Origin of the sequence: Dapis brunnea BLCC-M229, from assembly GCF_050015995.1 — a bacterium.
Classification (GTDB): domain Bacteria; phylum Cyanobacteriota; class Cyanobacteriia; order Cyanobacteriales; family Microcoleaceae; genus Trichodesmium.
The window spans coordinates 1-41,848 of record NZ_JBNHEP010000067.1; the positions used below are offsets into that span (position 1 = coordinate 1).

Annotated in this window: 27 protein-coding genes and 3 pseudogenes; 20 read left to right on the top strand and 10 right to left on the bottom strand. The window is 36.8% G+C overall.

The features are described 5' to 3' along the window. Positions 1-892: 892 nt before the first annotated feature. The 7 genes and pseudogenes from ACP6PM_RS07825 (at position 893) to ACP6PM_RS07855 (ending at position 10,226) form a co-directional block, all read left to right on the top strand. Entirely contained in the window at positions 893-1,846 is a 954-nt protein-coding gene (locus ACP6PM_RS07825) for a substrate-binding domain-containing protein (protein WP_426583406.1), read from the top strand. After that, positions 1,843-4,134, top strand: a complete 2,292-nt coding sequence (locus ACP6PM_RS07830; protein WP_426583408.1) for an ATP-binding protein — start codon at positions 1,843-1,845, stop codon at positions 4,132-4,134. The genes ACP6PM_RS07825 and ACP6PM_RS07830 overlap by 4 nt, the downstream gene beginning before the upstream one ends. 272 nt (positions 4,135-4,406) lie before the next feature. Further along, positions 4,407-4,781, top strand: a pseudogene (locus tag ACP6PM_RS07835) (response regulator); the annotation flags it as partial. Beyond that, entirely contained in the window at positions 4,758-5,717 is a 960-nt protein-coding gene (locus ACP6PM_RS07840; RefSeq protein ID WP_426583491.1) for a sensor histidine kinase, read from the top strand. The pseudogene ACP6PM_RS07835 and the gene ACP6PM_RS07840, both read left to right, overlap by 24 nt. A 2,008-nt stretch (positions 5,718-7,725) precedes the next feature. Beyond that, positions 7,726-8,466, top strand: a complete 741-nt coding sequence (locus tag ACP6PM_RS07845; protein ID WP_426583410.1) for a phycocyanobilin:ferredoxin oxidoreductase — start codon at positions 7,726-7,728, stop codon at positions 8,464-8,466. A gap of 492 nt (positions 8,467-8,958) precedes the next feature. Further along, positions 8,959-9,179 (top strand): annotated as a pseudogene (locus ACP6PM_RS07850) (IS1 family transposase); the annotation flags it as partial. 801 nt (positions 9,180-9,980) lie between these two features. After that, on the top strand, positions 9,981-10,226 hold the full coding sequence (locus tag ACP6PM_RS07855; RefSeq protein ID WP_426583412.1) for a hypothetical protein: 246 nt from the start codon (positions 9,981-9,983) through the stop codon (positions 10,224-10,226). A gap of 280 nt (positions 10,227-10,506) precedes the next feature. Here ACP6PM_RS07855 and ACP6PM_RS07860 read toward each other — a convergent pair whose 3' ends face one another. Continuing rightward, the gene (locus tag ACP6PM_RS07860; protein ID WP_426583414.1) at positions 10,507-11,409 is read right to left on the bottom strand and encodes a hypothetical protein; all 903 of its coding nucleotides are present in this window, start codon (positions 11,407-11,409) and stop codon (positions 10,507-10,509) included. Between the two features lie 1,136 nt (positions 11,410-12,545). Here ACP6PM_RS07860 and ACP6PM_RS07865 point away from each other — a divergent pair. Further along, the gene (locus ACP6PM_RS07865; protein WP_426583416.1) at positions 12,546-14,582 is read left to right on the top strand and encodes a DNA polymerase III subunit gamma/tau; all 2,037 of its coding nucleotides are present in this window, start codon (positions 12,546-12,548) and stop codon (positions 14,580-14,582) included. A gap of 347 nt (positions 14,583-14,929) precedes the next feature. Here the strand turns inward: ACP6PM_RS07865 and ccmS are convergent, their stop codons facing one another. Together ccmS and ACP6PM_RS07875 are read right to left on the bottom strand one after the other, a co-directional pair. After that, positions 14,930-15,358 (bottom strand): beta-carboxysome assembly chaperone CcmS, encoded by a 429-nt coding sequence (gene ccmS / locus ACP6PM_RS07870; RefSeq protein ID WP_426583417.1) that lies wholly within the window; start codon positions 15,356-15,358, stop codon positions 14,930-14,932. 301 nt (positions 15,359-15,659) lie between these two features. Further along, on the bottom strand, positions 15,660-17,450 hold the full coding sequence (locus ACP6PM_RS07875; protein ID WP_426583419.1) for an ABC transporter ATP-binding protein: 1,791 nt from the start codon (positions 17,448-17,450) through the stop codon (positions 15,660-15,662). Positions 17,451-17,992: 542 nt separating this feature from the next. On the opposite strand from ACP6PM_RS07875, the gene ACP6PM_RS07880 reads away from it, so the two are divergent. From ACP6PM_RS07880 to ACP6PM_RS07900, 5 genes are all read left to right on the top strand, one after another. Beyond that, entirely contained in the window at positions 17,993-18,580 is a 588-nt protein-coding gene (locus ACP6PM_RS07880; RefSeq protein WP_426583421.1) for a hypothetical protein, read from the top strand. A 118-nt stretch (positions 18,581-18,698) separates the two neighbouring features. Continuing rightward, positions 18,699-19,919, top strand: a complete 1,221-nt coding sequence (locus ACP6PM_RS07885) for a potassium/proton antiporter (protein WP_426583493.1) — start codon at positions 18,699-18,701, stop codon at positions 19,917-19,919. Positions 19,920-19,976: 57 nt separating this feature from the next. Then, positions 19,977-20,552 carry a DUF3124 domain-containing protein gene (locus ACP6PM_RS07890; protein ID WP_426583423.1) on the top strand — a complete coding sequence of 192 codons (576 nt, stop codon included), beginning with the start codon at positions 19,977-19,979 and terminating at the stop codon, positions 20,550-20,552. 304 nt (positions 20,553-20,856) lie between these two features. Further along, complete coding sequence (mgsA, locus tag ACP6PM_RS07895; protein WP_426583424.1) at positions 20,857-22,200, top strand: methylglyoxal synthase; 1,344 nt, start codon at positions 20,857-20,859, stop codon at positions 22,198-22,200. A 158-nt stretch (positions 22,201-22,358) separates the two neighbouring features. Next, on the top strand, positions 22,359-22,466 hold the full coding sequence (locus ACP6PM_RS07900; RefSeq protein ID WP_426583426.1) for a DUF2887 domain-containing protein: 108 nt from the start codon (positions 22,359-22,361) through the stop codon (positions 22,464-22,466). 971 nt (positions 22,467-23,437) lie between these two features. Here the strand turns inward: ACP6PM_RS07900 and ACP6PM_RS07905 are convergent. From ACP6PM_RS07905 to ACP6PM_RS07915, 3 genes are all read right to left on the bottom strand, one after another. Beyond that, complete coding sequence (locus ACP6PM_RS07905; RefSeq protein ID WP_426583428.1) at positions 23,438-25,360, bottom strand: sister chromatid cohesion protein PDS5; 1,923 nt, start codon at positions 25,358-25,360, stop codon at positions 23,438-23,440. A gap of 410 nt (positions 25,361-25,770) precedes the next feature. Then, a complete protein-coding gene (locus ACP6PM_RS07910; RefSeq protein WP_426583430.1) occupies positions 25,771-27,411 on the bottom strand; it encodes an NACHT domain-containing protein in 1,641 nt (546 codons plus the stop codon). A gap of 247 nt (positions 27,412-27,658) precedes the next feature. Beyond that, positions 27,659-29,608, bottom strand: a complete 1,950-nt coding sequence (locus ACP6PM_RS07915; RefSeq protein ID WP_426583431.1) for a sister chromatid cohesion protein PDS5 — start codon at positions 29,606-29,608, stop codon at positions 27,659-27,661. A 1,370-nt stretch (positions 29,609-30,978) separates the two neighbouring features. On the opposite strand from ACP6PM_RS07915, the gene ACP6PM_RS07920 reads away from it, so the two are divergent. Next, on the top strand, positions 30,979-33,714 hold the full coding sequence (locus ACP6PM_RS07920) for a valine--tRNA ligase (protein WP_426583432.1): 2,736 nt from the start codon (positions 30,979-30,981) through the stop codon (positions 33,712-33,714). 112 nt (positions 33,715-33,826) lie between these two features. On the opposite strand, the gene ACP6PM_RS07925 is transcribed toward ACP6PM_RS07920, so the two are convergent. Next, positions 33,827-34,609 carry an HNH endonuclease gene (locus ACP6PM_RS07925; protein WP_426583434.1) on the bottom strand — a complete coding sequence of 261 codons (783 nt, stop codon included), beginning with the start codon at positions 34,607-34,609 and terminating at the stop codon, positions 33,827-33,829. Positions 34,610-34,886: 277 nt separating this feature from the next. Between ACP6PM_RS07925 and ACP6PM_RS07930 the strand changes: the two genes are divergently transcribed. The 5 genes and pseudogenes from ACP6PM_RS07930 to ACP6PM_RS07950 all read left to right on the top strand — a co-directional run. Further along, positions 34,887-35,255: a hypothetical protein gene (locus tag ACP6PM_RS07930; RefSeq protein ID WP_426583436.1), complete on the top strand. Its 369-nt coding sequence runs from the start codon at positions 34,887-34,889 to the stop codon at positions 35,253-35,255. Positions 35,256-35,368: 113 nt separating this feature from the next. Further along, complete coding sequence (locus ACP6PM_RS07935) at positions 35,369-35,650, top strand: RpnC/YadD family protein (RefSeq protein WP_426583438.1); 282 nt, start codon at positions 35,369-35,371, stop codon at positions 35,648-35,650. Positions 35,651-35,724: 74 nt separating this feature from the next. Beyond that, complete coding sequence (locus tag ACP6PM_RS07940) at positions 35,725-36,795, top strand: acyl-CoA dehydrogenase family protein (protein ID WP_426583440.1); 1,071 nt, start codon at positions 35,725-35,727, stop codon at positions 36,793-36,795. A gap of 1,144 nt (positions 36,796-37,939) precedes the next feature. Continuing rightward, a complete protein-coding gene (locus ACP6PM_RS07945; protein WP_426583442.1) occupies positions 37,940-38,239 on the top strand; it encodes an STAS domain-containing protein in 300 nt (99 codons plus the stop codon). 48 nt (positions 38,240-38,287) lie between these two features. Then, a pseudogene (locus ACP6PM_RS07950) lies at positions 38,288-38,542 on the top strand (IS630 family transposase); the annotation flags it as partial. Between the two features lie 405 nt (positions 38,543-38,947). Here ACP6PM_RS07950 and ACP6PM_RS07955 read toward each other — a convergent pair. The 3 genes from ACP6PM_RS07955 to petN all read right to left on the bottom strand — a co-directional run bounded on the left by ACP6PM_RS07955 (position 38,948) and on the right by petN (position 40,977). Then, entirely contained in the window at positions 38,948-39,271 is a 324-nt protein-coding gene (locus ACP6PM_RS07955; RefSeq protein ID WP_426583444.1) for a hypothetical protein, read from the bottom strand. Between the two features lie 616 nt (positions 39,272-39,887). Beyond that, positions 39,888-40,148, bottom strand: a complete 261-nt coding sequence (locus ACP6PM_RS07960) for a hypothetical protein (protein WP_426583445.1) — start codon at positions 40,146-40,148, stop codon at positions 39,888-39,890. 739 nt (positions 40,149-40,887) lie between these two features. Then, positions 40,888-40,977, bottom strand: a complete 90-nt coding sequence (petN, locus tag ACP6PM_RS07965) for a cytochrome b6-f complex subunit PetN (RefSeq protein ID WP_293098586.1) — start codon at positions 40,975-40,977, stop codon at positions 40,888-40,890. A 120-nt stretch (positions 40,978-41,097) separates the two neighbouring features. On the opposite strand from petN, the gene ACP6PM_RS07970 reads away from it, so the two are divergent. Further along, a complete protein-coding gene (locus tag ACP6PM_RS07970; protein ID WP_426583447.1) occupies positions 41,098-41,577 on the top strand; it encodes a hypothetical protein in 480 nt (159 codons plus the stop codon). The last annotated feature ends 271 nt before the right edge of the window (positions 41,578-41,848 follow it).

Here is a 41,848-nt window from a genome sequence, read left to right on the forward strand (position 1 = left end):
TGCTGCTAAAAGCTCTGGGTCTTCTTAAGATTTGTTTTACAAACAGTCTCTAATTTTTTCAGTAAGGCAATATGAAATATGGTAGTGGTGTACAAGTAGTGATATCCTAAAAAAAGTCAAGTAGTTAATTGAATACAATTTTTTTGAAACTAATAAATCATGGTACTTTCTGTTCCCTGTTTCCAGTTAACTGTTCCCTACCTCTAATATTATGTTCGGTTAAATAGTTATATATAATTAAAGTTCGTAGTATAGCTCTCAGCCCTATCTACAGTTCGGGCTGAGAGCTATACTACAAACAAAAAATTTATTATAAGTGATTATCCGCAATTCGTAGCTCCCCCGGAGGGGGCACATGATATAATTACTAGATCTACAGGACTACCTGAAATATAAATGTTTCTTAGCTTATACCAAGCTTCAAAAAAGTATGTTACCAAATAATAATAAGACTTAAAATAATTGCTATTATATCATATTATAATAATTAGTAATCAAAAAAAAATTTATTTTTATACTTTCTTTTTTCCTTCTTCCCTCCTGACTCCTCCCTCGTTATTTATAACTATTTAAACGGACATGATATTTAGATATATCTTTGACTAAGAAACTAAAATAAACCCTAATAAATGATATTCTAATATATTCATTCTGACTTCTAAAAACACCCTAAATATTTGTAGCAAACATTGATCAAATTGCTCTTACCCTTAAGATTAATTTTATAGATATTCCTGTGCAAATATTCTACTCTATTCGAGTCCCTTGGGACATAGTGACATTTTATTATGCTGGTCTACTTAAACCAAGAATAGCGTATAATATATTAAAAGTATCCTATTGAAAAGACTCAGTTTTCAGAGTTTCCAGAATTATCAAAGAGGTTGTATTGATGAAGTTTATTTTGTGGCCAAAACATCGCTTTCTCAGATATTCCCTGGTATTTTGCTTACTTTTATGTATTAGCGGCATTGCTATTAGTTGTACTTCAACTTCTTCTAATGAATCTTCTGAAGGTGAAAAAATTTCCTCTCCTAATCCCCCTATTAGTAAGCCTTTACAGGTAGCGGTGCTTCCTTGGCAAAGCCCCGAAAAGCAGCAAGAAAAATTACAACCTTTAGCTGAATATCTAGAAACTATTCTCAAACGTCCGGTTAATTTCCAAATCACGAAAAATTACGCAGAAGCAGTTGATTTGATTGTTAAAGAAGAGGTAGATATGGCATATTTAGCTGCTCTTACCTATATCAAAGCTAATGAACGCAATCCTAATATCAAACCGTTGGTTATACCCATAGATAGAGTGAGTGGCCGACCTTGGTATACTAGCGTAATTATTGCTAATACTACCAAAAATATTAAAACTCTACAAGATTTAAAAGGTAAACGGTTTGCTTTTGTTAGTCCATCTTCTACCTCTGGGTTCCTGATACCCATGAATAGCTTGGAAACTGCGGATATCGATCCCACAAGAGATTTTTCTAAAATTCGCTACTCTGGCAGTCACGATAAAGCAACAGAAGATTTAGTAGATGGTGTGGTAGATGCAGTCACTAACGATAAGGAATCTTTCCTGCGGAGTCAAAAATCAGGAAAACTTGATGCTAATTACAAAATTATCTGGGAGTCAAACCCCATACCTGCCCCCCCCATAGTTATCAATACCAAGAAGTTCGCCCCCGAAGCGATCGAGCAACTGCAAGAAGCATTGATAGATGCTCCGGTAGGTGTTGTAGATGTAAGTGGTACTGAATCTGCTGGTTATACCTTAGCTAAAGATTCTGACTTTGAGGAAATACGACAAATCTACACCCGTCTGAAGTCTATGACAGTACCCGAAAAATGAAGATTCTGACTAAATTTATCGCTTCGACAGCAATTTCTGTGGGATTAGTAGCTGCTTTACTCGGAGGTAGTACACTCCTGATTACACGGATAGAAAAATCCATAGACCAAACCCGCAATCATACCAATCAAGCAGTTCGTAAAAGTCAACAACTTAAGCTTTCTCTAGAAAAGCAAACTTCCACACTGAAAGACTATCTTTTGCTTAATCGCAGTGCTGTTTATATGAACATCTATCAGCAAGAGATGTCAAAATTTTTGACCAATTTGGAAGAGATTAAACAGTTAATACCAGAATCTAAAAAACCAGAAGTTATAGGTCGTCGTCATGAATTTCTTGTCCGCTTAGTGAATAATATTATACAAGATAAAAATTATTCTACTTCTCGGATCAAGCAAGATGTCAAAGCTATCAACTCATTCGAGGATGATATTCTCTTTTTCCTTAACTCCTTGGTGGAGGAAGTACGGCAAAAAGATGCTGTTAGTCAAGAAGTTGCGATGCAATTTAAGCGAAATGCAACTATTGTTACCTACTGTTTAATTGGGGTAGTGTTGCTGATTTTCATTGGTCAGTTTTCCCTAACACTGTTACCAGTAATTCGCTCGATTCAAACCCTGCAAATTGGTGCAACAAAATTAGGTATGGGGGATTTAAGTTATCGTTTGGATATTCAGACTGGTGATGAAATTGAGAAATTAGCCCAAGAATTTAATCAAATGGCAGTTAAATTAGCTGCATCTTACTGTTCATTGGAAAAGAAGCGACAAGCTGCTGATGCTGCTAATCAGGCCAAAAGCGAATTTTTAGCTAATATGAGTCACGAACTCCGTACCCCCCTCAATGGAATTCTAGGTTATACTGAAATCCTCAATCGTTCCCAGACCTGGGGAGAAAAAGAAAAAAAAGGAATTAAGATTATTCACCAGTGTGGTTCCCATTTACTCACACTGATTAATGACATCCTGGATATCTCCAAAATTGAAGCCCGCAAACTAGAATTGCAACCACAACCGATTCATTTACCATCTTTTCTCCCAGGAATTGGGGAAATTATTCGCCTTCGGACGGAAAAAAAAGGTGTTAATTTTGTTTACCTACCAGATACCAATTTACCAGAAGGTATTTTAACCGATCCTAAAAGATTACGTCAGGTATTGATTAATTTATTAGGAAATGCTGCTAAATTTACACAAAAGGGTAAAGTGACATTTAGGGTAAAGGTAATTGATTCTATGGCAGTACAAAAACAAACTGAAGATCAAATACCTGAAGATAAAGTCAGACTCCGTTTCCAGATTAAGGATACAGGAATTGGCATGAGTCCAGATTCTTTAGAAAAAATTTTTCAACCCTTTGAACAAGTTGGTGAGGGGAAACGATACGCTGAAGGAACTGGATTAGGACTTGCTATTACTCATAATATTCTCAGTCTGATGGGTAGCGAGATTCAAGTTAGAAGTGAATTAGGAGTGGGCAGCACTTTTACCTTTGAAGTCGATTTTCCTCTAGCGCAAGAGTGGCAGCATAAAGTTATGACTAACACCGAAAAGCAATTAATTGGTTATGAAGGGGAGTCGCAAACTTTGTTAGTTGTCGATGATAAGTGGGAAAACCGCTCAGTAATTGTCGGGTTACTGGAACCACTAAAATTTAATGTGATTGAAGCAGAAAATGGGGAAGATGGTTTGAATAAGGCTAATCAGTTGCAGCCAAACTTAATTATTACTGATTTAATGATGCCAGTCATGGATGGATATACCTTTGTCAAGCAAATCAGAGAATCGGAAATACTTAAGGCGACTCCAGTGATTGTTTCTTCTGCATCTGTTTCCTCAATGGATAAACAGGAGAGTTTGGATGCTGGTGGCGATTCTTTCCTAGAGAAACCTGTAGCAGCAGATGAATTGTTTAAGCTACTACAAGAACATTTACAAATTACCTGGAAATATGAATCTATTCTTACTCCTGATGCTACTGAGTCACGACATCACCAAAATATTAGCAAAAGCAAAACAGAAACTACTAACACGGATATGGTATTACCCCCACTAGCAGACCTGGAAAACTTATTTCAACTTGCTCAACAAGGTAGATTAAAAAAGTTAGTAGCAGCAGCTCAAACTTTAGAACAAAAAAATCAAGATTATGCTACCTTTGTTGATCGTATTGTTCAGCAAGCTAAAGACTTTGAAATTAAAAAAATTACAATCTTTATTCAAGAATCTCTAGAAAAATCAAATAATAAAAAAGGAGTCAGGACTCAGGAGTCAGAAGTCAGGAGGTAGGAAGGAGTTTTTTCCTTAACTTTGGGTAGATTATAGGTATGATTTGCACTCTTAATTTTGGACTCAAAACTTACATTATGAGCAATTTAATACCTAAAATCAGCAACGCCAAAAAAAAGAATGCTACAAAAAGGAGGGTCTTGAACAAATATACTGAAAAATAGCTACTCCAATTTATTTTAGATAGTTATATCTATCTTCTTCCTGCTTCTGTAGGGACGTTGCATGCAACGTCCCTACCATTTGTAACAAACATTTATTAAATTAGTATTATGGATAATTCAGATTTAATTTTAGTAGTAGATGATACTCCTGCCAACTTAGCAGTTCTTTCAGAAGCCTTAAATGATGCTGACTTTGAAGTAGCGATCGCCACAGATGGTGAATTAGCTATTAGTCAAGCAGAATTAAGTTTACCCAGTTTGATTCTCCTTGATGTAATGATGCCTGGTATTGATGGTTTTGAAACTTGTCGCCGTCTCAAAGCTTCTAAGATCACTCAAAATATACCCATAATTTTTATGACAGCTCTTAGTGATTCCACTGATAAAGTCAAAGGTCTTAGTTTAGGAGCAGTTGATTATGTGACTAAACCATTTCAAGAAGCAGAATTAATTGCCCGCGTGAAAACACAGTTAAAATTATATCACCTCACGGAACACTTAGAACATCAAGTAGCCGAACGTACAGCAGAACTAAAGCAAGCTTTACATCAGGTGCAGCAGTCCCAAGTTCAGTTGGTGCAATCAGAAAAAATGGCTGCCCTAGGACAGTTAGTTGCAGGAGTTGCCCATGAAATTAATAACCCTCTTAATTTTATTTATGCCAACCTCACTCACATGGAGGAATATACCGAAATATTCTTAGATTTTCTGGAACTCTATCAAAAAAACTACCCTCATCCCGTTGATGAGATTCAAGAGCAAGCTGAAGATGTTGACCTAGAATTCGTCCAGTCAGACGTAATTAAAACGATCGCTTCTATGAAAATAGGTACCGAACGTATCCGAGAAATAGTATTGTCGCTGCGAAATTTTTCTCGTATAGATGAAGCTGAATTCAAAGCTGTCGATATTCACGAGGGTATTGAAAGCACCCTAATGATTTTGCAACATCGCTTCAAAGCTCAACCTAAACGTCCAGAGATTCAAATAATCCGAGAGTATGACAAACTACCTCCTATAGAATGCTATTCTGGCCAACTAAACCAAGTATTTATGAATATTCTGGCAAACGCCATTGAAGCTCTAGAAGAATCTAATGCGAAGCTTACATATCAACAAATTCAGGATAACCCGAATCAGATCGTAATTCGTACATCTGTAATTGATTCAAAATCTGTAGAAATTGCGATCGCAGATAATGGTTGTGGTATTCCAGAACATATTAGACAGAATATCTTTGACCCGTTTTTTACAACAAAACCTGTAGGTAAAGGAACGGGTATGGGTCTGTCCATCAGCTATAAAATCGTTATAGAAAAACATAAGGGTCAACTCAAGTGCTTTTCAGAAGTTGGACAGGGAACAAAGTTTGTGATTCAAATCCCCATCCATCAGTCAATTCATAGATTGATCTTCTGAATTCGCGGCATTAATTTAATCCGTTCTCAAAAATTATAATAATCAGTAAAATCTATGATTATCTAACCGTCTGTTTCTGTTACTAGTTCAAGCTATTATATCAAGTCTCATTAATTAGCCATAATAAATCAGCTACTTTTAGTCATCTTTAGATGAGTTCTGCTGTGCAGTCTAGAAATTTATTTCTTGGCGGATGAAAAAGAATCACTTGTTGAGGACTACCAAAAAACAACACCTAAGCCTTACTCACTGAGTGACTTCCTTCCATTTTTGGATGATATCTGGAGATGTACTAAGCCATTAATCTTAGTTACCTTGCTCCCTTTCTACCACTTAAGGAAGTATCAGTTTTCTATCTAGGTGTTGCTTTTGAGTATTTAACGAGACATATTTTCTTGGATTTAACAGAGTTGTAACCTCCTGAGTTGCTAAAATTATTTCCTCTATTTTACTAAATTTGAAATGGAGTGAAACTCAAACATAAATTTGAGAATTTTTTACTCCCAATACCATTCAAACTTGAGAAAATATTAGCCCCTAACAAAGGAGTTCCTGTTCTTTGAATCAGAAACATAACTAGACTTAGCAGTGTTGTTTTTTCCTCCTTATTTGTATGTTAACGGCTTAACCGAAAATCAAGGTTGATCCCAACCTTTCTCTTTCTCAACCAATACTTGTGCCTTTGGCATCCTTCTCGGAGTTTTACCTTCTTGCTAAGAAGATCGGGTTATGAATATTTGAAGCTTTACTGCTTCAATTACTAATCTAACATTTTTCCTAATTATTACAAGGAAACTTTACTAAACTTTACTTTTCAATTATTGACATGAAAAATTTGATTATTTTCAATTTAATATCACAATAATATTGTTGTTATTAAGCAATCTTTTTCATATAACAACACCCACCTATACTCACTACATTACTTCCTCTTTTCCTCTTCAGGTCTTGGAATTATACAGTCTTAAATTTACTGTAGTATTCCTGATATTATTAGTAGGAAGTATTCGCTTTTTAGATGGGTGTTATTGTGGTTTCGTATTGAGACAGACTTAAAATAGAACAGCTTTTTTTACCTCCTTAGCTGAGTGATTTCCTCTGTATGATTAAAGGTTAAATAGAGTTAGACTCTTTCAAAAATTTGAGTTCATTGCTCCCCTAAAACAATTTGAGGAAATATCAACCACAGTCGGTTGCTGTTGATGTCTGAACAGACAGATGAGCGATGGATTAAACAGTTTGTTTGTTACCTCCTTAGTTATCATTTCAACTCTTGTGCATCTGTCAAAGAAGTTTATTTACTTCTTCATATTTATAATTTAGCACTATTAATCAACTATGCAAGTTAATGTAATGAAACTTCACTTAATAACTGTTCAATACTTTTGATATTGTAAATATAGGTTAAATTTTAGTTGCATTTACCATATAATAAAAACTTCACTGAAATTCTTATTAGGAGATAATTTAGTATTTAGGAAAATATAATATCGACATAATATCGACTATGTTAAGAATTGAAAAAATTATAAATTAAACGACCATCATATGTTATGTAGCGATCGCAATATTCTCAATACAGGAAGCAACTTCTCGTTACTGTCAATGTTCATTTACTAGACATAGGCGTAAAAATAAACAAGCCTTTTATTTAACCATTGCAATTGACAGCAATAGAGTTGTCAAACTCACCCATGAAATAATTTTTCGTTTCTTTTTCCTAAAAATATCTTGCATGAGTGGCTCTTGCATGAGTGCATTCTGGAGCTGCTCGAGCCAAAAATCGATATCTTTATCTTTTTCACGCCTATGTCTACTGGATATAAATCATCAATTACCTTTAACTTGTGACTTTTTTATTTTGACTTTTGGCTTGTGACTTTAAGCTTGAATAATTGAGACACAATTGTGGGATTCTAATAATATATAAATTACTAATCAACAAATTATCTAAAATCTAAAAAAAGGTCAATATAACAAGACCCCAATTAAGTGGCCCATAACGAGAATGTTAAAAACATCAATTCCATCTATACGAGAACAACAAAATCCCTTAGTATGCCAACTAGCAGACACCATAGAAGCAGTTTGGCAACGCTACCTAGACCTAGAACCATATTACCTACCTGCGGAGCTAGGTTATGTAGAAGGCCGTCTGGAAGGGGAAAAACTAACAATTGAAAACAAATGCTATCAAACTCCCCAGTTCCGCAAGTTACATCTAGAACTAGCAAAAATAGGCCAAAACCTAGATATATTGCACTGTGTTATGTTTCCCAGAACAAGTTATGCCCTACCTATGTTTGGTACAGATTTAGTAGGGTCAAAAGGCCAAATAAGTGCAGCAGTAGTCGATCTATCACCCTTAAGCCAAGACAGAAAACTACCAGAAGTCTATAACTATCAACTTCAAACTTTACCAATAAAAGAATTTTCTCATCCTCGGGAACTCCCAAAATGGGGCGAAATATTTTCTGAATTTTGTCTATTTATACGACCAACTGGTTTAGAGGAAGAACAAAAATTCCTATCGATAGTGGAATCTTACCTAGAAATACATTGCCAGCAAGCGATCGCCCAAAAACCCGTTACTCGAGAACAACAAATTGAGATTCTCAAATCTCAACGCCATTATTCCACTCAACAGAGACAAAATGACAAAACTCGTCGAGTCCTGGAAAAAGCTTTTGGGTCAGAATGGACAGATGATTATTTAACCACTGTATTGTTTGACATCCCTGATTATTGATTAGATAGAAAATTACGAATAGTTTTTTTGATTAGAAGACAGCTAGAGTACAAGTGTGAGTTATATTCCAACTAATTGTAGTTGAGCGATGGTAACTCGCTCTAAAACTTGTTCTAATTGTGCTTTTGTTAAAGAGTATCTGTCTTGAGCGGGGCTTGTTTTGAGGTGTGAACATTGCGGATGACCGTTGCGGAGCAATCGCAACGCTAGCGCGAACGAGATTTGAATGCTAGCTTAAATCTAGCTTCGGCGCTCAGTTAGATCTCCGCTCCGCGTTCCACCTTTCGGGATCTTAGTTGCGTTACGCCAGTTTTGCGAAGCAACAGCAAACGACCGCGTGTGCTTGTGAACTGGATAACGCCGACGTTGCCAGGTAGAAGCAAGAATAGAACAGATAATTGTAGATTTTACAGATTATGGTACTATGGCAGACTATTTCGGGCGTGGCAATGTTACTTTTGAGTGAGCGATGGTAATCCAGTTTAGACCAAATTTATTCCGGTAGGAGATCGCATTGTTAGTAAGACTTATATGACTCGTGTAGAGAGAGAAAATACACGTTTACCTCATTATTTAGCTCGGTTACATCGCGCTCGCATTGTGCGCATTCCAAGTCTGTTGAAATGTTAAAGCACTCAATTCGGCTACTGATTCATTACCTTCTATTTCCCTATAATTCATCTTTTAATCTGACAATGCCTAAATTGATGTGAAAACAGTAATATAGTATGGTATTTGTTGTTAACCTAGAAATTATTCAATCCGCAGAAGATAGGAAATGCTACAAGTTTACCAATAATCATCACAGTTTCAAAGGCTCTTTTAGTTTGGATATTAACAATGTTGATCTGTTGTTTGTCGGGAGCGATCGCAATGTGTAAATTACAACAGGCTGACTCAGCAGATATTTTTTCAACTATGAGTATAGAGAGTAAGATTATTCCCAATATTTAAGTTTTAACTGTTATTATACCATTTGGATAAATATTTGCTACAAATTCCTGTTTCCTATCAATAAATTTTGATAACATTCTTTTTTCAAAATGGCATTACACATATAGCAATCCGCGCATTGATTGTGACAATTTTTATAATAGTTAATTTGAGCTGAAAACATGAGTAAATTCTGACTCGGTCCTCGGTCATCGTTCCTCCTAACTGCCACCAAAATATTACAACTTAAATAGGATTGCTATACCATTTACCACGACAAAAGTAAAATAAAAGAGGAATAGTATTTGCTTACTCACTTAAATTTTTTAAGAATATCACTACTTGTACACCAATATCGGCAATGAATTCAGCAGTAGGATTAGGAGAAAGAGTAGTAAGCTACCCTAATAATTTATCTGGCAGGCAAAAGTAAAGAGTGACGATTACTCATGCTAAGGTAAGTAAACCTAAGTTATACCATTTTACAGAATTCAGAATTCAGAATTATGAAGTTAGATTGGATAGGCTAAAAACTTTGACAAGAGAAAGGTTTGAGGCAATTATTTGACATTTAAAGTGAATTGGTATTAGTATTAGCAGATGAACCCACGGCTACTTTAGATAGTAAATCTAGTAGAAATATAGTTGAAATCATACAAAATTTAGCTATAAAAGAAAACACAACTATATTACTTGTCACCCAAGATTATTGCATTTTAAAAGGTCCCGTTAGGAATTGTTCAGATATAAGATGGCCGTCTGTTACCGAAAAATTCAGGTATAAAGCCTCTCCATTTATGGAGAAAAAAGAAAAAAATTTCTTTTAGGCAATCCTCTTCTTTATAAGAAGAGGTAATTATTAATTATTAATTATTAATTATTAATTATTAATTATTGAACCCAGGTATATTTAACAACAATTAAATAAATTAACTGAAAAAAATTAAATACCAGCAAGGAAATTAATACTGCTACACAGAAAAGAGGTAAAGATTTTTGAGTATAATAATTTTACTTTTCGCCAAAAGCATCCCTAATAAATTTCCAAACAGCTCAAAAGTCGGGCAGTACTACGCCATTTATTTATCGAGTTTTCTTCTTCCTTATTTAATTAATTATTTCTGAATTTGTGCCTCGTAATGTTAAACCTTTTGTTTTGCTTGTTTTGCTTGTTTTGCTTTTTGTCGATTGTTTTGTTCCCCCTCTAGAGAGATTTTTTTTACGTGCGGGTGGTTTTGGTGGTGGTGGTGGAGTAGCACTTTTAGCTGAAGGTCTGTTAGTACGAAATAGAACTCCATCATGAGATTGTTCTAGTACCAACAAAGGTGTTGGTTTAGCTTTTTGATCCCAATCAATATGTACAATTCGACCTTGAATTGTAGGAGTCCAATTATCATGGTCATCACTAGGACTAAGATAGGTTTCTAAACAATCAATTATTTGAATAATAGTTTGAGAAGTTGCCTGAGTTGGTAATTTTGTCAGTTTTATTGATACCCGAAATAATACTCTTTTTTTCATATCTTTACCGACTTCTCCGGTCTCATATTCCACTTCAAACATCGAATCAACTTGTCGCCCACTTGGATTGATTTTCTCTCCTGCTGCTACTGGAGTAGGGCGCAGTGCAACACTAATTTGTTGTTTAACTTTTACCTTAATTTGGTTAACAATAGCAAAGTGGAAAACTTCCTCTGCCATCCGCATTCTTAAGTAGTCTAAGTTAAAATCTCTTGAATGGATTAGGTCAGGATTTTTTTCCATTTTCGCTATGGTCCCTAGAGCTAATTTATACTTTTGCTGGAGGTCTTTATTTCTAAATTCTTCTACACTAAGTTTCTTATTAAATTGCTTCATTTTTGCTTGGTGAAATATACCCAAAATAATCACCAATACTAAGAGTAATCCAGATGCACCCATCCAAATATATTCTCCTTTTGGCAAATTTGGTTCTGGTGCTGGGGAGGCTTGGGCTAACTTTGGTTCCACAAAAATAATTGGTGTTAACATAGGCTCTACAGAGAATTTAACAATGAATTTACAGGGATTTAAGGTAAAAATCTAGGAGTTAATATTTTCAGAATAAATTCCTGATATTTATACTTGTAGGTAGTTGAGGCTATTGATTGGCCTAAAAATTATAGGTTGTTGAAAATAACCACAGCTATAGGTACAATATACACTCTTAGATAAGTTGACTTGATGGCCTTTCATTAATTGATAATGGATAATTACCTCTGGTTAAAACCATCAGATTTAATATAAGGAAATATTATTTCTTCTCTTGGTCGATTGGATATGGCGTTTAGCGTTCCGCACAACGCGCGTTAACGCTACGCGACATGAAAAGCGTTAGCGTTAGCGAAGCTCCTCTGCGCATAGGCAGCTCCTCTGTTAGCGCAGCTCCTCCGGAGGAGGCAAGAGGCAGCTCCTCTGGACTCTTCGGGAAACCTCGCCATCCCATCCTACTCCATGCTCCGCTTTCCGAGCGCTGTCTTGGTCGATTGGATATGGCGTTTAGCGTTCCGCACAACGCGCGTTAACGCTGCGCGACATGAAAAGCGTTCGCGGCTCTGCAAAGAGCGGCAGACCTCCCCATCCCATCCTGACGGAATGCTCAGCTTTCCGAGCGCTGTCTTGGTCGATTGGAGGCTCGCGAGGAGACCTCGCCATCCCATCCTGACGGAATGCTGCGCTTTCCGACCGCTTTTTCTCCTTAAAAGGAGAGGCTTTATACCTTTATTTTTCGGTAAGATATAAATTGATTGTGTAATCCTAAATAAGTCCTACAGTCTCGTCAAAATTAATACCCTAAAAATTGTCAGAAGTTTTAAGCAAGTTAATCAAAAAACAAAGACTACTAATACTACTTAGCTCAAAATTAGTTGATAATTTAATAACTATCATGTAAACTAGACCTGCATTAATTTGATTTGATCGTACAAAATTACCTGAGATATTTTCAATCTTTGAGCTACTATCTTATAATTTATAGATATACTGCTTAACATAAGTTCAATAAAATATACAAATTTTCAAATATTTCTTGAAATATATAAATATTTATACAGAATAAAATCTAGTAAAGTTGTATTAATTATCACTTGAGTTTAACTAAATATCCGAAATAATTCCTATTCCTAATTGTGGCCTACGAACCTCTCCATCATAAATATCGTCCTCAGACCTTCACAGACTTAGTGGGTCAAGACGCGATCGCCCAAACTCTCACTAATGCCATCCATACTCAACGAATTGCCCCAGCATATCTATTCACAGGACCCAGAGGCACAGGCAAAACCTCCAGCGCTCGGATTTTTGCCAAATCTCTCAATTGTCTTTTCCATGACCATCCGACACCAACTCCCTGTGGCAGTTGTGATGTTTGTGTAGGAATTACAAAAGGGTCAACTCTGGACGTGATAGAAATTGATGCTGCCAGCAACACTGGTGTGGACAACATTAGGGAATTAATTGAAAGATCCCAATTTGCACCTGTGCAGTGTCGGTATAAAGTATATGTGATAGATGAAGTCCATATGTTGTCTGTGTCCGCCTTCAATGCTTTGCTCAAAACTTTGGAGGAGCCACCAGAGCGAGTGGTATTTATCCTGGCAACCACAGACCCTCAGAGGGTATTAGCAACTATTATCTCCCGTTGCCAACGTTTTGACTTTCGCAGAATTCCTTTGGAGGCAATGGTGAAGCACTTACATCATATTGCTACTACCGAAAAAATTGATATTACAACTGAAGCAATACAGATGGTAGGTCAAATTGCTCAAGGTGGGTTACGAGATGCAGAGAGTTTGCTAGATCAGTTGAGTTTGTTAGCGGGTGAAATTACAGTTGAACGAGTTTGGGATCTGGTGGGGGCGGTACCGGAACGAGATTTGATGGTACTGCTAAAAGCGATCGCCTCTGATAATTCGACTCAGGTATTGGAATGTACTCGTCAAATTATGGATCGGGGTCGGGAACCAATTATTGTATTGCAAAATTTGGCAGCATTTTACCGAGATTTATTAATAGCAAAAACTGCACCAACAAGTGAGAATTTAGTAGCGTTGACAAAACCTACTTGGGAAGAACTTTGTCAATTTTCCCAAAAGTGGGAAATTAGCACTATTTTAGCTGGTCAAAAGCATTTACAAACATCGGAAGTACAAATTAAAAATACTACTCAACCTCGTTTATGGTTGGAGGTAACTTTATTAGGATTATTGCCTTCTGCATTGGCAACTTCAAGAGTAACAGTTGAAAATTTACCCCAACAACAAACAACTAGAGAAGTAAGTAAAAATATTCCGGTTCAAACTACACCAAAAACTTCACCGCAAGTAAAATCAAAACCATCTGTTTCTTTACCTCCAGAACCAAAAATATCGGAGGCAAAAGAAATTCCTGCTGCATCAAAAAGCGAGGAAAATGTAGTTAGTTCTGAAGCGGTTAATATTAATCCTGAAGAACAGAATTTAGAGGAAATTTGGCAACGAGTACTTGCCGAGATTAAACCAAGTATTCAACCTTTATTTCGTGACCATGGAAAGTTAATATTTTTTGATAATCAGATTGCTCGTGTCAGCATGATTACTCAACCTTTACAAATAATGGCAAATCAGAGAATTGCTCCTATAGAAGCTGCTTTTGAAAAAGTTTTGAATAAGCAAATCAAGGTAAAAATAGAGCTTGATAATCCTAGAAATAATAATTCTCCCCAAAATAGAAATACAAATTTTACAAATTCCACTAGAAAATACAATCAACAAACTCAACCTGATAGAGAACAAGAAACTTCTAATTCTGATGATGAAATTCCAGAAGATGAACCAGAAATTTCCCCACCATCCGCTCCGATAAACTCCCAGAAAGAAAACAAAATTATTCCACAGGTTCCTGTGTCTAAACCACAGTTGAATGATGTGGTGGAACAGGAAAAATATTCTGAAAGAGAAGGAAAGACTGTGGCGATCGCTACTCGTCGTATAGTTGATTTTTTTCAGGGAGAAATAGTAGATATAGAATTAATTAAATCGGCAGATAAAACTGATTTACCTGCAACATCTGAGTCTTTAGATTTATCTATTAATTCTCATATTTTTGAGTCTGAAAATAGTAATCTTGGTATAGATGAACCAGAAGAAAATGAAGAGATTGAGTTGGATGATGATGTTGAATTTTAACTAGCTATCAGCTTTTAGTCGCAAACTGGTAGTAGAATGACACAGCTAATTTTGTGTGTTAGATTTTCGGGCGGATTTATTTGATCTGATGTTTAAATTCGTTAATTTAATCTGGAACCCGCCCCTACTATTGCACCATTTTAGATGTGTAAGTCCAGTATACTTTTATTCTAACTCATTTTCTTCCTAAATTCTCTTAGCATTTTACTGCTGCCAATTGTGAATGCCTGGTTAATTAAATTAGGAATTAACTCTTACAAAATATGATTGGGTAAAATGATTTTTTTCTATTTTTTCCATTAATATAAATGCTTTATACCTTAATTATTTGGCAACCATTTCAGTTATCAGTTAATAGACTGGCTCATTCCTGTTTCTAATATTTTTAATAAAGCATCTACATTCTGACCTAATTGCTCAAAACAATTAGGTGGAGATATTTCTGGTTGAAAATAAACTAATTTAATTTGACCATCACCAATAGCAATCATTAATACTTCTAATTCTGGTTTATAACCATCTATCAAACCTAAAATTTCCTGAATTTTACCATCAACATTACGGTTTAATGTTTCTATAGCTGCTTTTGAACAATAAACAAATTTTGGTGTTTCTTTTAAATCAATTCCAATTGTTTCATCAGTTTCTCCCTTTTCTAAATTTAGCCCCCATGCTAAAGCAGCTAATTCTTTTTGATTAGCTTTCACAAATTTATCTAACTGATGTTGCCAATTATTTTTATTTTGATTTGTTGGATTGTTATTAAATTCCATCATAATTTATATCTAAAGTTAACCAGTGTTTAAGATAAGACTGTAATCAAACACTAAACATAAAATGCTATACCTGTTTAGATACTGTTTGTAGTTGCGCTTTAGCGCCGAGAAAAATCTGTTTAGTTAGAAGTAGGAACGAATGGCTATTTACCCCTATATTCTTGCTATTACTAAATTTAACAGTTTGAGAATATCCTAGAAGTAATGGCGACCTATTATAACTATTAGCTTTATAAGCTAAAGCTAGATTTGAGGAAAAAAATATCTTATAAATAGCCTCGAAGCTACTACTTATAAAATTCTAACTTACTAATCTTAAACCAGATTGTACCCGCCATAAACTACCATAAATTCCTGATTTTTCTAATAGTTCCTCATGGCGACCAAATTCTACTATTTTGCCGTATTCCATGACATAAATACAATCGGAATTTCTGATTGTAGAAAGACGGTGAGCAATAGCAATAGTTGTCCGATTTTGAGTGATTTTTTCTAAAGACTTTTGAATAGCTGCTTCAGTTTCATTATCCACTGCTGAAGTTGCCTCATCAAGTATCAGAATAGGAGGATTTTTTAACACTGCTCTAGCAATAGCAATTCGTTGTCTTTGACCTCCTGATAATTTCTGTCCTCTTTCCCCAACAATAGTGTCGTAACCCTGGGGTAATTTATTAATAAAATCATCTGCTTCAGCAATTTTAGCTGCTGCAATAATCTCTGGCAAAGTTGCATCAAAAGAACCATAACTAATATTTTCTGCCACAGTTCCATGAAATAAAAATACATCCTGACTAACTAAACCTATTGCCCGCCGTAAATCTTGTAAATTAATTTGATTTATTTCAATTCCATCCAGAGTTATTTTGCCTGACTGAGCTTCATAAAACCTCAGTAATAATTTGACTATCGTACTTTTTCCAGAACCTGTTGAACCGACAATTCCAATAGTTTTTCCTGCTGGAATTTTCAGGGAAATATTTTGCACGACTGGAAAATTTTCCTGATAGGCAAAAGTAACATTTTCTAACTCTAATTCTCCCTTAACCGACTCAACAGATAAAGGTTTATCTCCCGGATGAATAGTAATCGGAGTATCCAATAAATTCATCACCCGATTCGTAGAAGCCATACTTCTTTGATATAAATCAAGAGTTTGTCCTAAACGAGTTAAAGGCCATAATAATCGTTGAGTTAAAAATACCATAACACTATAAGTACCTACGGCTAATCTACCAGCAACTGCTTCTAATCCACCTAATAATAAAGTTGCCACAAAACCGATAAAAATTATAATTCTAATTAGAGGTACAAAAGCAGCAGAAAAAGTTATAGCTCTTCTATTACTGGTTTTATAAGCTTCACTTTCTCTAGTAATTCTTCCTACTTCATAATTTTCTGCTGTAAAGCTTTTTATTGTAGTAATTCCTGAGAGATTATTAGATAATTGCCCACTTAATAAACTGACTGTTTCTCGAACTTCAGCATAACGAGGAGCCAGAAATTTTTGAAACCAAATTGAACCCCAAATAATAAACGGCATTGGTAATACTGCCCACCAAGCGACACTAGGAGCTAAAACAAAAAAAGCACCACCAATAATTATCACTGTTACTGTTACTTGAATTATTTCATTTGCCCCTACATCCAAGAATCTTTCTAGCTGATTAATATCATCATTTAAAATTGCCATTAAATTTCCTGTACTACGTTCTTCAAAATAGGCTAATTCTAAATCTTGTAAATGAGTATAAGTTTCAATGCGTAGATCGTGCTGAATATTCTGAGCTAAATTCCGCCAAATTCGCTCATAAGCATATTGAAAAATTGATTCTAATCCCCAAACAATTAAACTAAGAAATGTCAAAGCCAAAAGTTGCCCAAAAATATCTTTGATTCCCCATTGAGCAATTAGAGAATCTTCTTGTTTGACAACAACATCCACTGCAGCACCAATTAAAACTGGAGGTGCTAGGTCAAAAATCTTATTTAAAATTGAACAGATAACCGCTTGCCAAATTTGAGTCTTATAACTACTTCCATAGTTAAGCAAACGGAGAAAAGGATGTTTTGGTTTAAATATTTTTTCTGACAATGTAATCCCCTGATAAAATTTTTCCGAAAATACTCCAAATATTCTAACATAGTTGCTAGTATAGCACTACAAAAAAGTGTTAGGACATTAATAAAATTAAAATCATTCACAACCAATAGTTTTGACTTGAGCTGTTTCGCTATGTGACATGAAAAATACAGTTCCGACCTAGGAAGCTAGCTGTTTGCAGAGTATTCCAGCACGGAAATGCTTAAAGCATAAGTATAATGGATATCTCAAGATAATCAGTCTAGAGCAATCGTGAAAAATCCTTAAATCTAGAAAAATTATGAAACTATTAGTAAGCATTCAGCTATTAGTGGTCAACTCTCAGCAATAAGACCCTGCTCTTAAGGCTATACTTTATAAATATCTTTATTTAACATAAAACTTGATCAAACAAAGAAGTTATGTGTTTGCCATTAAATAGATTTTTGTCTTCTTCTTCCTTCTTCCTTCTTCCTTCCTTCTTCCTTCTTTCTTCTTCCTTCTTCACTAGCTTTAGTAGTTGGAACTCTAATTTATCTAATTCTAGCCAGAGTATGCTTACTATACAAGCTCAAGGTTTTCTCGATAACCGTCCCGACTTTTTTGACAAAGGACGACTCCAAATGGAGCAAGAAATAAAACAACTAGAACAACAAAATCCTCAGCCAATATTAACAATTGAATCAGGAGAAATACAGTGGCAAAATATTATTTTTAAAGAAGGTGGTTTCTCAATCTGGATGCCTGCTGGAACTATGACTGAAGAGACAGAAATCATTGAAACTGAGAAGGGAAAAATTAAATTTAAAGTATTTGCCAGTCATCCAGCATCAGCAAGATTTGTAGTGGCTTATTCTGATATTTTAAACAGTCAACAATTAGCCAATAAACAAAATATATTGCCCAAGTTTCAAAAGAAAATTGTTAATGTAACAGGTTTTGAATTGAGTAGCGATCGCTCCTATAATTTAGGAGATATTCCAGGTAGAGAATTCGTCTTGAAAAATGACGCTGAAACTATTACATTCCGAATCTATTTAGTAGGTCAACGGTTACATATTATCGGTGCAAGTGAAACAGCAAAAAATAATCAAATAGCTGGAGCAGTAGTAACTTTTCTAGATTCATTTAAGCTAAATTAAAATTATTGTCATGTTTGAACTGTTATCTTTTCCCTCAAATATTTAATTTTCTGTTCTCAACTCAAAAAGCACCATTTTCATGTAAGTTAAAAGAAAAAAAATATACCTTTTTAAGTTGATGATTCCAGTAGAACAATTATTTATAGTGGCAGGGGTGCTTTTGCTAGCTGGTATTATTGCCAGTAAAGCGGCTAATAAGTTAGGAGTCCCAGCTTTACTATTATTCCTTTTAGTGGGAATGGTAGCAGGTTCAGAAGGCATTGGTGGTATTGAATTTGATAATCCAATGCAAGCAAAATTGATAGGAGATTTAGCACTCACTTTAATACTATTTGCTGGGGGACTAGATACAAAATGGACTCAAATTAGACCTGTTCTCTGGAAAGGTCTAACACTTTCAACTGTTGGTGTAGGGATTACTGCCTTACTTTTAGGCTCATTTGCCTGGTTTATGCTTGGGTCTTTTACCAACTTCAATATTGGCCCAAAAGGTATTACTTGGTCAGAGGGACTATTGTTAGGAGCAATTATGTCCTCGACTGATGCTGCAGCAGTTTTTTCTGTACTCAAAACTAGCAATTTAGGACTCAAGGGAGACCTACAACCATTACTAGAACTAGAATCAGGGAGTAATGACCCAATGGCAGTTTTGTTAACTGTTCAAATAGTCGAAATTTTATCCACTGGTGATACTTCCATCATTAAATTATTGATTTCACTATTCTTGCAAATAGGAGTTGGTGGAGCATTTGGTTATGGTATGGGGCGTGCCATAGTATGGGTGGTAAATCATTTGCGCTTGAATTCCCAAGGTCTCTACCCAGTTGCAACCCTCGCAATGGCAATGCTGACATACGGGATTACAGATTTATTTGGTGGTAATGGTTTCCTAGCAGTTTATATTGCCGGAGTTGTGATGGGAAATTTCCGCTTTATTTACTCAGAAACTATTCGTAGTTTTCACGATGGTTTATCTTGGTTAATGCAAATTGTGATCTTCCTAACTTTAGGATTATTAGTATTTCCTTCCCGTCTCTTACCTGTAGCTAGTGTTGCTATAGTAATTGCGATATTTCTCATATTTATTGCTCGTCCTGTTAGTGTATTTATTTGTTTAGCTTTCAGTGGCTATCGTTTACGAGAAAAATTATTTATTTCGTGGGTAGGGTTACGGGGTTCTGTGCCAATTATTCTGGCAACATTTCCTGTAACTTCTGGTATTTCAGGTGGACGTAGTATTTTTAACGTTGTATTTTTTATTGTGCTAACTTCAGTTCTAGTTCAAGGTCTGACTTTAGCTCCTGCTGCTCGATGGTTAGGTTTAGTAGAATCAAATTAGATTTCCAAATACATTAGTAATTTCAACGGATTTATTTCACTAATATTCACAAGAAAAATGAAACAAATATTGCAGTGTATTTTTCTGACAATTACCGTAACATTACTCTGTTCTTGTACTTCTGCTCAAATCGTTCAACAACCACTAAGTCAACCAAATCATGATAATAATACTGCCGTTGCTGTTAATTATCCATCTGCCCAAAAAACAGAAATTATCCTCACTGAAAATCTAGAAATAACTACAGGACAGACTATTTATGTTCCGATATATTCTCATGTATATTACGCCAACCAGCAACGAATTTATAATTTATCAGCAACTCTAAGTATTCGGAATACTGACCTAGAAAATCCTATAATTATTACTGCGGTAAAATATTATGATACAGAGGGAAAATTGGTTAAACAATATCTGCAAAATCCATTAAAATTAAATCCTTTAGTTTCACGGGATTTTTATTTAGAACAAAAAGACCAAACTGGCGGTTCTGGAGCCAACTTTTTAGTAGAATGGGTAGCAGAAAAACAAGTAAATGAACCAATAGTTGAAGCGGTAATGGTTGGTGTTTCAGGAAGCCAAGCAGTGGCATTTTCTAGTTCAGGTAGGGTGATTGAAAATAAAACTAATTAAATGAAGGGATAAAGCGTATTTGAGCCAAATTAATTGGAGATAAAATTTAACCTCAAAAGCTTTTTTAAGTAGGGGTAAATGTAAAATAAATTTTGTCTAGGTACTCAGTTTATCTGATAAAACTCTTTGGAGATTTAAGATAAGCGTAATAAAATTTTTAAGGGTTAACAACCCAAGACCGCTATGGTTTCCTCAAATGATTCAGGTAGGTAGGGGCGCTACCCTAATAAATAAATTCAAAGCAAAAAAAACAATACTAAGTAAGTTCTATAATAAAAAGTATATCAATTCCGGGAAAAAAATCATGGCAAACATTATTGCTTTACTTGCTTATGACAGCAAAAAAGACAACTTAGTTGAATTTGTCAAAAAACATAAAATTGTATTATCTAGGTATCAATTAATAGCGACAGAAAACACTGCCCAATATATTTTACAAGAAACAGGTATAGAAATAAATTCTGTATTAGCAGGTCCTTTAGGAGGAGATGCTCAAATAGCTGTAGAAGTAACTACGGGTAATGTAGTTGCTGTTATTTGTTTGGTAGACTATCTATTCTATCAATCTTATGAACCCGATATCCAATTATTATTGCGTCTTTGTCAGGTGCATAATGTTCCCATTGCCATCAATATTGCCACCGCAGAAACTATTATTAACAGTTTCATTCAAACCACTGTTGCTCACCTCATATTTAACCCCATATCTGGTCAAGGTAATGCTCAACAAGAATTATCATTAATTAAATCACTTCTCGAACCTTATCTACATTTATATATACATCAAACAACCCCAGACAAAACAGCAGAAGAATTGACAGAATTAGCGATCGCTAAACAAGCAGATATAATTATTGCTTCTGGAGGAGATGGTACAGTTTCTGCAGTTGCTGGAGCTTTAGTAAATATAGATATCCCTCTGGGTGTAATTCCCAGGGGAACAGCTAACGCCTTTTGTATGGCATTAGGAATTCCCAGTATTACCCCCATCAGAAGTGCTTGCGAAGTTATCTTGGCAGGCAAAACTCGCGTTATAGATGTTGCCCGTTGCAACGAACGTACCATGATTTTATTAGCAGGGGTGGGATATGAAGCAGAAACCATAGAAAGAGCAGACCGGGAAACCAAAAACCGTTGGGGAGTGCTTGCATATATGATGGCAGGTTGGCAGCAGCTCAACGAACAGGAACTTTTTGATATTGAAATTGAAATTGACGGGGTGACGAAAACTTTCCAAGCAGGAGCTATTACTATTGCTAATGCAGCTCCACCCACATCATTTTTGGCTCAAGGTTTGGGACAAGTAATTATGAATGATGGTCTATTAGAAGTAATGATAATTACCTCCAATAGTAGACTTCAAGCTGTTAACACTGGAGTTAGAATGTTCGGGTCAGCAATATTTAAAACTCCTGCTCAACATGAAGACACTATTGGTTTGCGGACAAAACGGGTAAAAGTTAGTACAGATCCACCGCAAAAAGTTGTGCTTGATGGTGAAATTATTGGCACTACTCCTATTGAGGTAGAGTGTATTCCGAGTGGCTTAATCGTACTTGCTCCACCAACCAATGAAACTGAAGAAAAATCTGCCTGGAGTTTTCTCTCCTTCCCAAAAAGAGTTAAAAATCAGGAGTTGGAAAAATGAAGTAAGAAGTTAGAAGTCAAAAGTTAAAAATCATCGGATAATTTGAAGCTATAAAACAGTATAATCTGATTTATTGTAGGCAAAAAATAAAATATTTATTAGAATTATCCATTGTAAAATATTTGCCTACATTATCACTTAACTAGCAATTTTTTAATGTGAAAACAGACAGTATTTTCTATCAACTATTTCTCACATTTCCAACCAGTTTTCTTGAATTAATTGGTGTTGTTCAACAAATAGCTAATTCTGCTAATAATAATTAGATAACTGAAGAGATTCAGACTAATATCATGTCCGGATAATGAGTGATAAAAAAGTTTTTGTTTGTAGTAGGGCTTTAGCCCTAACTATAGATGGGGCTAAAGCCCTACTACGAGCCTTGATTATAACTATTCAAGCGAACATTATATCCTACATTCCGCACGACAAAATGTAGCATGAAAAACGGAGACAGGAGACAGGAGACAGGAGACAGGAGGCAATTAAAGTGGTCAATAGGAGTAAGTAATTGAGTATTTATGCTTAATATTTTCCTGAGAATCTGACTCCTGAGAAAGGTCAATGAATAGGATTTATAGAGTATAAATACGAACCCGCGCTACCATTTTTGATACTACTTTTAATATTACAACTTGACGTGCGGAATATGGGTTATATAATACCATGTCCGGTAGCATCGGAGCGTGTATAGAATTAAGTTTCAATTAGAAGAAACCCTTCAGCATAAGTGCCTTCTGCCCTCTGCCTTCCTTCCACAAAAGTACTCTTTGTGCAACAAAGCTATTATTAATTAGACCTCTCCAGAAAATAAACTTGCTCTTTATTTAAGACAAGCTAGAGTTGTAAAATTCACTCTCCGAAATCATTTTTCGTATCTTTTTCGTGAAAATATATTCCCTGTTAAGTGTTAAGTGTTCCCTACTAGCCGCAAAAAATCTATATCTTTTTCGGAGATATCTATTATATTATGTTCGGTTAAATAGTTATTATAATTATAGTTCGTAGTATAGCTCTCAGCCGGAACTGTAGATAGGGCTGAGAGCTATACTACAAACCATATACTTTATTATAAGTGATTATCCGAACATGATATTAGACATCTGGTGAAAATTCAAAATCAAATCAGTTATCATCCAGAAATTATTTGTTCTTTCTTCCTGTTCCCTGTTCCCTGTTCCCTGTTCCCTGTTCCCTCTTTTCCGGAGATATCTATTGTTAATTATTGAACAACGCCTCATTCGATTATTTCTAATGCATCTATCTTAGCTTTAATGTCTTCGTCTTCAAGATTGTTGTAGTGTTTGTTTAGTAAAATAATATCTTTTGGTTGCCAATCCACCTTTTTAACCACTTTATTAATCTGTGCTTTCAATTCAGGGCGCAGATATTCTAGATTTTCAGTGTTTGGCCAAGCATCAGCAAAAATCTCCAAAATTTTGTTGCCCTCTTCCCTACTAATAGATCGTTCCTCCCCAAAATTATTTATTTGATCGGGATATCGTTTTGGTGAACCCAACCATTGAATTAAAGTAATGGTATTAGATTCTCCTCCACTTGTAAAGTAAGCAAGAAAACGAAGTCCTGCTTCTTGCTCTCTGTTTCTATGAGTTGCATTCAAAATTTGTAAAATCTGCTGAGTATTAAATTTTCCAATCTGGGCTAGTGTTTTTGCTGTTGCTTCACGAACCTCCGAATCTTCATCCTCCAACAAACCTAACAATTGGGGAATCAATTGTTTAGCCTCCGAACCCATCTCACCCACTGCCAATACTGTTGCTTCACGGACATCCGAATTTTCATCTTTCAACAACTGCTGCAACTGGGGAATCAATTGTTTAGCCTCCGAACCCAGATTACCCACTGCGGATGCTACAGCAGCACGGACATCGGAATTTTCATCCTTCAACAACTGCTGCAACTGAGGAATCAATTGTTTAGCCTCCGACTCCAGATTACCCACTGCGGATGCTGCAGCAGCACGGACACGCTCATCTTCATCTTTGAACAACTGCTGAAACTGAGGAATCAATTGTTTAGCCTCCGACCCCAGATTACCCACTGCGGATGCTGCAGCGGAACGCACACGGTCATCCTTATCTTTAAACAACTGCTGAAACTGAGGAATAAATTGTTTAGCAGTCTCCGACCTCATCTCACCCAATGCCCATGCTGCTGCTCTACGAACACCCACATCTTCATCGCTGAACAACTTCTCCAACTCAGGAATAAATTGTTGGGCATCCCTTTCTATCTCACTCATCGCCCTTATTACTGCAAAACGAACACGTATGTTTCGATCCCTCGACAACTGCAGTAGTTGGGGAATCAATTCCATAGCTTCCCACCCCATGTCACCCACTGCTGTTGCTGCTACATAACGAACCTCCGAATGTTCATCGCTGAACAACTGCTGCAACTGGGGAATCAATTCTTTACCTTCCGATCCCATCTCATCCGCTATTATTGCTGCTGCGTAACGGACATCTGAATTTTCATCCCTCAATAACTGCTGCAACTGGGGAATCAATTCTTTAGCTTCCCACCCCAAATTACCTACTGCTGTTACTGCTGCTCTAAGGACATCCGAATTTTTATCCTTCAACAACTGCTGCAACTGGGGAATAAATTCTTTAGCGTCTGACCCCATCTCACCCACTGCTGTTACTGCTGCTGCACGGACACGCCAATTTCTATCCTTTAACAACTGCTGCAACTGGGGAATCAATTCTTGATTCTCTGACCCTATCTTACCCACTGCTGTTGCTGCTGCTCTAATAACACGCCAATTTTCATCCCTGAACAACTGTAGTAACTGGGGAATAAATTGTTTAGCCTCCGACCCTATCTCACCTATTGCTCTTGCTGCTGCCAAACGAACACGGAAATCTCTATCCCTCAATAATTTTCCAATTTGTTCTACTCGCTCCGACGGAATTTCAACAACAGGTTTAAAGTCATATTCAGACATTTTTTTCATAGCCTCACTCCAAACATCAGGGTCAGAATCATCTAATGCTGACCACATTCCCTGGAGCTGCCAGTCTTCTGGCGGTGATTTGTCAGAAGCTTGAACATGACTCAAATTTACTACTAATAACGCTACCAATAACAGCAGCAAAAAACGCCATTTACGAAGAAAGGAGTTAGAGAGTTTCATCGTCTTAAGATTGAGAGATAGAAAGCAGCATTTTTAAGCTTAACATAATTAAATTGACGGAAGAAAAAATTTAAGAAAGAATTTAGGCGAACTGAGATTGCTTCGCTCTACTTTGTTCCAGTCACAATGACAGAATAATATCTTGGTAGTCCTGTGTTAGGGCTAAAGCCCTACTAATAGCGCGTCAAGCTTGAAAATGTGGTTGAAAAAACCTAACCCCCCAACCCCCTTCCCTGCAAGGGAAGGGGGGAAATTCTCCCCTCTCCTTGCAGGAGAGGGGTTGGGGGAGAGGTCTTCATTGACTCGCTCTTTACCCACATTTTAAAGCTAGACGAGGTACTACAATTTTAGTCTAGACACACTACTACAAACAAAAACCTGATATAAATTTAATCAATTTATATCTTTTATTACTTGGGATTTTGCCACCCTTCAACAATAGCAACTCCTACATTAACGTAAGGATTATCTAATAATTCTTTGAGTGCTTCTTTGCCTCCTGCTTGTAATGCTCCGACAAAACGTTGACGATTATTTGGCGGAATAGAAGCGGTGACAAATGCTTCTTTTTCTGCATCTGTGGCATCGGGATTATTTGATTCTAATTGTTTCAATAATTTTTGAATTTCCTCAGCAGCTTCGGCGAGGGTTTGCTTTTCTTGGGAGCTATAATTATATTGGGTTCCACTTCCCATAACTTGACTGCCACTTTCAGCTTTTTCAATTACATTAGCGCCATCCATACTGCTACTATTTGTTTCAACTACTTCACCAACTTTAGCTTGACCAACTTTAGCTTGACTAAAGTCAAATTTTGATTTTTTAGGATCATTCATTTGTTCACTCCTTATATTCTTAAATTCAGTATTAGGGTTAGCTTCAATATTAGGGCTAGCTTCAATATTAGGGTTAAATTCAGTATTAGGGTTAGCTTCAATATTAGGGTTAACTTCAATATTTATATTACTATTTTTCTCAACAATCAGCAATTTAATAATTTCTAGTAGGTTGAAATTATCTCCATTTTTTGATAGTTCCGACCGAGAATTTAATCGTTGAATAAATTGGTCGCTCACCACATGGTCTTTCGTTTCCGCTGCATTTTGTAATAATTTCTCTCGCAGTAACCAGGCTTTTTCGTAGGGTAAAAGGGTGGCTAATAATAGATAAACTCCTCGAAATCTGGGGTCGTTAATATGTTGTTCTAATTTTTCATTTTCTCCACTGAGAAATGTCTGCACGATAAAATATTCTTGAATTTTGTCATGGCGGAAATACCATTGGGAACCGGAATTTGTTTCGACATGGCGTTGACGGCGCAAAACCATTTTGTACTTTTCCATGCAATGTAGCTCTTTTTTCCACTCGGACGGAATATTAATTTCATCGTTGAGGCGCATTTGATATGCTGTTTCGGCAAATTCTGTCAGGGGAAAAGAATTAAAATTTATCCGGTCGTATTCTGCTGCCATCACCTGATACTGCTGTTGTTGCAGGTTGAGCAAGTCGGGGGTTTTTCCCTGGGCGAGAATTTGCCCGACAATGGTTAGATCCATGGGATTTGATAGTAACCGACGGACTGCTTTGCGCTCTTCCTCTGACTGTTTCTGGTTATTGAATGCTTTTTCCAGGTATTCTTCGCAAGCATCTTCATATTCGGAGCGGGAAATTGAAGTTTCTGCGGATGGCGTAAACTGACGACTGCGGAGAAAACTGCCAATTTGCTGACGTTGCAATGGTTGGAGAATATAGGTTTTGGTGGCAGAAGGTGGAATCCAATCTAGGGGTTGTGTTGTTAGGAGAATATGACCCCGGAAATGACGCTCGACAAAATAACTGATTTTAGTGCGGGTGTCGGGGGTGACTTCATTGAGACCGTCGATACAAATTTCTAGGGCGTTGTTGTAGATAAGGTTTTCTAGGAATTTGCGGTCTGTTTGAGAAATGGGGATTTTGGCTTGGATGGCAGCGATCGCTCCTTCGGCACATTTGCTGGCGGGTAGGTAAACTAAGAGATTTTTGCAGGTTTTCGCCCAGTAGCGCAGGAACATAGATTTGCCGAGACCAGATTCTCCTTCAATGATCATGGGAGATTGCACTTTGGCAATGGCAGTTTTGATGGGTTGGAGGTTGTGGGTATTTTTCGGGCAAACCTTGGAGTCGGGAAAGTAATCTTGAGGGTTGAAACTGTCGAGGTTAGCGTCTGCGATGAGGAGGGGTTGGAAAGGGGAGAGGAGTCGGCGGCGGAGGAATGGTATCCAGGTGAGTAATAAACCGATGTAACCGAGTCCGGCAAATCTACGAATCTGGGGATGCCAGAATAGGCTTTGAATTTGGGGAGATTTGGGATAGAGGCAGAGAGAGGAGAATGAGCCAAGTTATGGGGTGCAGTAGTAGAATTTTCCAGATGTAGGATAAAACTTGTATTCCTTCTAATATCTTGATTTTTGTGTCGATGGAATCAGCATGAGTAGAGTTGGCAGCTTTTAAATTTTTGTAGTGAGTGGTGAGGAGGTTAATGTCTTGGGGTTGCCATTTGACGCGATCGACTACTTTAGCAATTTGTCTTTCTAATTCTGGGCGTAAGTCTTCTAGGGTTTCGGTTGCTTGCCAAATTTCAGCAAAGAGTTTTAAGACTTTTTTGCCTTCTTTTCGAGAATTATCAAACTTATTATTTTCATAGGGGTATTCTTTGGGTGAACCCAACCATTGAATTAAGGTAACGGTGTTAGATTCTCCGCCACTGACAAGGTAAGCGGTAAAACGAAGTTTTGCTTCTTCATAGCTGCTTTTAAGGGCTGCATTTAAAATTGGGAAAATCTCCTGAGTATTCAATTTTCCCATTTCACCCACTGCTGTTGCTGCTGCTTTACGGACAGAGGAATCATCATCACTCAACAACTTTAGCAATTGAGGAATATATTGTTTAGCCTCTGACCCCATCTCGCCTATTGCTGTTGCTGCTGAATAACGGACAAACGAATCATCATCTCTAAACAACTGTACTAACTCGGGAATCAATTCTTTAGCCTCCGCCCCGATCTGACCTACTGCCCACGCTGCTGTTGCACGAACTCTCGAATCATCATCACTCAACAACTGCAGCAACTGGGGAATCAATTCTTTAGCTTCTGACCCCATCTCACCCACTGCCATTGCTGCTGCTGCACGGACATCCGAATCATCATCACTCAACAACTGCAGCAACTGAGGAATCAATTCTTTAGCCTCTGACCCCATCTCACCCACTGCTGTTGCAGCAGCAGCAAGGGCAGTCCAATCTTTGTCCCTTAACAACTGTAGCAACTGGGGAATCAATTCTTTAGCCTCTGACCCCATCTTACCCACTGCTGTTGCTGCTGCTGCACGGACATTTGAATCTTTATTGCTGAACAACTGTAGCAACTGTGGGATTAATTGTTCAGCCTCCGACCCTAGATTACCCACTGCCCTTGCTGCTGCTTTACAGACACGCCAATCATCATCACTCAACAACTGCAACAACTGGGGAATAAATTCTTTAGCCTCCGACCCTAGATTACCCACTGCTATTGCTGCTGCTTTACGGACACGCCAATCATCATCACTCAACAACTGCAACAACTGGGGAATAAATTCTTTAGCCTCCGACCCTAGATTACCCACTGCTATTGCTGCTGCTCTACGAACATCCGAGTCTTTATCGCTCAACAACTTCTGCAACTGTGGAATAAATTGTTCAGCCTCCGACCCTAGATTACCCACTACTATTGCTGCTGCGGAACGGACACGCGAATCATCATCCCTCAACAACTGCTGCAACTGTAGAATAAATTGTTCAGCCTCCGACCCCATCTCACCCACTGCCGTTGCTGCTGCATAACGGACACGCCAATCTTGATCGCCGAACAACTTCTGCAACTGTGGAATAAATTGTTCGGCCTCCGACCCCATCTCACCCACTACTTTTGCTGCTACTGCAAGGACATCTGAATCTTTATTGCTCAACAATTTTCCAATTTGCTCAATCCGCTCCGGGGGAATCTCAACAGGAGGCTTAAGGTTATACTCAGACATTTTCTCCAAAGCTGCAACCAAAACATCAGGGTCAGAATCATCCAAAGCTGCCAACATTCCCTGGAGTTGCCAGTCTTCGGGGGGTGACTTCTCAGAAGCTCGAACATGACCCAAATTTACTACCAACAGCACCAACAACAACAGCAGCAAAAAACGCCATTTACGGAGAAAGGGGTTAGAGATTTTCATCATCTTAGATTGAGAGATATAGCAATTCCCACAGTTATGAGGTAAATTTACGATCCCCCTAAATCCCCCTTAAAAAGCTATCCTTTATAAGGAACTCCTGAAAACCTCGTGGGAGGGTGGGGAGAGGGGGAAGAGGGGGGTGGGGGGAGCTAAAACTGTACCTCTTTTGTTAAAAAACTGCTATAGAAAACAGCAGCTTATTTTAAGTCTATATATTAACATATTATATAGAATCCGGTTGAACACTCCTCATTACGACGATAGGAAACAATCTCCCAAAACCCTGAGATTGCTTCCTTCCACTCCGTGACCGTCGCAATGACTTGGGTGTAGTAATTATCCGGATTTGATATAACACCAATTTCATTAACCTAGTAGTTTTGTAGGTTGGGTTGAGGTACCCCGAAACCCAACAAAAATAGATAACCAATAAAGATAGATAAATTGTTGAGTTGCGGTCGCTTAACCCAACCTACTAGCGTGTCTAAACTAAAATTGTGGTTAAAAAACCTAACCCCCCAACCCCCTTCCCTACGAGGGAAGGGGGAGAAGAGTCCCCCCTCTCCTTGCAGGAGAGGGGCTGGGGGAGAGGTCTTCATTGACTCGCTCTTTACCCACATTTTAAAGCTAGACGAGTTAGTAGTAGCGTGTCTACACTAAAATTGTGGTTAAAAAAAACCTATCCCCCCTTACTCCCCTTTGAAAGGGGGGAGGAGGGAATGGGGAGAAGAGTCCCCCCTCTCCTTGCAGGAGAGGGGCTGGGGGAGAGGTCTTCATTGACTCGCTCTTTACCCACATTTTAAAGCTAGACGAGTTAGTAGTAGCGTGTCTACACTAAAATTGTGGTTAAAAAAAACCTATCCCCCCTTACTCCCCTTTGAAAGGGGGGAGGAGGGAATGGGGAGAATATTTCCCCCCTCTCCTTGCAGGAGAGGGGTCGGGGGAGAGGTCTCCATTAGACATAGGCGTGATAATTAAAAATCAAATCAATTATAGTGCATAAACCATTAATTATTTCCCCCTAATCCCTACTCCCTACTCCCTACTCCCTCTTTTCCGGAGAGGTCTCCATTATGCTCAAACTTACCCACAAAATAAATCTAGACACGCTACTACTGTAAGTTTTGTAGGTTGGGTTGAGGTCTTCCGAAACCCAACAAAGATAGATAAATTGTTGGGTTGCGCTGTCGCTTAACCCAACCTACTGGACTGACACATCTAAAACTGTGCATTAGAAAAATGACTTAATCTCTAATAAATTCAGACTTTTCCTAAAAATTTATTGCACCATTTAAGGTGTGTCAGTCTACTACTGTAAGCTATGGCACAATATTAAGGACAATCAAATAGTGTCCAAAAATTTAATTTCATCTATGACCAAAACCATACCAGAACTACCAACCAAATACGACCCCTTTGCTACTGAAGCTAAATGGCAAAAGTATTGGGAAGAAAATAACACTTTCAAGGCTGACCCTAACCAAACCGGCGACCCCTACTGTATCGTTATTCCCCCACCGAATGTTACAGGTAGTCTCCATGCAGGCCATGCTTTTAATAATTCCCTGATAGACACGCTTATTCGTTACCATCGAATGCGGGGTGACAATACCCTCTACCTCCCAGGTACGGACCACGCTAGTATTGCTGTTCAAACTATTTTGGAACGCCAACTAAAAGCTGAGGGCAAAAGTCGCTACGATATTGGGCGGGAAAAATTCCTGGAACGTGCTTGGGAATGGAAAGCAGAGTCTGGTGGTACTATTGTTAATCAATTACGTCGTCTGGGAGTTTCTACAGACTGGACTCGCGAACGTTTTACTCTAGATGAAGGTTTATCTAAAGCTGTCATCGAAGCATTTATGCGTCTCTACGAACAAGGTCTCATCTATCGCGGTAACTATTTGGTCAACTGGTGCCCTGCTAGTCAGTCTGCTGTTTCTGACTTGGAAGTTGAAAATAAGGAGGTTAACGGCAACCTCTGGCATTTCCGTTATCCCCTTACTGATGGTAGTGGTTATGTGGAAGTCGCCACAACTCGCCCAGAAACAATGTTGGGGGATACTGGTGTCGCTGTTAACCCCAATGACGATCGCTACAAAAATTTGATTGGCAAAACTCTGACTCTACCAATAATGGAACGGGAAATACCTATTGTTGCTGATGAGTTGGTTGACCCTGAGTTTGGTACTGGTTGTGTGAAAGTTACTCCCGCTCACGACCCTAATGATTTTGAAATGGGTAAGCGTCACAATTTGCCATTCATTAATATCATGAATAAAGATGGCAGTTTGAATGAAAATGCGGGAGTGTTTGTTGGGCAAGACCGTTTTGAGGCACGGAAAAATGTTGTGAAACGGTTAAAAGAAGAGGGCGTTTTGGTTAAGGTAGAGGAATATAGTCATAGCGTTCCCTATAGCGATCGGGGTAAAGTACCTGTGGAACCTCTGCTGTCTACTCAGTGGTTTGTCAAAATTGAACCATTAGCAGAGAAAACACTAGAATTATTGGATAAACACAACCAACCGAAATTTGTTCCGGAACGTTGGACGAAAGTTTACCGTGACTGGTTGGTCAAAATTAAAGACTGGTGTATTTCCCGACAACTTTGGTGGGGTCATCAAATTCCTGCTTGGTATGCTGTCAGCGAAACTAATGGGGAAATTTCCGATAATACTCCTTTTGTTATTGCTCGCTCGGAGGCGGAAGCGTTGGAGCAAGCAAAGGCCAAATTTGGGGATAATGTGAAAATTCAACAAGACCCAGATGTTCTTGATACTTGGTTTTCGTCTGGTTTATGGCCGTTTTCCACATTGGGTTGGCCGGAAAATACTCCAGACTTAGCAAAATATTATCCTACTAGCACTCTTTCGACTGGTTTTGATATTATCTTTTTCTGGGTTGCTAGAATGACAATGATGGGAGTACATTTTACTGGAAAAATGCCGTTTGAAACTGTTTATATTCACGGTTTAATGTTAGATGAAAATGGCAAAAAGCAATCTAAATCTGCTGGTAATGGGATTAATCCTTTGTTGTTAATTGAAAAGTATGGAACTGATGCTTTGCGTTATACTTTGATGCGAGAAACTGCTGGAGCAGGGCAAGATGTGAGGATGGATTATAATCGGGAAACTGAGGAGTCGGCATCGGTAGAAGCGTCTCGAAATTTTACTAATAAAATTTGGAATGCTGCCCGATTTGTAATGATGAAATTAGGTGGTAAAACTCCTCAAGAATTAGGGCAACCAGAGGCGGATAAATTGGAGCTAGTTGACCGTTGGATTTTGTCTCGTTTCTATCAAGTTGTGCAGCAAACTTGCAATTATTTAGATAATTATGGTTTGGGGGAAGCTGCGAAGGGTCTTTATGAATTTATTTGGGGAGATTTTTGTGATTGGTATCTGGAATTAGTTAAGTCTCGTTTGCAAGGAGAGGATGAAAATTCTAAGTTAGTAGCACAGCAAACTTTGGCTTATGTTTTGGATGGAATTTTGAGATTATTACATCCTTTTATGCCTCATATTACTGAGGAAATTTGGCATACTTTGAATCAGGTTGGAGAAGAAAAATGTTTGGCTTTGGAGTCTTATCCAAAGTTAGATAATTCTTTGATTAATTCCGATCTAGAAGGGGAGTTTGAGTTATTGATTGGAGTAATTCGGACACTGAGAAATTTACGAGCAGAGGTTGATATTAAACCAAAGGTAAAAATTACGGCAATTTTGCAGAGTGAGAATGAAAAAGAACGGGAAATTTTGCAAAAAGGTGAGGTTTATATTCAAGATTTAGCTAAGGTTGAAACATTGGATATTACTCCTAGCGTTGATGAAAAAGTCGGTCAAACTATTGCTGGTGTTTTTGGAACTGTACAAGTTTTAGTTTCATTATCAGGAGTAGTAGATATTGAAGCTTTATCTGCTCGATTGGAGAAAAAATTAGGGAAGTTAGAGAAAGAAATTTTATCTACTTCTAAAAGGTTGAGTAAACCTGGTTTTGTCGAGAAGGCAGACCCTAAATTTGTCGAGGAAACTAGAAATAATTTAGCAGAGGCAGAAAAGCAGGCAGAAATTTTACGCGATCGGCTGAATAATTTAAAGTCGAATTAGGCAAATATGGTTGGGTTTAGTTATTAGCTAACCCAACCATTTCTATTTTCTATGTATCTTGTCTATACTCCCAGTATCTTCATCATAACTTTCATAAGTGGCAAGACATAATTTAAAAAGCTTCGGGGTTTTTAAGACTAATTATTTTTTTTAGTTCTTCAATGCTAAATGGAGGAGATTTCTTATGAATCATTGCATGGCAATTAGGACATAAAGGACGCAAATCTTTAATTGGATCGACTTCATATTGCCGATCTATATCAGATAAGGGTATTAAATGATGTACATGGATAAAATCTCTTCCAATTTCACCGAAAACTTTTTCAAAATTAAAACCACAAACATAGCAACTTGACCCATAGTATTCTATACAAATTTTACGAGCTTTTGAATTTCTTTCATAAGCATTAACGTTAACTTTATAAACAGAACCTTCTGGGAATTTATCGGATATTATGCTCTCTTGAACTTCATTAGGAAACAGAACTTTATTTTGATAATCGCTTAGATTAATATTATCGAATAACTCTTCAAAACTCTGCTTAGGATTCTCCAAAATCCAACAAACTAAGTAATTAATTTCCCCTTCAGAATAGTTTTTTAATCCTTCATATATTTCTTTTTCAAAACGCCATAAGTCTCTTTGCCACCAACCTTTACGCGGATTATTATGATAAGGATCGAATGAGTCTCTGATATTTTTTATTGTATTACCTGAAAATGAAAGTATTATCCCTATTTTTTTGTGCGTTTCATTTTTATTACCAAGTCCTAAATTTTGATAAGCCTTTTTATCAAATCTTGAAAGATAATAGCCTACTATATAAGCATGAGGACATTCGCATTCTCTAGATAAACTTATAAGACTACTCCAGTTTTGAGGTTTTTTCATCATCGGTAAATATCTAATTTAGTTCTGTTCTTAGTATTCCCCCGATGCTTCCTGCGGTTATCATCATAGATGGAAGAATACAGAAGCCTAAAAGAAAATGACAAGACAACCCCACGACCAATTTGCCAAACAATTCCTCAAATAATTACTTTCACCTTTTGGTAAAATCGAAATTAGTAAAGAAGTAACTGGAGAAGTTAGACAGATAGATATTTATTTTTCCCCAGCCTCAAAACCTCCTACTTCTAATTTCAATCTAGGAGTATTGAGTCAAATATTATTGAGCAATTGTTTAATCGAAGCATTTAGAAATCAACCTAGCTTAAATGAAGTTCGTAGTTGTCTACTGAAGTTATTTTCGCTTCAGAGTGAATTGCTACGAGAAGCCAAAAGGAATCAAGTATCTATTGAAGAAAAAGATTTGCCTTCTTTATGGATATTAGCTAGTTCTGCATCTGAGAAATTAATCAAGAGTTTTGGTTTTCAGCTAGACCCAGAAAACCCGGTGACAGGAGTTTACATTTCTACAGCAGGATTAAAGACAAATCTAATTGCAATTAATCAATTACCAGTAATACCGGAAACTCTATGGTTAAGAATATTAGGGAAGGGAAAAACTCAAAAATCAGCTATATTGGAAGGGGGTTAGTTGATTTATCACCAGAAAACCCATTGAGAAATTTGGCACTAGAACAGGTTTCAATATGGAAGACTAATTTAGAAATTAAACAAGATTTAACATCGGAGGAGAGAGAATTAATTATGAATTTATCACCAGCTTATCTGAAATGGCGTGAAGATGTAAGGCAGGAAGGACGACAAGAAGGACGACAAGAAGGACGTCAGGAAGAACGAAAGATTATACTAGAAAGCTTACTCAAAACTCGATTTAGTCAACTTGACCAAGAGTTATTAGAAGTTATCGAAACTTTATTAAACTTTTCTGCCGATCAATATGCTCAGATATTAATTAAATTAGTTAATTTATCACGGGAGGAAATCTTAGAGTTCATTAAAAATGAATCGTTAAAACAGAAGAATTGAACTAGAAAACTTAGCCCAACTTAATTATACCTATTTATTTATTCCTTTTTACTCGATCGCCCTTAATATTAATTATGCAAAATATAGAAGAAACTGCCTCTTCAATTTTACAAAATTCTGTAGCTCCCGTAGCTAACGAAATAGATAGTAACCATGAAGCACTAAAAACAGCTTTAATGAGTCTGGGAAGATCGGGTTTATTAGCACTACAAATTCCGCGAAAGTGGGGTGGTTTAGAATTAAGTCAACAAGATTATTTTAATTATCAATTACTCGTAGCAAAATCTTCTGGTGCATTAGCTTTTCTCCAAACCCAACATCAGAGTGCAGCAGCAATGTTAGCATCAAGTGAAAATGATCGAATACAACAACAATATTTACCTCATTTGAGTCATGGCAAAATCTTATTAGGAGTTGGTTTTTCCCAACTTAGACGCTCTGGGGAACCACTTGTCAAAGCTTTCCCTACTAAAGGTGGATATTATATAGAAGGAACGGTACCTTGGATAACTGGGTGGAATATATTTCAGGAATTTATTATTGCAGCAAAATTACCTGATGGAAAAGCAGTTTTTGGCATACTTCCTTTGGAGGAAACCATTACATTAAATGGCAGTATTAGTTTTTCAGAAATTATGCCTTTGTGCGCTATAAATTCAACTAATACTGTTAGTGCCACAGTAAAAAATTGGTTTTTATCAGATGAGCGAGTAGTTTCTTTCAAACCTGCAAATTGGATTCATCATAATGACAAACAAAAAATTTTACGCTTTACTCCTTTTGCTTTGGGATGTGCCTTCGCAAGTATAGATATTATGAGAGAAGTATCAAAAACCAAATCTCTTTGTTTTATTACAGATGCAATTTATTGTCTACAAGCTGAGGTTAATGAATGTCGAAATGCCATAGATGAAGCTAATAAAAATCCTGATACTGATTTTGCCAAAAAACTCCACCTCAGAGTAACATCTATTAACCTAGCCCAGCGTTGTGCTGCTGCTGCTGTTACTGTTTCTAGTGGCGCTGCTAATCACAAAAATCATGGAGCGCAACGGGTTTACCGAGAGTCTCTAGTCTACACAGTTTTTGCTCAGACTACAGCCATTATGGAAGCTACTCTCAAAATCTTAAGTTGTGGGATATAATTGGAAGTTTTAAGTTGTAATACTGCTGTAGAGAAGTCAGGCATTCAAAAGTTAAAAATAAAAGTTATTTTTGATTAACTAAACAGTTTAACTAATATCATTGCGGGTTAGCTATCAGCTATCAGTTTCATTGTCTTTAAAGAAGGAAAAAGCAATTAAGAGATTTCAAAGAATTAAAAGTATGGTTCATTAATTGGATAATAGACATCTCCAGAAAAGAGGGAACACTTAACTGGGAACACTTAACCCACCCCTAACCCCTCCCAGGAGGGGAGGAATTGATAATTTCTGGATAATAATTGACTTTACTTTTTATTTTTGGAGATGTCTAATGGATAATTACCTCTGGTTAAAACCGCAACGGAATTGAATATAAGGAAATATCCTAGCATTTTTCTCAAGGAAAGAATTGGATATGGCGTTTAGCGCTCCGCACAATGCGTGTTAACGCGGAGCGACTTGAATTGCCGAGCGGCTCTGAAAGAGCGGGAAAACTCCCCATCCCACCAGGTCATGCTCCACAAACGACCGCTCTCTTGGTCGATTGGATATGGCGTTTAGCGTTCCGCACAACTTCGTTAACGCTGCGCGACATGAAAAGCGTTCGCGGCTCTGCAAAGAGCGGGAGACCTCGCCATCCCATCCTACGGACTGCTCCGCAAACGACCGCTTTTTTTCCTTAAAAGGAGAGGCTTTATACCTTGATTTTTCGGTAAAAGCTGATCATTAAGCGTAGTGGACTGTTTCATCTAAAATAGTGCGTTACGACGGATTGCTGAATCCTTTTCATAGTCTGAATTTAAGCAGTCTAAAACACCCTACAATTTTGCACAAAATTAGCTGTGTTAATCCGGTAGGATTTTTAGGAGGAGTTTAAATCCCCTTCTAAACTTTAGAAAAATAATCTTGCTGAGTGCTGAGTGCTGAGTGCTAACCGCTTTTTTAAGGAGAATTATATTAGTAATTGAAATTTACTTCTTACTATTTCACATAAATTGTGATCTAGATCATTATTTATTCAACAAAAGTATCACTAGCAAAGCTCAATATTATCACTAATTCTACCTGAATAAGTCACTTATTAAATATATCATCACACCATACAATAATATTATGTTCCAAATTAGGGAGGTAGGAAAAAATCATGGCTCTTTTAATTCGTCCTTCAAGTGACTTTAACAAAAAAAATAGTTCTCTACTACAGAAAAAGTTACAAAAAATTCTAGCTACTGGCTCAGAACATTGCTGTGTAGTAGACCTCGCAACTTTAAATTATATTAATAATTATGGATTAATGACTTTATTTGCATTGCATCGTATAGCCAGTAAAAATGATTGTAACCTATATCTAATGAATTTAAATGATTCAGTTAAATATTGTCTAGAACTAACTGGACTAGACGGGATATTTGAAGTTAAGCAGAAGGCAGAGAAACCAATCTAAATTATGGCAGCTTATGCGGTTAAGCTTTAGAGGAGTATAGAGTCAGAATATGGAGTTAAATTTCTTTCTGTAAAAAGTTACTATAATCTTTGGAAATCAGCAGGAATGAGTTGGAAAAAAAACCAAAAAAATAATCCCAAACGAGATAGTCAACTCGTGAAAAATCAACATCAAGAAATCTGTAATTTATGAGAAGAACGTCGAGAAGAGATAGAAACTGGAAAGCTGGCTGTATATTTGATTTATGAATGTCATTTGCTGCAGGATGATATTTGTGGATATGTCTGGGGACTCACACCAGAATAATTGCCCTTAAAAATTGTGTAATATCATCTCGGCTTAATTGGTGCTCGAAAAACTTTCTCCTCATGATATAGAGTCACTTTTTTTAAACGACTTAAAAGGATTCTTAAGTATGATATTAGTCAGATTGTTATTACTCTTGTAACTCAACTCAGATAACATTTAATATCTGGATTGTAAATGGCTACAAATTCAGTTACAAAAATTTTTGATTTTGATTAATTATTCAAATATGTCAAACCCCTATAATAACGGAAATACCTTTGATTAATCAACTTGACTCATAGTAGATTTCTATAGGCACAAAGTGTTTTTCTTCTTTTTATACTACTTTTAATATTACAAGTTGACTTGAGGAATCTGAATTATTAAGAATCACTCTGCTTCTCAGGAACTCTAATGGGATTAAAAATTAACGACAAGTATACGACAATTGAGAATAGCTCTTTCAGCAGCAATTATCAATCTTAAATTATCTTTTTCTTCTATCGAATCATCTCTTTTTGATAAGAGCAAATATTCTTTTGATTGGTTTAAAAAAAAACCGGTAGTTTTGACGAAATCTTCTAGTATTATTTCCTGTATAGGAGTTACTTTTTCTTTCTTACAACATGGAAGATTTATTGATTCTATTAATTCAATAGCCCTATCAATCAATGCTAAATTTTTGAATTTTTCTATTCGATAGATTAAGATAATTCTTTTTAATAAGTATTCGAGAGAAGACATTTGCTTGTTGAAACAATTACCAAATATATTTGAATGAGCGGTCTTGATTTTTAGAGAATTCATTTTTGATTTTTTTACAAAAATATAACTACAACAATTTCCTTGCTTACAATAGTAAAGCAAACTACTCCAATAATGCAATAGCTAATCAGTATCTTTACTGAATCTTCACATAGTTAATCAATGTCAATATATTAGCTTTTAAAATACTTCTAAATTATAGATAAATGATGATAAATACGGTTGTAACGATCATAAATACAGTTGTAAAACACTGTATAAAATTACCGAAACAATTAAACAATTAAACAATTAAATAATTAGATAATTGAGGTTTAAAGCCTCCCCCTTGGATAGGGGAAAAAGCGGTCGGAAAGCGGAGCAGTCCGTAGGATGATCCAATCGACCAAGAGAGCGGTCGGAAAGCGGAGCATTCCGTAGGATGGGATGGATGGGTTACCTAACCATATCCAATCTCCCCTTGAGAAATAAATTTTTTCCTTTTGGTAAATCCTCTCCCTAAAAGGGAGAAGTAATTATCCATTATCCATTATCCATTATCCATTAATGAATGGACTGGTATACCTAAAAATGTAGGTTAAGTTGAACTGTAGCGTTAGTGCAGTTTATCTGAACGATGTTTATATATACTATTAAATTTATTAGTATCTTTAAGACCCGCTATGACTAAATCATGCAAATTATTTAAGGTATTTTTGAACTGTTTAACACCCCACTCATTTAACTCATTTTCAATATCCACATATAATTCTTCTACCGGATGACCAAAATGAGGTTCTGGTTCCTTTACTTCTTTGGCTACAATTAACTCTTTCCCTACTAATAAATGCCCTTTCATTAATCTCAAGTTAGTCATATACTCAATATCTTTACTTTCATTGGTAAAAACACCGAATTATTACCGAATAATTAATAATTAATAATTATTAATTAAATAATTCAGGTTAAAAGTCTCCCCTTTCAAGGGGAAAAAGCGGTCGAGGGATGCCTAGGTCTCCTCGGCATATCCAATCGACCAAGAGAGCGGTCGGAAAGCGGAGCAGTCCGTAGGATGGGATGCCGAGGTCTCCTCGGTATATTCAATCGACCAAGAGAGCGGTCTTTTGCGGAGCATGACCTGGTAGATGGGATGGCGAGGTTTCCCGCTCTTCCAGAGGAGCTGCCTCTTCCAGAGGAGCTGCCTCTTCCAGAGGAGCTGCCTCTTCCAGAGGAGCTTCGCTAACGCTAACGCTAACGCTAACGCTAACGCTAACGCCAGATCCAATCGACGAAGAGAAAAGAAATAATATTTCCTTATATTCAATTCCCGTACGGTTTTAACCAGAGGTAATTATCTATTATCCATTATCCATTATCCATTAATGAATCACAGTTTCCTGAATATTAGAATTAATAACTATCGCTAATACAGTAGCAATAAATCCCACAAAAAAATAACGTAAAACAGAGTTAATCTGATTGAGTAGTTTTCATGTATAAATAAAGATGGAATAGGTCGATCGCCTATCCCATCTTTGAATTTATTAGTAGATTTAGAGTTGTTTAGTGTGATAACACAAGCCAAAATTAAGTTTCTTAAAACTGATACCTAATTTTTAGAAACCGTTACGACCCCAAACTACCATCGAAATAGAGAACCCAAACAAAACTAAAAGGGAAACCCAACCTAATGACAAAATATCCATAACTGCTTTCAAAAAAAAAGGAAAAATTTACTCCAAATCCTATAATATTTTATTTATGGCATTTTGACTATGAGAGAATCAAATAGAACAAAATATTAATAGACATAAAATTGAGCTTATATGGTTAACTCTTCATCAAATTTTACCTTAGCAGAAAGAATTGAATCTCTCAAAGCAGGAACTCTTGCTGGTATCTCACTATTTTTGACTTTCGGCGCGATCGCCCTTGGTAATAACTTGATTTTGGGCCATAGTTGGGAATCATTGGCAAACTTAGAAATTATAACTCTAGACTGGAATATTTTGTTTGAGGCCGTGATCGCTTTTATTAGTGGATTTCTATTTGGTGTAACTTACCGTTATATTATTCGTCAGGATAGAAACCCTCATCTTAAATCAGGGGCAGTGGTGGCTTTTGGTTCTGTCAGAGGTTTAGGACAAATTGATGTGGGATTAAATTCTGAGGCCACATTTATTGATTTATGGCCTTTAATGGTATTAGGTATGGAAAGTGTAGTGGCCTTTGCTGTGGTTGGTCTTGTTTTAGACTTAGGTATTAGTCAAAAGTGGATTAAGCCTTTTGCTTCTTCCCCTAATTAAGATTAATAGACATCTGGTGATAATTAAAAATCAAATCAATCCCATACCCATAAATCATTAATTCTTTCCCCCTACTCCCGTACGGGCGATTCGCGAATCGCCCCTACTCCCTACTCCTTCTTTTCCGGAGAGGTCTAATATATAGTATTCAGCATTGAACATTTCCGTGCCGAAATGCTTCGCAAATAGCTTTAGTCAAAACTTTATAGGTAATAGCTTTGAAGTTTTCTAGTTGTCATCAGCTATGCTTCGACTGCTATACCTCTGGGAA

Bases quoted from the DNA above. Each gene is read 5' to 3' on its own strand.
- ACP6PM_RS07920 (WP_426583432.1), top strand. From the start codon at position 30,979: ATGACCAAAACCATACCAGAACTACCAACCAAATACGACCCCTTTGCT.
- ACP6PM_RS07925 (WP_426583434.1), bottom strand. From the start codon at position 34,609: ATGATGAAAAAACCTCAAAACTGGAGTAGTCTTATAAGTTTATCTAGA.
- mgsA (WP_426583424.1), top strand. From the start codon at position 20,857: ATGGCAAACATTATTGCTTTACTTGCTTATGACAGCAAAAAAGACAAC.
- ACP6PM_RS07885 (WP_426583493.1), top strand. From the start codon at position 18,699: ATGATTCCAGTAGAACAATTATTTATAGTGGCAGGGGTGCTTTTGCTA.
- ACP6PM_RS07910 (WP_426583430.1), bottom strand. From the start codon at position 27,411: ATGTTCCTGCGCTACTGGGCGAAAACCTGCAAAAATCTCTTAGTTTAC.
- ACP6PM_RS07905 (WP_426583428.1), bottom strand. From the start codon at position 25,360: ATGAAACTCTCTAACTCCTTTCTTCGTAAATGGCGTTTTTTGCTGCTG.
- ACP6PM_RS07880 (WP_426583421.1), top strand. From the start codon at position 17,993: ATGCTTACTATACAAGCTCAAGGTTTTCTCGATAACCGTCCCGACTTT.
- ACP6PM_RS07830 (WP_426583408.1), top strand. From the start codon at position 1,843: ATGAAGATTCTGACTAAATTTATCGCTTCGACAGCAATTTCTGTGGGA.
- ACP6PM_RS07945 (WP_426583442.1), top strand. From the start codon at position 37,940: ATGGCTCTTTTAATTCGTCCTTCAAGTGACTTTAACAAAAAAAATAGT.
- ACP6PM_RS07960 (WP_426583445.1), bottom strand. From the start codon at position 40,148: ATGACTAACTTGAGATTAATGAAAGGGCATTTATTAGTAGGGAAAGAG.
- ACP6PM_RS07825 (WP_426583406.1), top strand. From the start codon at position 893: ATGAAGTTTATTTTGTGGCCAAAACATCGCTTTCTCAGATATTCCCTG.
- ACP6PM_RS07970 (WP_426583447.1), top strand. From the start codon at position 41,098: ATGGTTAACTCTTCATCAAATTTTACCTTAGCAGAAAGAATTGAATCT.
- ACP6PM_RS07955 (WP_426583444.1), bottom strand. From the start codon at position 39,271: ATGTCTTCTCTCGAATACTTATTAAAAAGAATTATCTTAATCTATCGA.
- ACP6PM_RS07915 (WP_426583431.1), bottom strand. From the start codon at position 29,608: ATGATGAAAATCTCTAACCCCTTTCTCCGTAAATGGCGTTTTTTGCTG.
- ACP6PM_RS07845 (WP_426583410.1), top strand. From the start codon at position 7,726: ATGTTAAAAACATCAATTCCATCTATACGAGAACAACAAAATCCCTTA.
- ACP6PM_RS07890 (WP_426583423.1), top strand. From the start codon at position 19,977: ATGAAACAAATATTGCAGTGTATTTTTCTGACAATTACCGTAACATTA.
- ACP6PM_RS07935 (WP_426583438.1), top strand. From the start codon at position 35,369: ATGAATTTATCACCAGCTTATCTGAAATGGCGTGAAGATGTAAGGCAG.
- ACP6PM_RS07860 (WP_426583414.1), bottom strand. From the start codon at position 11,409: ATGTTAACACCAATTATTTTTGTGGAACCAAAGTTAGCCCAAGCCTCC.
- ACP6PM_RS07940 (WP_426583440.1), top strand. From the start codon at position 35,725: ATGCAAAATATAGAAGAAACTGCCTCTTCAATTTTACAAAATTCTGTA.
- ccmS (WP_426583417.1), bottom strand. From the start codon at position 15,358: ATGATGGAATTTAATAACAATCCAACAAATCAAAATAAAAATAATTGG.
- petN (WP_293098586.1), bottom strand. From the start codon at position 40,977: ATGGATATTTTGTCATTAGGTTGGGTTTCCCTTTTAGTTTTGTTTGGG.